The 57,406-nt window shown below is 58.7% G+C and carries 54 protein-coding genes (2 of these 54 cut by a window edge); 27 read left to right on the top strand and 27 right to left on the bottom strand.

Annotation, left to right across the window (positions count from 1 at the left end; translation table 11 throughout):
- Nucleotides 1-473, bottom strand: the start of a protein-coding gene (locus tag ACN0Q0_RS05165; protein WP_417242303.1) for a hypothetical protein. The gene continues 1,540 nt to the left of window position 1, outside the view; the window shows 473 of its 2,013 coding nt (coding positions 1-473); the start codon lies at nt 471-473; its stop codon lies off the left edge, out of view.
- A 282-nt stretch (nt 474-755) separates the two neighbouring features.
- Here ACN0Q0_RS05165 and ACN0Q0_RS05160 point away from each other — a divergent pair, with 282 nt between their 5' ends.
- Nucleotides 756-2,099 carry an oligosaccharide flippase family protein gene (locus tag ACN0Q0_RS05160; protein WP_417242302.1) on the top strand — a complete coding sequence of 448 codons (1,344 nt, stop codon included), beginning with the start codon at nt 756-758 and terminating at the stop codon, nt 2,097-2,099.
- A 6-nt stretch (nt 2,100-2,105) separates the two neighbouring features.
- Here ACN0Q0_RS05160 and ACN0Q0_RS05155 read toward each other — a convergent pair whose 3' ends face one another.
- Both ACN0Q0_RS05155 and ACN0Q0_RS05150 read right to left on the bottom strand, forming a co-directional pair.
- The gene (locus ACN0Q0_RS05155) at nt 2,106-3,350 is read right to left on the bottom strand and encodes a glycosyltransferase family 4 protein (protein ID WP_417242301.1); all 1,245 of its coding nucleotides are present in this window, start codon (nt 3,348-3,350) and stop codon (nt 2,106-2,108) included.
- Nucleotides 3,351-3,373: 23 nt separating this feature from the next.
- Nucleotides 3,374-4,225: a glycosyltransferase gene (locus tag ACN0Q0_RS05150; protein WP_417242300.1), complete on the bottom strand. Its 852-nt coding sequence runs from the start codon at nt 4,223-4,225 to the stop codon at nt 3,374-3,376.
- 201 nt (nt 4,226-4,426) lie between these two features.
- Between ACN0Q0_RS05150 and ACN0Q0_RS05145 the strand changes: the two genes are divergently transcribed.
- Nucleotides 4,427-5,389 carry a sulfotransferase family protein gene (locus tag ACN0Q0_RS05145; protein WP_417242299.1) on the top strand — a complete coding sequence of 321 codons (963 nt, stop codon included), beginning with the start codon at nt 4,427-4,429 and terminating at the stop codon, nt 5,387-5,389.
- Nucleotides 5,390-5,535: 146 nt separating this feature from the next.
- Nucleotides 5,536-7,236: a stealth conserved region 3 domain-containing protein gene (locus ACN0Q0_RS05140; RefSeq protein ID WP_417242298.1), complete on the top strand. Its 1,701-nt coding sequence runs from the start codon at nt 5,536-5,538 to the stop codon at nt 7,234-7,236.
- A gap of 3 nt (nt 7,237-7,239) precedes the next feature.
- Here ACN0Q0_RS05140 and ACN0Q0_RS05135 read toward each other — a convergent pair whose 3' ends face one another.
- The 5 genes from ACN0Q0_RS05135 to ACN0Q0_RS05115 form a co-directional block, all read right to left on the bottom strand.
- Nucleotides 7,240-8,034, bottom strand: coding sequence for a glycosyltransferase (locus ACN0Q0_RS05135; RefSeq protein ID WP_417242297.1), 795 nt, complete (start codon nt 8,032-8,034; stop codon nt 7,240-7,242).
- Nucleotides 8,031-9,497: a stealth conserved region 3 domain-containing protein gene (locus tag ACN0Q0_RS05130; RefSeq protein WP_417242296.1), complete on the bottom strand. Its 1,467-nt coding sequence runs from the start codon at nt 9,495-9,497 to the stop codon at nt 8,031-8,033. The genes ACN0Q0_RS05135 and ACN0Q0_RS05130 overlap by 4 nt, the downstream gene beginning before the upstream one ends.
- Nucleotides 9,498-10,295 carry a glycosyltransferase family 2 protein gene (locus ACN0Q0_RS05125; RefSeq protein WP_417242295.1) on the bottom strand — a complete coding sequence of 266 codons (798 nt, stop codon included), beginning with the start codon at nt 10,293-10,295 and terminating at the stop codon, nt 9,498-9,500.
- Between the two features lie 3 nt (nt 10,296-10,298).
- Nucleotides 10,299-11,030 (bottom strand): hypothetical protein, encoded by a 732-nt coding sequence (locus ACN0Q0_RS05120; RefSeq protein ID WP_417242294.1) that lies wholly within the window; start codon nt 11,028-11,030, stop codon nt 10,299-10,301.
- Nucleotides 11,031-11,256: 226 nt separating this feature from the next.
- Complete coding sequence (locus ACN0Q0_RS05115) at nt 11,257-12,072, bottom strand: ABC transporter permease (protein ID WP_417242293.1); 816 nt, start codon at nt 12,070-12,072, stop codon at nt 11,257-11,259.
- A gap of 476 nt (nt 12,073-12,548) precedes the next feature.
- Between ACN0Q0_RS05115 and ACN0Q0_RS05110 the strand changes: the two genes are divergently transcribed.
- Nucleotides 12,549-13,619, top strand: coding sequence for a sugar transporter (locus tag ACN0Q0_RS05110; RefSeq protein ID WP_417242292.1), 1,071 nt, complete (start codon nt 12,549-12,551; stop codon nt 13,617-13,619).
- A gap of 5 nt (nt 13,620-13,624) precedes the next feature.
- On the top strand, nt 13,625-14,299 hold the full coding sequence (locus tag ACN0Q0_RS05105) for an ABC transporter ATP-binding protein (RefSeq protein ID WP_417242291.1): 675 nt from the start codon (nt 13,625-13,627) through the stop codon (nt 14,297-14,299).
- 18 nt (nt 14,300-14,317) lie between these two features.
- On the opposite strand, the gene ACN0Q0_RS05100 is transcribed toward ACN0Q0_RS05105, so the two are convergent.
- Nucleotides 14,318-16,594: a S8 family serine peptidase gene (locus ACN0Q0_RS05100; RefSeq protein WP_417242290.1), complete on the bottom strand. Its 2,277-nt coding sequence runs from the start codon at nt 16,592-16,594 to the stop codon at nt 14,318-14,320.
- A gap of 408 nt (nt 16,595-17,002) precedes the next feature.
- Between ACN0Q0_RS05100 and ACN0Q0_RS05095 the strand changes: the two genes are divergently transcribed.
- On the top strand, nt 17,003-20,101 hold the full coding sequence (locus ACN0Q0_RS05095) for a calcium-binding protein (RefSeq protein WP_417242288.1): 3,099 nt from the start codon (nt 17,003-17,005) through the stop codon (nt 20,099-20,101).
- A 45-nt stretch (nt 20,102-20,146) separates the two neighbouring features.
- On the opposite strand, the gene ACN0Q0_RS05090 is transcribed toward ACN0Q0_RS05095, so the two are convergent.
- Nucleotides 20,147-21,055, bottom strand: a complete 909-nt coding sequence (locus tag ACN0Q0_RS05090) for a rhodanese-related sulfurtransferase (RefSeq protein WP_417242287.1) — start codon at nt 21,053-21,055, stop codon at nt 20,147-20,149.
- A 32-nt stretch (nt 21,056-21,087) separates the two neighbouring features.
- On the bottom strand, nt 21,088-22,320 hold the full coding sequence (locus tag ACN0Q0_RS05085) for an Hsp70 family protein (RefSeq protein ID WP_417242286.1): 1,233 nt from the start codon (nt 22,318-22,320) through the stop codon (nt 21,088-21,090).
- Between the two features lie 148 nt (nt 22,321-22,468).
- Here ACN0Q0_RS05085 and pncA point away from each other — a divergent pair, with 148 nt between their 5' ends.
- Nucleotides 22,469-23,059, top strand: a complete 591-nt coding sequence (gene pncA, locus ACN0Q0_RS05080) for a bifunctional nicotinamidase/pyrazinamidase (protein WP_417242285.1) — start codon at nt 22,469-22,471, stop codon at nt 23,057-23,059.
- 3 nt (nt 23,060-23,062) lie between these two features.
- On the opposite strand, the gene ACN0Q0_RS05075 is transcribed toward pncA, so the two are convergent.
- The gene (locus ACN0Q0_RS05075) at nt 23,063-23,599 is read right to left on the bottom strand and encodes a hypothetical protein (RefSeq protein WP_417242284.1); all 537 of its coding nucleotides are present in this window, start codon (nt 23,597-23,599) and stop codon (nt 23,063-23,065) included.
- Nucleotides 23,600-23,732: 133 nt separating this feature from the next.
- Between ACN0Q0_RS05075 and pncB the strand changes: the two genes are divergently transcribed.
- The 3 genes from pncB (at nt 23,733) to ACN0Q0_RS05060 (ending at nt 25,989) form a co-directional block, all read left to right on the top strand.
- Nucleotides 23,733-25,025 carry a nicotinate phosphoribosyltransferase gene (gene pncB / locus ACN0Q0_RS05070; protein WP_417242283.1) on the top strand — a complete coding sequence of 431 codons (1,293 nt, stop codon included), beginning with the start codon at nt 23,733-23,735 and terminating at the stop codon, nt 25,023-25,025.
- 82 nt (nt 25,026-25,107) lie between these two features.
- Entirely contained in the window at nt 25,108-25,572 is a 465-nt protein-coding gene (locus tag ACN0Q0_RS05065) for a Panacea domain-containing protein (protein ID WP_417242282.1), read from the top strand.
- A 3-nt stretch (nt 25,573-25,575) separates the two neighbouring features.
- Nucleotides 25,576-25,989, top strand: a complete 414-nt coding sequence (locus tag ACN0Q0_RS05060) for a hypothetical protein (protein ID WP_417242281.1) — start codon at nt 25,576-25,578, stop codon at nt 25,987-25,989.
- Here the strand turns inward: ACN0Q0_RS05060 and arfB are convergent.
- The 6 genes from arfB to ACN0Q0_RS05030 all read right to left on the bottom strand — a co-directional run bounded on the left by arfB (nt 25,986) and on the right by ACN0Q0_RS05030 (nt 31,241).
- On the bottom strand, nt 25,986-26,402 hold the full coding sequence (arfB, locus tag ACN0Q0_RS05055) for an alternative ribosome rescue aminoacyl-tRNA hydrolase ArfB (protein ID WP_417242280.1): 417 nt from the start codon (nt 26,400-26,402) through the stop codon (nt 25,986-25,988). The genes ACN0Q0_RS05060 and arfB overlap by 4 nt on opposite strands.
- Nucleotides 26,403-26,745: 343 nt before the next feature.
- A complete protein-coding gene (locus ACN0Q0_RS05050; RefSeq protein ID WP_417242279.1) occupies nt 26,746-27,387 on the bottom strand; it encodes a queuosine precursor transporter in 642 nt (213 codons plus the stop codon).
- A gap of 121 nt (nt 27,388-27,508) precedes the next feature.
- Complete coding sequence (locus ACN0Q0_RS05045) at nt 27,509-28,375, bottom strand: esterase-like activity of phytase family protein (protein WP_417242278.1); 867 nt, start codon at nt 28,373-28,375, stop codon at nt 27,509-27,511.
- Nucleotides 28,348-29,262 (bottom strand): penicillin-insensitive murein endopeptidase, encoded by a 915-nt coding sequence (gene mepA, locus ACN0Q0_RS05040; protein WP_417242277.1) that lies wholly within the window; start codon nt 29,260-29,262, stop codon nt 28,348-28,350. The genes ACN0Q0_RS05045 and mepA overlap by 28 nt, the downstream gene beginning before the upstream one ends.
- Nucleotides 29,262-30,635 carry an MFS transporter gene (locus tag ACN0Q0_RS05035; RefSeq protein ID WP_417242276.1) on the bottom strand — a complete coding sequence of 458 codons (1,374 nt, stop codon included), beginning with the start codon at nt 30,633-30,635 and terminating at the stop codon, nt 29,262-29,264. The genes mepA and ACN0Q0_RS05035 overlap by 1 nt, the downstream gene beginning before the upstream one ends.
- Nucleotides 30,636-30,704: 69 nt before the next feature.
- Nucleotides 30,705-31,241 carry an acyl-CoA thioesterase gene (locus ACN0Q0_RS05030; RefSeq protein ID WP_417242275.1) on the bottom strand — a complete coding sequence of 179 codons (537 nt, stop codon included), beginning with the start codon at nt 31,239-31,241 and terminating at the stop codon, nt 30,705-30,707.
- Between the two features lie 133 nt (nt 31,242-31,374).
- Between ACN0Q0_RS05030 and ACN0Q0_RS05025 the strand changes: the two genes are divergently transcribed.
- Together ACN0Q0_RS05025 and recQ are read left to right on the top strand one after the other, a co-directional pair.
- Nucleotides 31,375-31,662, top strand: coding sequence for a YggT family protein (locus tag ACN0Q0_RS05025; protein ID WP_417242274.1), 288 nt, complete (start codon nt 31,375-31,377; stop codon nt 31,660-31,662).
- 94 nt (nt 31,663-31,756) lie between these two features.
- Complete coding sequence (gene recQ, locus ACN0Q0_RS05020) at nt 31,757-33,811, top strand: DNA helicase RecQ (protein ID WP_417242273.1); 2,055 nt, start codon at nt 31,757-31,759, stop codon at nt 33,809-33,811.
- Here the strand turns inward: recQ and ACN0Q0_RS05015 are convergent, their stop codons facing one another.
- Nucleotides 33,812-36,058 carry an ATP-binding protein gene (locus ACN0Q0_RS05015; RefSeq protein WP_417242272.1) on the bottom strand — a complete coding sequence of 749 codons (2,247 nt, stop codon included), beginning with the start codon at nt 36,056-36,058 and terminating at the stop codon, nt 33,812-33,814. It lies immediately after the preceding gene.
- A 127-nt stretch (nt 36,059-36,185) separates the two neighbouring features.
- Nucleotides 36,186-36,926 (bottom strand): metallophosphoesterase family protein, encoded by a 741-nt coding sequence (locus tag ACN0Q0_RS05010; RefSeq protein WP_417242271.1) that lies wholly within the window; start codon nt 36,924-36,926, stop codon nt 36,186-36,188.
- Nucleotides 36,927-37,076: 150 nt separating this feature from the next.
- Between ACN0Q0_RS05010 and ACN0Q0_RS05005 the strand changes: the two genes are divergently transcribed.
- Nucleotides 37,077-37,463, top strand: a complete 387-nt coding sequence (locus tag ACN0Q0_RS05005; protein WP_417242270.1) for a hypothetical protein — start codon at nt 37,077-37,079, stop codon at nt 37,461-37,463.
- 1 nt (nt 37,464) lies between these two features.
- On the opposite strand, the gene serA is transcribed toward ACN0Q0_RS05005, so the two are convergent.
- Nucleotides 37,465-39,057: a phosphoglycerate dehydrogenase gene (serA, locus tag ACN0Q0_RS05000; protein ID WP_417242269.1), complete on the bottom strand. Its 1,593-nt coding sequence runs from the start codon at nt 39,055-39,057 to the stop codon at nt 37,465-37,467.
- A 145-nt stretch (nt 39,058-39,202) separates the two neighbouring features.
- Nucleotides 39,203-40,345 carry a phosphoserine transaminase gene (locus tag ACN0Q0_RS04995; protein WP_417242268.1) on the bottom strand — a complete coding sequence of 381 codons (1,143 nt, stop codon included), beginning with the start codon at nt 40,343-40,345 and terminating at the stop codon, nt 39,203-39,205.
- Nucleotides 40,346-40,552: 207 nt separating this feature from the next.
- On the opposite strand from ACN0Q0_RS04995, the gene serB reads away from it, so the two are divergent.
- Both serB and ACN0Q0_RS04985 read left to right on the top strand, forming a co-directional pair.
- Nucleotides 40,553-41,437: a phosphoserine phosphatase SerB gene (gene serB, locus ACN0Q0_RS04990; RefSeq protein ID WP_417242267.1), complete on the top strand. Its 885-nt coding sequence runs from the start codon at nt 40,553-40,555 to the stop codon at nt 41,435-41,437.
- Nucleotides 41,437-42,195 (top strand): TSUP family transporter, encoded by a 759-nt coding sequence (locus ACN0Q0_RS04985; RefSeq protein WP_417242451.1) that lies wholly within the window; start codon nt 41,437-41,439, stop codon nt 42,193-42,195. The genes serB and ACN0Q0_RS04985 overlap by 1 nt, the downstream gene beginning before the upstream one ends.
- A 3-nt stretch (nt 42,196-42,198) precedes the next feature.
- On the opposite strand, the gene ACN0Q0_RS04980 is transcribed toward ACN0Q0_RS04985, so the two are convergent.
- Entirely contained in the window at nt 42,199-43,200 is a 1,002-nt protein-coding gene (locus ACN0Q0_RS04980; protein WP_417242266.1) for an asparaginase, read from the bottom strand.
- Nucleotides 43,201-43,380: 180 nt separating this feature from the next.
- On the opposite strand from ACN0Q0_RS04980, the gene ACN0Q0_RS04975 reads away from it, so the two are divergent.
- The 4 genes from ACN0Q0_RS04975 (at nt 43,381) to ACN0Q0_RS04960 (ending at nt 45,856) form a co-directional block, all read left to right on the top strand.
- A complete protein-coding gene (locus ACN0Q0_RS04975; RefSeq protein ID WP_417242265.1) occupies nt 43,381-43,905 on the top strand; it encodes an invasion associated locus B family protein in 525 nt (174 codons plus the stop codon).
- Nucleotides 43,906-44,032: 127 nt separating this feature from the next.
- Nucleotides 44,033-45,220 (top strand): 23S rRNA (adenine(2503)-C(2))-methyltransferase RlmN, encoded by a 1,188-nt coding sequence (gene rlmN, locus ACN0Q0_RS04970; protein WP_417242264.1) that lies wholly within the window; start codon nt 44,033-44,035, stop codon nt 45,218-45,220.
- A gap of 146 nt (nt 45,221-45,366) precedes the next feature.
- Nucleotides 45,367-45,642: a hypothetical protein gene (locus ACN0Q0_RS04965; RefSeq protein ID WP_417242263.1), complete on the top strand. Its 276-nt coding sequence runs from the start codon at nt 45,367-45,369 to the stop codon at nt 45,640-45,642.
- 22 nt (nt 45,643-45,664) lie between these two features.
- The gene (locus tag ACN0Q0_RS04960) at nt 45,665-45,856 is read left to right on the top strand and encodes a hypothetical protein (protein ID WP_417242262.1); all 192 of its coding nucleotides are present in this window, start codon (nt 45,665-45,667) and stop codon (nt 45,854-45,856) included.
- Between the two features lie 15 nt (nt 45,857-45,871).
- Here ACN0Q0_RS04960 and ACN0Q0_RS04955 read toward each other — a convergent pair whose 3' ends face one another.
- Nucleotides 45,872-46,732, bottom strand: coding sequence for a TIGR00730 family Rossman fold protein (locus ACN0Q0_RS04955; protein WP_417242261.1), 861 nt, complete (start codon nt 46,730-46,732; stop codon nt 45,872-45,874).
- A 122-nt stretch (nt 46,733-46,854) separates the two neighbouring features.
- On the opposite strand from ACN0Q0_RS04955, the gene dapD reads away from it, so the two are divergent.
- The 7 genes from dapD to ACN0Q0_RS04920 all read left to right on the top strand — a co-directional run bounded on the left by dapD (nt 46,855) and on the right by ACN0Q0_RS04920 (nt 53,956).
- The gene (gene dapD, locus ACN0Q0_RS04950; protein ID WP_417242260.1) at nt 46,855-47,682 is read left to right on the top strand and encodes a 2,3,4,5-tetrahydropyridine-2,6-dicarboxylate N-succinyltransferase; all 828 of its coding nucleotides are present in this window, start codon (nt 46,855-46,857) and stop codon (nt 47,680-47,682) included.
- Nucleotides 47,675-48,019 carry a hypothetical protein gene (locus ACN0Q0_RS04945; protein WP_417242259.1) on the top strand — a complete coding sequence of 115 codons (345 nt, stop codon included), beginning with the start codon at nt 47,675-47,677 and terminating at the stop codon, nt 48,017-48,019. The genes dapD and ACN0Q0_RS04945 overlap by 8 nt, the downstream gene beginning before the upstream one ends.
- Before the next feature lie 112 nt (nt 48,020-48,131).
- A complete protein-coding gene (gene dapE / locus ACN0Q0_RS04940; protein WP_417242258.1) occupies nt 48,132-49,274 on the top strand; it encodes a succinyl-diaminopimelate desuccinylase in 1,143 nt (380 codons plus the stop codon).
- The gene (locus ACN0Q0_RS04935) at nt 49,271-49,696 is read left to right on the top strand and encodes a GNAT family N-acetyltransferase (RefSeq protein ID WP_417242257.1); all 426 of its coding nucleotides are present in this window, start codon (nt 49,271-49,273) and stop codon (nt 49,694-49,696) included. The genes dapE and ACN0Q0_RS04935 overlap by 4 nt, the downstream gene beginning before the upstream one ends.
- 17 nt (nt 49,697-49,713) lie before the next feature.
- Nucleotides 49,714-50,292: a TIGR04282 family arsenosugar biosynthesis glycosyltransferase gene (locus ACN0Q0_RS04930; protein WP_417242256.1), complete on the top strand. Its 579-nt coding sequence runs from the start codon at nt 49,714-49,716 to the stop codon at nt 50,290-50,292.
- Nucleotides 50,293-50,339: 47 nt separating this feature from the next.
- On the top strand, nt 50,340-52,595 hold the full coding sequence (gene rnr, locus ACN0Q0_RS04925) for a ribonuclease R (RefSeq protein ID WP_417242255.1): 2,256 nt from the start codon (nt 50,340-50,342) through the stop codon (nt 52,593-52,595).
- Nucleotides 52,596-52,696: 101 nt separating this feature from the next.
- Nucleotides 52,697-53,956 (top strand): lytic murein transglycosylase, encoded by a 1,260-nt coding sequence (locus ACN0Q0_RS04920; RefSeq protein ID WP_417242254.1) that lies wholly within the window; start codon nt 52,697-52,699, stop codon nt 53,954-53,956.
- Between the two features lie 31 nt (nt 53,957-53,987).
- Here ACN0Q0_RS04920 and ACN0Q0_RS04915 read toward each other — a convergent pair whose 3' ends face one another.
- Nucleotides 53,988-54,938 carry a DMT family transporter gene (locus tag ACN0Q0_RS04915; RefSeq protein ID WP_417242253.1) on the bottom strand — a complete coding sequence of 317 codons (951 nt, stop codon included), beginning with the start codon at nt 54,936-54,938 and terminating at the stop codon, nt 53,988-53,990.
- A 97-nt stretch (nt 54,939-55,035) separates the two neighbouring features.
- Here ACN0Q0_RS04915 and ACN0Q0_RS04910 point away from each other — a divergent pair, with 97 nt between their 5' ends.
- Nucleotides 55,036-55,335, top strand: coding sequence for a hypothetical protein (locus tag ACN0Q0_RS04910; RefSeq protein ID WP_417242252.1), 300 nt, complete (start codon nt 55,036-55,038; stop codon nt 55,333-55,335).
- A gap of 70 nt (nt 55,336-55,405) precedes the next feature.
- Here the strand turns inward: ACN0Q0_RS04910 and leuB are convergent, their stop codons facing one another.
- Complete coding sequence (leuB, locus tag ACN0Q0_RS04905; protein ID WP_417242251.1) at nt 55,406-56,509, bottom strand: 3-isopropylmalate dehydrogenase; 1,104 nt, start codon at nt 56,507-56,509, stop codon at nt 55,406-55,408.
- Between the two features lie 58 nt (nt 56,510-56,567).
- Nucleotides 56,568-57,406, bottom strand: the 3' portion of a protein-coding gene (locus ACN0Q0_RS04900) for an endonuclease/exonuclease/phosphatase family protein (protein ID WP_417242250.1). It continues 136 nt past the right edge of the window; only the last 839 of its 975 coding nucleotides appear in the window; the start codon falls outside the window, past its right edge; its stop codon occupies nt 56,568-56,570.

Genomic DNA, 57,406 nt, shown 5'->3' with positions numbered 1-57,406 from the left:
TTGGCGAAGCGGATGACCCCGGCGCCGCGCGACAAGATCTCTGCATCACCCTTCAGGGCAATCTCGCCCGCACCCTCATAGCGCAATTCATAGATGCCTTGCCGCGTCGCGGCCACGCCCTCAATGGCATTGGCGTCCCATGCAAAGATCGTGCCAATGGCGGTGACGTCATCGGGTAGCCGCGTTGGCCACCCGTCCGCATCGAACACGCCCCGCGCCACCAGATCCTCATGCTTGAGCGCGGCCCATGTGGGGCCCGCATGCCCGACCCACGGGCGGGCCACACGCATCAAATCAAGAAACGGCGGTGCCGATCCCCAATCGCGCGGCGCCGACAGATTGTAGGCCAGTGTCGGATTGTCGAGGCCCTCCCCACGGGAAACATCCGCCCCGAAGGCCTGCGCCTGAACCCCACCTGCGAGGTGGCACATAAGGAGGGCAAGACCAACACGCCGCCTCACATTTACAAACATATTCGCGCTCTCATTCGGGATTCCTGTGAACCCTAGCAAAGGGATACGCCCCCGCCAAACACCACATTCGGCTCTCGTCCGGAATCACCGCACATGCGTCTTTTGCAACACCCCGCCGCGATTGCACGCCTGTGCGCACAGCCCCTATTCCCGCCTGCCCCACTTTTGATATAGCGTGATCGCGACGACCCGAAGAGGTCGAAAGAGCAAGGCAGTTCAGGTGACAAAACGCCCAAATATCCCCGCATCCACCACGATGCGAGACCACATATGATTGCCCGCATGACCTCCCACCTGCGTGGCGAGGGCGTCAAGGCCCGTTCCCTGCGTGCCGCTCTGATGTCCGTGGCCAATGTCGTGGGCAACAACGGGTTGCGGTTGATCTCCAACCTGATCCTCACCCGCCTGCTGTTCCCCGAAGCCTTTGGCCTCATGGCCCTGGTTCAGGTCTTTATCTACGGGCTGCAAATGTTTTCCGACCTCGGCATCAACGCCTCGATCGTGCAAAGCAAACATGGCGACGATCCGCGTTTTTTGCACACCGCGTGGACGCTTCAGGTCATGCGCGGCGCAGTTTTATGGGTCGTGGCGCTCGGCCTCGCGATCCCCGCCGCCGCGATTTACGATGAGCCGCAATTGCGTCAGCTGCTTCCCGTGGTTGCCCTCTCGGTGATCATCGGCGGCTTTCAACCCTCACGCGTCATGCTCGCCTCCCGTCACCTCAAACTCGAACGCCTCACCATCATCGAGCTGTCCGCACAGGTCCTCTCCATCATGCTGATGCTCATCGCCGCATGGTGGTGGCGCTCTGTTTGGTCCTTGGCCTTTGGGGCCGTGATGACCGCCGTTTTGCGCACCACGTTTCAGGCGCTCTTTCTCGACGGTGATCGGGACCGTTTCCGGCTCGACCGCGCGGCAACCCGCGAAATTCTGGGGTTTGGGGCCTTTATCTTCTTTTCCACCATCGCCACCTTTGCCGTCACCATGGGCGGGCGGGCGATCCTTGGTGCCTATGTTGCCACCGACCTTCTGGGTATCTTTTCCATCGGCTTTATGTTGGCCGCCCTGCCGGATCTGGCCACCACGCAAATCGCACGGCGCGTCCTGTTCCCGCTTTACCGGATCAAACCACCGATCGAGAGCGCCGAGAACCAGACAAGCCTGTTTCGCGCCCACCGCATGGTCGCGGGCTTGGCCATCGCCATGAGTATCATTCTGGCCTGTGTCGGCGTATGGCTCGTCGATGCGCTTTACGACACACGCTATGCGCTCGCCGGTCCGGTTGTGGTTCTGATCTCTTTCGCATCCATACCCGCCTATGCCGTCATCGGATCGCAAAACGTGCTTTTGGCCAGTGGCGACAGCCGCCGCTATTTCTTTCTGCAATCCGCGATGGCCATTGCAATCATCGCCTTTACCTACCTCGGCGTCACGCGTGCGGGGGTTGTTGGCGTACTCATGGCACCGGCTCTCGCCAACCTGTTGATCTACCCCTATCGCGCCGCCCTTACCGCACGTTACAAGGCATGGGATCCCGTTGGAGAATTGAGCCTGATGGCCATTGGATTTGCCGCCACAGGACTGGCCGTCTGGGTACAATGGGACAGGATTATAACCCTGTTTTGAGCCGCATCAGGGTCGAAGTGACAGTGGCAACTGCCCCTTCAATGCGCCCTCGAATATCTTCCCGATCCACGCAGCCTCGCGTGACAGGTCAAAAGCGGCCTCTACCATTTTACGGCCCTCGTTGCCCATGCGCTCACACAGGGCCGGATCGGACAAAAGCGTGTCTAACCTTGCGCAAAGCGTGTCCAGATCCCCCGCAGGGAGTGTAAAGCCCGACACCCCGTCCTCGATCAACTCGCTTACACCCGCCACGCGACTTGCAATCACCGGAATGCGGCTCGCCATGGCCTCCATCAACACCACAGGCACACCCTCGGCAAAGGACGGCAGCACCAACATATCCGCCTCGTTCAACAACGCCGTCACCTCATCCGCGGCACGGTAGCCCAGAAACGAAACCCGATCCCCCAGGCCAAGATCGCGGGCCTGCGCCTCGACCGCCGCCCGTGACGGCCCATCGCCCACGACGCTCAATGTCGCATCGGGGTGGTCCTGCGCAATCCGCGCCATCGCATCAAGCAACAGCGGGACGCCTTTAACGGGATCAAGCCGCCCGACAAAGATGATCCGCTTTCCCCGCTGCGTCCGCGCAACCGTGCCATAGGCCTCCGGCGTTACACCGCAATGAACGATTTTGAGCCGGTTCCAGTGCGCCGGATCGGAAAAATACATCGCCTGTGAACGGCAAAAATGACTGATGCAAGCCACGAAAGCGGCCCGCGCGATTTTCGCGTCGATCCGCCAGTGCATCGGCTCGAAAAAGATCGCGGGACCGTGCATCGTCATGGAAAACGGAATTCCCGACATCTCGGATGTCAGCATCGCCACCGAGGCACTTGAATTTGCGAAATGATTGTGGATGTGGCGCACGCCCCGCGCCTCAAGGTGACGCGCCAGAACGCCGGCCTCCAAGAAATAGAACACCTGCCATAGCGCCGCCTTTGCGCCCGCAGGACGGGTTTGCCACGCAAGTCGCACAGTGCGTCCCCATGCGCGGGGATCGCGTTTGAGCGCCCGGATATGTGCGCCAATCAATGTCACGGGGTTCTTTGCGGCCTCAAGCACACAAAAGGTTCCTCGGGCCTCGTTCACCTGCGCGGCCCCCACCACATCCTTGGGGTCGGCCCGTCGGATGGTACAGGCTTCGACCGTCCACCCCTTCGCACGCAGGGTCTCGATTTCGCGCTGAATGAACGTATGCGAGACCTTGGGATACTCTCCCGTGAGGTAGGCGATCGGCTGTTGTGTCATGGTGTCGTTATCCTCTTTGCGCCCTAGCGTCCGCGCGTCCATTGGTCCGTGTTTCGACCCATGCGCGTCAAAACATGCACGCCCACATACACGGCACAGGCAAAGGGCATGGTGAGGGCCATCGCGATAAATCGACCCGAACCCGGCTTAACCTTGCCCTCATTGTGCATCACCTGTGGATAGCGTTTGGCGATTTCACGCACACCTGCGTCCTGCCGCCGGCGCACACGGACCAGTGCGGCGAGACCCTCGACCATCGGCCAGGTGTATGTTGCCTCAACCTCGATCCGCTCGTCGGGGGTGAACTGTAGCCGCACATAGGTGTCGTCGGAAATGATATCGGGAAACCGCCCCCACCGTGCCCGACCCGCCGCATTCACCGCGAAAAAGCCCGCACCCACGGCGCCACTCTTGATAAAGGGAAGCTCCATCCAGAACCGCGCATAGGCCCGCGTGATTTTGGATTTGGCACGTTTCACCGCCAACACGCCCGTGGCGTAGCGCGGCTGATCCGTGTCTAACGCAGCCGCAATTTGAGTGATCAGGTGCGGCGAACAGATGACATCCGCGTCCAGATAGGCACGCGGCAACTCACCCGCGCCAACCACACCAAGATGGCATTCCGCCCGCGTCAGAGCGGCAACTTTGCCCACGATCTGACTGTCGATGACAACCAGCTTGTCACCGCGCTCATGGAACGCGATTTCATAACTTTGTGCAATTTCGACCGTTTCATCCGTACAGGTGTTGGCCGACACAACGATGGAAATGCGGCAATCCATCGTGCGCGACAACAGCGCATCAAGGCATGCGCCGATATAGGCGGCCTCGTTGTTGGCCGGAATGATCACCGCCAATTGTGCTTGCTTTGTCACTGTCACGGCCTCTGCTCCAGACCTGTTGGGCCTCGTTGACCCATTGATGCATGTTTTCATGCTTAATATTTGTTTAACTGTCATGCCGCCATGCAACAACCCTGCATACGCATCCAGACACAGTTACAACCATTGGGCGAAGGGTTTGCGCTCCCCCCCAAACCGCATTAACCCTAGAGGAAACGGTGGGATATTTCGGACATGAGCAAAGAGGCAAAAGCACGGATTGTATTCGTCTATGGCGCGTTGCGGTCAGGCACCACGGCCTTTCGACTCATGCTCGATGCACACCCGCAAACGGTCAACCCCGGTGAGTTCGACTTTCTCTTTGATTACCTGTCACGTGATCCGGCGCACCCCACGGGGTGGCGCGTCAACGTTCCCGCCCTCACACACGACCGCATTTTCCGTGACAAAAACCTGCAGTTGCCCACCGGACCCCGGGCCCTCGACGGGTTGGACCTTATTGAATTCTTCTTCGAACAGATCAGGGGAAACGCCCCCGCCGCCACGGTCATCACCCTGAATGTGCATCGAAACGCGGCACGTATTGTGGAGGCGTTTCCCGATGCACGGTTCATCCACATGGTGCGCGATCCACGCGACGTTGCGCGATCCTCCATCCCGATGGGGTGGGCCGCCCATGTCTATTATGGCGTCGACCACTGGATTGAAACCGAGCGGGACTGGGAAGCGGTTTCGACCCTGATCCCGCCCGAAAGCCAATTTTTTCTTCGCTACGAGGCTCTGTTTTCGGCGTGGGAATCCGAATTGAAACGGGTCTGTGATTTCTTGGGGATCACGTGGTCCACCACCATGTTGAGCTATCACGAACACACGTCCTACGCCGCGCCCGACCCGTCCCTGATCGAACAGTGGCGCCATAAATGCACGATGGCGGATGTGGCTTTGGTCGAGGGCAAAGCAGGGGCCATGATGGCCGCGCGCGGATACGCAACGGCCACGACACCGCACCACCCGACACTGCGCCAACGCATGCAATTGGCCATCGCGCAAAAGCTGTATCTGTGGCGGTTCGGGACGCGACAATTCGGGGCGCGTTTGTTTTGGGGCGAAAAGATCGCGCGTCACCTTCGGCTCAAACGCCGTCATTCCCTCTTGGTCACACGCATGGCCGCGATTCACAAAAACAGTCTCAAATAACCGAACCGGCCAGAGTTTTCCCCAAGCAGAATTCCGAAAGACAGGCGGCCGACCGCGCAGAGCCAAATGGTTAATTCGTGGACTTTCCGGCTCCGTCCTCATATAGAGTGGCGTTTTAACCAGTTGCATTTAACAAGGACCGCCCCATGAGTGGCAAATTTAGAAAAAGAGTAGCCAACCTGCCTGTGATCGGCCCTGTTATTCGTCGCGGCTATAGGGGACTGAAGCACCTTTACATCGACACGCTGAACGACCCGCTGTCGCTGCGGCCGCAGCGAACGTCGAAATCGTCCAGAAAGAGCATCAATGCCGTCACGGTGGTCAGGGTTGCACAGCCAACCGGCCTGTTGCGGCGCACCCCAATTTACGATGGTTATGCCACCTTCAGCACACCCGACATCGCCGCTCAAACCGATGCATTTCTACAGGCGCTCGGGGCGCAAATTCCCGTCATTTTGTTCCCAAGTGACCGTGGGAATTTGGTCCATATCGGCGTTATGGACCATGATATCCGCACGGTAACATCCACCTTGGCGGCATCGCTATCCACGACCATCTCGTGGCAGGATACAGACGACGATTCCACGGCCTTTTTCTCTAAAATAATTTCCGGATTGCGGCGCCACCGGCGGTTGAGCGTCGCGCTGAAATGGCCGGGCGGCATCGCGGTGCGGGTCGTTTTGACGGCCTACCACGAGAAAGAGTTGAAAGACGACACGCGCAACGACCGCAATGTTTTCCTGCGCCACATCCACGGCGAAGGGCGCGACACCATGCGCACCCCCGGCCTGCATCTGGTCGAGACCCTGTTCAGCGGCCCCCCCGCCGGCATGGGGCGCACACCTGTCGATGTGGTTTACACTTGGGTCAACCACGAAGATCCCGATTGGCAGGTGCTCTACGCCGCCGCCAAAGGAACCCCTGCACCGGACGCCACATTGGCACACGAGGGCGAGGGCGAGGAGGCGGATGCCTCAAGTCTTGCACGCTTTACCAGTCGCAATGAGCTTTTGTATTCCATCCGGTCGGTTGAACAATATATCCCATGGGTGCGCCGGATTTATGTTCTGACCAACTGTGCGCCACCTGCATGGTTAGAACCCGACGACCACGTGATCTGGGTCCGCCACGACGAAATCATGGCGCCACGGCACCTGCCGACATTTAGTTCGCACGGGATTGAATCCTACCTCCACAAAATCCCCGATCTGGCCGAAAATTTCATCTACCTGAACGACGACATGTTCGTGAACGAATATCTGCCGCGCTCGTTTTTCTTTGCCGACAACGATATGCCCAACGCGAATTTGGAAGACTACGGTGTTGTCAACGGACACCCCGATGAGGCGAGCCCCGATTACCTCAACGCCGCACGCAACGGCGCCACGCTGTTGCAAGAGACGTTCGGAGTCTACCCGACACGCCTGCACAAACACACGCCCTACGCGCTAAAACGGTCGATGTTGGACACATTGGAGGCAACCTTCCCCGATGCATTCGAGGCCACGCGGTCGGCGCCATTCCGGTCCATCACCGATATTTCCGTTACCTCCTTTTTGTTCCATCACTTTTGCTACCTCTCCGGGCGCGGAACACAGGTCGGATACCGTGCCAAGATCCTCAAAAACACGGCGACGAACATCAAGGGCGAGTTCAACCGTATGGTCGAGGGGTCCGGATGCCGCGCGTTTTGTATCAACGATGGCATCGACAGCCACCTTGATGACGCATGGAATGCCGAAGTGCCGCGCTACCTCGCGCGACGCTTTCCAATTCCGGCGCGCCATGAGGTTTCGATCGACCCCGACCTGCCCGCGACATGCGATGATCTCACCACGCAAACATGAGCCTCACCTGCGGGGGGCCGAGGCGCGACCAAAAGCAAACGATAGCGCGGCACGCCTCGACGGGAACCGCGCCCGATGCTTGATCGCGAACACGATGCGCACGGCAAAGCTACAGGATCCGAACACGCGCCGGAACAACGCGATACGTGCGTTCATCTGTAGCGCGTCATACACCATGCCACTGCTCCGGGCGGCATGGGTGCCGACACACACAGGCACATGCCACCCCGTCAAACCCGCCCGTATCGCATCCGCCAGAAACGCAAACTCATCCCCGACGGGATAGCGTGCGCCCGCCCCGAAACTCGGGTCGAATGCGATGGATTTGGCACGGAACCGCGCAACACGGATCATTATTTCCGGCGTCCCGACCTTCATGGTGTTGCGCAACACCGCCCGCTTTGGCGTCTCGCCTCCGTAGGCTTTGCGCCACGTCCCGTCATCCGCCCGCATCCGCGCGAGGTAGAAATCCACATCCGCGTTCTGTGTGGCCATGCCGCGCAGTGCCGCCCATCCTGCCGGATCGAACGTCATGTCATCATCGGCAAAGAGCAGAAGCGGCGTTTCGCAGGCGGCCATTGCCGTATTGCGACTGCGCGCCGCGCCGCGTTCGGTCGTCTCCAGAATCCGGACATCGGACCGGTGCGGACCGACGAGGCCGCGACCCTCTGTGTCGCCCTGACACACGATGATGTAGCGCAGCCCTGCGCATTCGGGGAGGGCGCCGGCATCATAGGGTGGGACGCGGTCCGCCAGAGTGGCAATCGCCACCGTGAGGTCAAGCGGGGCCAAGGTCACAGTCGGGCATCCTTTTCCCACGGGGCGGCATTTGGAAAGAGGCGGCGCAGCGACTTTGACAGGCCGCGCTGCCAATCACCGCCGCCGTAATCCCCACCGTCATTCACGCAAAGCGTATCGCATCCGTCACGCACCGCACGCGACAATTGCGCCCGCCACCTCAAATCCGAGTTGCGGACAAAAATGTCATGCACCTCCCCCTCGACCGCATCGCCCGAACACACCGCCGCATGGTGATAGAGAAAACTGGTCAAATTGACATCGTTGCGGTCTCTAAACCTGTGCGTTCGGGTCTCTTCGATGGCGGCATGAAACCGCGTCTCCATCGCGAACAGGACGGATTTTCGCAACGCAAAGGGCGAATGGCGATGCAGGCGCGTGGCCAGAACCCCGTATTCTTTGGCAAGCAATCTGGACGATCTACGCGATGCGTTCAGGTAATCGGGCGCGTTCGGTTTCACCTTGCCCGTTACCATACCGCCTTGCTCCAGAAAGCTGACCGACTGGCCCGAGGGCGTGAAAAACCGCGCGGGATCAAGCGGGCGGGCGATCATGAAATCATCGTTGCCATAGATAAACCGTTCGGACAACCCGTCGATCCGGTGCAATGCCGTCTCAATCACATGCGAATTGAATGTCGGCAGCACAGCGGCGTCCAGAATCTCCTCATGCGTCACCCAATTCAGGCGCGGGTGGCTCAAATCCAGCCAATCCGGCGGGCGGCAATTGCTGACGATATGTAGCGTCCTGATCCACGGCAGGTTGTCGTGAACCGACCGCATCGCAAACCGCAACTCGCCGTTATCGCGAAACCGCGATGCCCCGTAAGTGTCCGGACTCCCGTCAGGATCGTGTGGGGATGTTTTTGCGTAACAGGCTGCGAATGCGGCACGCCAATCGCGGTCGTCCTGTGTGACCCATGTGATGACGTAATCCACCGGACCATCCGCCTCGCCCCGAATGGGATCAGGCACGGCCACCTTGTCCGGCAAGGCAAGCTTTGGCACCTTCGGCGAAGAGCGCCCCGCCTCAAGCAAGGTGTCCTTGAAAATCGCGCGGGCAAGTGCGTTGCCTGTGTTCATGGACACCCAGTGTTTTTGCGCCCGCCGCCGGTACGCCTCCACACGAATGGTCCGCATGCCATCGCGTTTCTTGCGCGGGGATGTCCCGATCGCAAGCCCCTTGCCAATCTCCGTCAGCGCCAGATCGCGCACCACGCTGTTGAACACCGCCACGGGGACACCGACCCACAACTGCGTGTCACTGTTTTCCAACACAAGGACGGGAACATGCCGTCCGAGCGCCTTTGCCGTCACCCGCCGGTTCGCCAAATCATCCGACAGGTTCACATGAACGGCCGCGTTTTGCCGCCACTGCCACCACGCTTTTGCGACGACATCGCGTAACAGGCGCGGGTTGCCGACACCGGCGCGGATATAATCCCAAATCGTTTTGATCTGCATCTAACGACCCTCGACTGGCGCAGGCCACGTTTCCTTTTTGCCCCGCTGTGCCCGAAACCGACCGGTCAGGTGGCTGACCAAACACCCCGCCGCCCGGAGAGACGATAGCCCCTCTTGCTGATGCAGCACCCGATATGTGGCGCGCGCATTGGACAGCACCCCCGTGGACAAGGTCTGCACCCCCTGTTCGCGGTAATAAAAGGCAAGAGGCTCACACAGACCCAAACCCTGCGGAATACGCCCGAGAGCGCAAAGCCACATCGCGAAATCCTGTCGCTTGCGCAGCAATGGAAACCGCAAATCCGCAAAGTGGTCGCGGTCGTACATAACGGTCAAACAACCGATCACATTGCCGCGCCGCAATCGGGCGCGGGTGACGGTTTCGGGGACCTCGATCGTCCTCCATCCCTCTGCCTCGTTGCCCATGAGATACGCGGCAAAGACAAACGGAATCCGGCTCCGCTGCATGGCGGTGATCTGTGTCGATAGCTTATGCGGCATCCATGCATCGTCCGCGTCGAGAAAGGCAATGTAGCGCCCCCGCGCGACATCAAGCGCCGCATTGCGCGCCGCCGCCGCCCCCGCCCGCACGGGCAGGTGAATCGCACGGATACGGGGCTCGTCTGCGGCCAGAGCCTCGACAATATCGCGGGTCGCATCACTGGATCCGTCATTAACGATGACCATTTCCCAATCACGCATGTCCTGCGCCTGCACCGAGCGGACGCACCGCCCGAGAACCCGTGCCGCATTTAACGCGGGCGTCACCACAGTCACGGTAGGCGCAACGCCCACCATGCCCTATTCTCCTGAAACGAGCGCGGCGTATTCGTCGGCGTAACGCGCCTTCAGCTCCACCTTCATGTGCTCGGCCAGAAGATTGGGGCGCGGCTCCGTCAGGTTGGAAAAGTGTTCCTGCAAGAAACGGCGGACAACTCCCGTCTCTCCCTTTTTAAGAAGCGGATTGACGCGCAGAGCCATCTCAAGGCCGCGATCGGAAATCGACGCGTTGTGAACCACATCATAGTCCAGATCAGGCACGATCTCCGGCGACAAGGCGCGTTCGATGAACTCCTTGAGAAAGACATCCTGACCCTGCCGGATTTTGCCAAAGTCCATCACGACCACATTCTCGCGGCCGAACTCGGCACGGAATTTATCAATGATCGGATTCCACTGTAGCGCGTCGAGGTCAATCTCGTCGAGGAACTGGTAGAAGGTGTTGAAATAACCCTGGTGAACCAACTGCAGATAGTAGGATTCAATGTATTCCCACTGCGGCCGGATGGAATACACGATCCGCGGCTCGAACCCGTCGAACGCCCGCACAAAATGCGGGATAATTTTGTCATGGCCCGGATACAAACCGGGCGACGTGCCGAACGGACGTCCGATCGCGTTCTCATTGGACAAGAGCACATAGGATCCGTCAAACGTGTCTGTACGCGTCTTGATATAGGCGTTGAATTTTTCGGCGTCTTTAACGACCTTTTGGCCCCATGAAATATAGGGGCTCACGTCACTACGCGTCAAAAAGCATACGCCTTGCTTGGCATAGTATTTTGACTTCTCTTTGAAATACCCCTGCACGAGGGATGTTGCCGTTTTGTGAGCGCCAAGGTGGGCCACTAGGGTTTTGTTACTGGAAGATGTCAAGGCGACCTCACACAATCAATACTGTGCTAAAGTATTAATCCGCCTAACCTTTCGATACAATGGTAATTCCCGCGCCCTGCCCGATAGCGCGTCAGGTCGCCCCTTACAGGTTTGCGACGATATCCTGATTCCACCGGTGCAAAAGAACAAAGCCGTACACCATACAAATCAGCGCAATCGCGACCACATACCCGGGATTCACATAGGCCGCATCATAGATCGGGTAAAATCCGCTTCGCATGGCGCCGACCATATGGACAATCGGATTGTAGGCGAGCAGGTCGCGAAACCGCCACGGGATGTCCTCATAGGCGTACAAGACCGTCGAAACGAACAACAATGGCCGCGTGATAATCACCCAAACCGTTTCCCAAATGGCAAATCGGGACATCAGGAAACAGTTCAGAACACCCGTCCCCAACCCCAAAATAGCCGCAAGGCCGATGGCCAGTAAAATGCGGCTGAAATCCAGAATGGGTGCCAGATCGAAGGCGACATAAATGCCCGTCATCAAAATGGCGATCACAATCACATTGGTCCCCAACACCAACAGGAACCGCGCCAGAATGGCATCGACAAACGTCACCCGTGGATAGGCCAGTAACCGCCGCGAGTATTTCAAACTCCGCGCCACTTTGCGGTTGGTTTGCAGATAGAGCGCGTAAGGCAGGTATCCGGTCGCATAAAACAACATAAAGTTATTGCCGATCGAGGGCGACTTGAGCCGCAACCCAACGGAGAGCACAATGGTAAAGAGCGTGATGGCGGCCATCGGCTCGATCAGCGCCCAGATATATCCACCGGGGGTGCGCCCATAACTCGTTCCGACTTCGCGCATGACAAGGGCCGCGACGACGCGCGGACCTTTGATGCCCTTGATCGGTTGGGGCTTTTGCGGTGGTCGCGGAGTATAGTCCATTGGTCCCCTTCGCCTTCCAAAACCGGATGGTGCCACAGATACAAATCGAATGCAGCCTCCGGGTATGCCAATGCAACACTTATTTCGCCCCCACGGTAGCGGGTTGTGCTACATACGGGCCACAGCATACTATCCGCACACCGTAAAGAGTATCCTGAGCAGGAACCGTCGTGGAAAACCAGACGCCAAAAAACGTACCGCCGCCGCAAGGTCGCCCTGTGTCCAAAGCGACCGGAGACGCAACCGGCCGCCGTGAGCAAAAGACGCAGCAGGAGCGCGGACAGACCCCTCCCCCCCCCACAGCGGCGGGGGCCGCGCCCGACGGTGCGCGCGGACGCAAAAAATCCGCCCCCTCCAAAACCGGGTCAAAGGCAAAAAAGGCGCCCCCCCAACGCACAGCAGAACCGGCAAGCGCCCCCCCGCCCCAAGAGCCCCTGCGCGGTTTTCGTCTTCGCAAACGCCATTTCGCCGCGTTTGTGAGCTTTCTTGTTCTGGTCTGCCTGCCCATCGGGGCCGCCACGGTTTATATGACCCGCTACGCCGCCGACCAATTTATATCCGAGGTCGGGTTTTCGGTGCAAAAGGAAGACGCCGGATCCGCGATTGACCTCATTGGCGGCATCACCCAGATTTCCAATGGCTCCTCCTCGGACACCGACATCCTGTATGAGTTCATCCAGAGTCAGGCCATCGTGGCCGCTGTCGATAAGAAAGTCGATCTGCGCGCGATCTTTACCAAACCCGAGAACGATCCTGTTTACGCCCTTTCCGATAACGCCACGGTTGAGGACCTGACCGAATACTGGCAACGTATGGTGCGCATTTTCTATAACGGTTCCAATGGCTTGATCCAGTTACAGATCCACGCCTTTACCCCCGAAGATGCGTTGACCGTCGCCCATGCCGTCTTCGATGAAAGCACCGCGCTGATCAACAATCTCAGCCAGATCGCCCTCAACGATGCGACGCGGTATGCAAAGGACGAATTGGACCTGTCCTCGGAACGGCTCAAGGTGGCGCGCCAGAAACTGACGTCCTTTCGCAACGAACACCAGATCGTTGATCCGAATGCCAACCTCCAGTCGCAAATGGGGCTGATCAGTACGCTGCAGGCCCAATTGGCCGACGCCTTGATCAGCTATGACATCCTGATTTTCGGCACGCGCGAAGACGACCCGCGTATCGCTCAGGCAGAACGCCGCATCGACGTTATCCGCACCCGCATCGACGAGGAACAGTCCAAATTCTCGTCCTCCGCCGACAGTGACGGCAATGCCTATTCGTCGCTGATCGAGACCTATGAGGGTCTGGCCGTCGAATTGGAGTTTGCCCAGAACTTCTACGTCTCCGCGCTGAACTCCTACGAATCCGCCCGCGCCGAGGCCCTGCGCAAAAGCCGCTATCTTGCCGCCTATGTCGGGCCAACCGAACCCTCCTCCTCGCTCTATCCGAACCGCCCCGCTACAATCGCCATTCTCGGCTTTTTTGCATTCCTGATCTGGGCGACCATCGTGATGGTGTTCTACTCGGTCCGTGACCGGCGGTAAGCGCGATGATCGAAATTAAGGACGTGCAAAAATCGTTTTGGATCAAGGGCGGGAAAAAGGTCGTGGCCGATGGCATCAATGCCGTGTTCCCGACCGGTCGCTCCGTTGCCCTGCTCGGGCGGAACGGCGCGGGGAAATCGACGCTTCTTCAAATGATTGCCGGTACGATTTCGCCGGATTCCGGCACCATCACCACCACCGGAACCATCTCCTGGCCCGTAGGGTTTGCGGGATCGTTTCACCGCGATCTCAGCGGATCACAGAACACAAAATTCATCGCGCGGGTCTACGGTGTCGACACCGATGAACTCCTTGATTTCGTACAGGACTTCGCCGAACTGGGGCGCCATTTTTACGAGCCAGTCAAAAGCTACTCGGCGGGGATGCGGTCCCGCCTTGCCTTCGGATTGTCGATGGGCATCCGGTTTGACACCTATCTGGTCGACGAAGTGACCTCTGTCGGGGATGCAGATTTCAAAACCCGCTCCCGCATCCTGTTCGAGGATAGAATTCGCAATTCGGGCGCCGTTGTGGTGTCCCACTCCATGCGAAAAGTCAAAAAAATGTGTGACTCCGCCGCCGTCTTTGAAAACGGCAAAGTCACCTATTTCGAAGACGTCAACGACGGCATTGCCGCCTACACAGCGTCACAGGGCGCGCTTGATGACGATGACGACTGACCGTCGTTGATCCTGTCATCACACAATATCCAGGGCGCTTTGCAAGGCGGATCCGGTTGCGTCGGAATAAATCGTAAGGATGTCGCCACCGCCAAAATCGAACACAAACACGCCCGCTGACTGTGTGGCAAAGCCCATGGCATCTTGTGCCGAGGCCGCAAGGTCGCCCGAGATCCGAACAACATCCATACTGGCGTTGAAATCCACAATCGTGTCGGAATCATAGCCCGCATTGAAAATGAACGTATCCGCGCCGGATCCCCCCGCAAGCCGGTCCGTGCCGCTGCCGCCATCCAGAACGTCATCCGCCTTGCCACCGTAAAGCCTGTCGTTGCCGCTGTTGCCGCGCAAAATATCGTTGCCAAGGTTGCCGTAAACGCGGTCGTTGTTCTTTCCGCCGCTCAACGTGTCATTGTCGTCGCCGCCGTACAGTTTGTCGTTGCCTTTGTTACCCGACAACATGTCCTCGCCCTTATGCCCCTTCAGGAAGTCCTGGCCGTTGCCACCCTGCAGGTCATCATCGCCCTGCCCCCCGATAAGAAGATCATCGCCGCCCATGCCAATGATAAGGTCATCCCCGTCACGGCCATTGATTTCGTTGGCGGCCCCATCGCCATAAAGGCGGTTGTTGCCATCGCCACCCATGATGTTTTCGATGCCACCACTAACCGTGGCCTGTTTGTCGCCGCCAAAATAGATCGCACCGGTATCAAGGCGCACTTTGACGTAATCGGCAATCATCGCAAAGTTGAGCCAGTCGGTACCACCGTCCGTATCCTCAATCGTCTGCCGGTAGGTGTCGACCGCCGCGAGTTCGGCAAAATCATCGGTGAAATGGTAGACATCATTGGTGTCGGTGGCGTCGCCATAGAAATGGAATTCGACGTCATAGAAATACACGCTGCTGTAGTAATCATTGACCACTTTCACCGACCAGTCACCGGCGGAATTCACGCCGTTCAGGCCGGCCACATTGAACGCATAGTCAACCGACGCCCCATAGAACTCGTCGTATTGCGCCAACGCCATCTCGACCCCGTCCGGCGTCACCAGAACAAGTTCGACATAGGTCATATTGGCGGCGAACATCGACACCTCGACATAGACCGTATCGATGTCGATGCTGTCTGTTTCTGTCACCGTAAAGGTGCGCGATGATCCGCTGCTGACAATTGAATTGGTAAAGCTGCGCGCCTGTGAGGCATAGACCTCGTTGGCGGAGGTCGCGGCGGTGGCGTTGAACGTGTCCCAGACCTCGGCGAGGCGCGTTGCCGCAAAGGCATCGATCATGCCGTAGCCATAGGACAGGCTGTAGCTCAGCCCGCCACCGTTCCAGTTGGCCGCCCCATTGTCCAACCATGCGCTCATCTCATAACCCGATGCGCCCGCCCCGTATGTAGAGCCGGTTTGCGAGGCTGATAACGCGAGGATGTCATTCACATCGCGCCACCCCAATCCGTCATTCGCCTCAAGCACAAGCGCGATGACACCGGACACGATCGGGGTTGCGGCCGATGTGCCGCCAAACTGTGTGGTCGACCATCCGCTTTCATAGCCGTCACTGCCGGTCCGGTCGGTCGTCACGTTGGCCGCAGGGGCCGAAATAACGATCGAGGTGCCAAAGTTGGAATAGTCGGTGACATTGCCGGAGGTATCCGTTGCCGCAACGGCGACCGTGTGCCGCGTATTGGTCAGGTAGGATCCGCTGGCGTTCATTGTTTCATTTCCGGCGGCGTAGACCGCAATCGTCCCCAACCCGTCACGGCCATGCGCCGTTGCATTCTCATAGGCGCCCATAATGGTTTCGATAAAGGCATAGGGGCTGGACGCAAGCGGGCTATAGCGGTTGTCAAAATCAATTTCGCTTGCCGCAAGGCCAAGGCTCGCGTTGATGATGTCAAAATTTTCGGCGGCGTAATAGGCGGCCTCGTAGAGGTCGTAGTTTTGTGTCGACGCCTCGTACAGCACATCCAGAATGTCGAAAGAGGTCATTGTGACATCGAACGCCACACCCACGCCGATCTTGCCGTTGGCCTCGGCCCCGAGCAGCCCCGCAACCGCCGTGCCATGCGCCGACCACGCACTTGCAGGTTCGCCGTCATAGGTCGAACTGCCAAAGGTAAAGTTGAGCGCGCCCGACATATTGTCGTCGAGATCGGGGTGCGTCGATTGCACGCCGTCATCGAACACGAGCACATTGATGCCCGCCCCTGTGTAGTCATCCCAGACACGTTCGATATCCCCGATGAAATCGAAATGCCATTGCGCAGAGTAAAGAGGATCATTGGGGGTCACGACGAACGCCTTTCAAGACAAAAAACAACAAGGGGCGTCCGAAAACGTCCCTGCCCACCCGGCCTCGCCCGGTTCGCTTCGAACTATCGGGGAAACTATAGTGTCATTTTGCGGCATTTATATGGGGCCGTCAACGTACCGCATTATGTCGACGTTAACCTCCCGTAACATCGTGTAAACGGGTTAAAAATCCCTTTCTGTCCTCGTTTCAATTCATCAGAAATCCGCTTGAAACGGGCCGCTTTCGCCACAATTGCGAACGAAGTTTGCCAAGCCCCACAGCAACATTGGGACCTGTTCCGATCTGGAACGGGGGCCGCAGCCCACTTGACGGGACGCGGGAAGCTTGGGGATCAGTAGATGGTAAGCCTGATATCACACGGACAGCTTGGTCTGACGCCGTTAGGCATGAACATTCGTTACGATGATATCGCCTATATCGACACGGCGGACGGCTCCTATATGGTGCTGATGTCGCGCGAAACCAAAAGCCTCTACTCATACGACATATCGGACGGCTTTGCGGATATGGACTCTGTCCACTCCTATTCCTTTAGTGGCTATTCCCTACCGCCCACCGGCATTGTTCCGCTCGAACTCGATGGCACCATAACCTTCGGGATCGAGGGGCAAGACATCAAACGCGGCTATGTGTTCGGCCTCAATGACGCAGGGCGGTTTGTCCGCAACTCGTACAGCGGCAACGAGGGCCTCGGCCTGCAAATGACCGCCGTGACATCACTCCACACCGACACCGCCGGCGACATCGTTGTCGGCGCTCTCGCAGGGCACTACGATGTCGCCTCCTACACGGTCGCCGCCGACGGTGCGATTACCGAAATATCATCCTACGGGGTTGGCCTCGACCACATCACCGCAATGAAAACCGTCACGGTGGGCGGTAACGACTTTGTCCTCATCGGCGGATTGCTGACCGATTCCGTGACAAGCCTCGCCGTGGACGCCAACGGAACCCTGTCGGAAGCGGGGCGCATCTACGCCGCACAGGGCCTCGGCATCACCACCGTCACAGGCATCGAAACCGTGGTCATCAATGGCGAAACCTTTGTGATTATCGCCGCCGCGGATAGCAACTCTCTCTCCGTTCTCGGCCTCGATTCGACCGGCGAACTCAGTGTGTTCGACCACGTGATTGACAGTATCGCCACACGGATCGGCGGCGCCCGCATCATTGAAACCATCGACATCAACGGCGTGCAATTCATTGTCGTCGCCGGTCAGGAAGACGGGTTGAGCATCTTTTCACTGCTCCCCGACGGCACTCTGGCCCATCGCGCCAGTGTCGAGGACACAACGGGCCTCGGCCTCGCCACGATTTCCGGTTTTCAGCTGACCGCCTCGGGCGACGATCTGGTCATACACGTCACCTCCTCGGCGGAAACGGGGGTACAGTCGCTCACGTTCTCGACCAACACCGATGGCACTGTGGCCTACGCAACAGCCTCGCAAACCCTTGGCACCTCGGGCGACGACACGCTGTTCGGGTCGGACAACGGCGAAACCCTATCGGCGATGGGCGGCAATGATTTCATCTTTGACGGCGCGGGCGTGGACACGATTTCCACCGGCTACGGTGCCGACGTCATCGTCCTGGCCAATGACGGCGCACAAGACACGATTACCGACTTTAACGTCCATCTGGATACGCTGAACCTGTCGGGATGGACCATGCTGCGCAACGTCGGGCAATTGCACTATACCGTCACCGCAACGGGCGGCATCGTGACCTATGGCGATGAAATCCTCGTGCTCCAGTCCCACGACGGCATGTCCCTCATGTGGGCGAGTGTGGCCAATTCCATCGACCTCGACCTGTCCCATTATTTGCCCGAACTCGGGGACAATACGATCACCGCCCAGATCATCGGTGACACCCTGATCGGCACACGCCTCAGCGATGTGTTCGAGGGAAGCGATGGCAAGGACACCTTTATCGGTGCCGGCGGGCTTGACCGCTATGACGGCAAGGGCGGGTTCGACATGGTGGACTATTCCACCGAATCCGCCGGTGTCGTCATCGACATGACCGACATCTCCGCAAATCAGGGCGGTGCGCGTGGTGACATCTTTTTCAGTATCGAAGGCTTCATTGCCACGGATTTTGACGACGACCTACAAGGCGACAACGACGCGAACTGCCTGTTGGGCCGTGACGGCAACGACATCATCAAAGGCGGCGGTGGCGATGACGAACTTGGCGGCGGAGATGGCAACGACACCCTGTATGGCGACGAGGGCGACGACCTGATCAAAAGCGGCAATCACGCCGATTATGTCAACGCAGGCTCCGGCAATGACCGCGTGTTGGGCGGAAACGGCAATGACATGATCCTCGGCGACACAGGCCACGACTACCTCGATGGCGGCGCGGATGACGACACGATTTACGGCGGCGCGGATAACGACACGCTGCTCGGCGCACAGGGCAACGACCGGCTCTATGGCGACGAGGGCGACGACACCCTGAGCGGCGGAAGCAGCAAAGACCGCCTTGAGGGCGGGGCGGGCGACGACATTCTGGATGGCGGGTCGGGGCGCGACCGGCTGTACGGCGGGAACGGCAACGACACCCTCACGGGCGGAACGGGATCCGATTACCTCAACGGCTACCGCGGCAACGACATTCTGGACGGCGGCGACCACAACGACCGCCTTTACGGCGGGACAGGTGACGACACGCTCTATGGCGGGGCCGGCAATGACACCCTCGACGGTGAGGACGACACGGATACGCTCTACGGCGGTCGCGACGACGACACGCTGCGCGGTGGCGCGGGAAACGATGTCCTGTCCGGCAACAGCGGCAATGACCGTCTTGAGGGGGGGCCGGGTAGCGATACGCTGATCGGGGGATCGGGGCGCGACCGGCTGTACGGCGGCAACGGCGACGACACCGCCTCGGGGGGAACAGGATCCGACTACCTCAACGGGTATCGCGGGGACGACACCATGTATGGCGAGGACCACAATGACCGCCTTGACGGCGGGGTCGGCAACGACATGCTTTACGGCGGGTCGGGCGACGACCAACTGCGCGGACAGCAGGGCGACGATACCCTGTCGGGGAACGCGGGCAAAGACCGCCTCTATGGCGGGATCGGGGACGACACGCTCTACGGCCACAGCGGATCGGACCGCCTTTACGGCGGCGAGGGCAACGATACGCTCTACGGCGGCGAAGACAACGACATCCTGAGCGGCGGCACAGGCACCGATACACTCACCGGCGGCACGGGGAACGATGTGTTTATCTTCTCCGGCGGCACGGACACGATCACCGATTTTGAACTGTCGGGCGACCGTGTTGCCCTCGATGCATCCAGCCTTGGCCTCTCGGGAGACGAGCCGGTTCTTGCCCTGATCAACAGTATCAAATCATGGGACGGGGCGGATTTTGTGCTCAATTTCGGTGACGGAGATATGCTCCGGTTTCACGGTTTCGACGGATCAGCCTATGATCTCTCGTCGATGATCGACCTCGTTTAACACCGTTAGCCAAGGCGGATCATCGAAACCGGACACAAACAGGCTCTAATGCTGCTTGAAATGCCGCTCGCCACGGGCATCGGACAGCAGGATCTGCTTTTGACGTTCGCGGAACCGCTCGCGACGCGCATCGTCGAACTGGTCGATACACTGGTGACACGACACGCCGTCCTCGTACTCGGGGCGCGCTTTGTCCTCGGGCAGGATCGGTTGGCGACAGGCATGGCACAACTCGTGCGGCCCCTCTTGCAATCCGTGACCGATGGACACGCGCCCGTCAAAGACGAAACACTCACCATTCCAAAGACTGTTTTCCTGTGGCATCTCTTCGAGGTACTTCAGAATACCGCCCTTGAGGTGGTAGACATTCTCGACACCCTGACCGAGCAGGAAATTGGTCGATTTCTCACACCGGATGCCACCGGTACAGAACATCGCGATCCGTTTGTTGTGGAACCGCTCCTTGTTCTCTTCCCACCACTGTGGAAATTCGCGAAACGATTTGGTTTTCGGGTCGATGGCGTTCTCGAACGTGCCGATCCCGACCTCATAATCATTGCGCGTGTCGATCACGGCCACATCATCGGATGCGATCAGCTCATTCCATTCCTCGGGCGTACAATAATGTCCCACGGAGGCGCGTGGATCGACGTCCGGCTGTCCCATTGTGACAATCTCGCGCTTGAGGCGCACCTTCATGCGGCCAAATGGCTTGAGCTGCGCCGTCGACAGCTTGAACTCGAAATCCGCGCATCCGGGCAGGGCGCGGATATGCGCAACCACGCGGTCAATCGCCTCGGGCGTGGGGCCCGCGATGGTGCCGTTAATGCCCTCGCGCGCCAAAAGCAGCGACCCCGTGATCCCCTCGGAAAGGCACAGGTCCAAAAGCGGTTGACGGATCGCCGACGGGTCGTCGAAGCGGGTGAAGTGATAGAGGGCGCAAACTGTATACATGCCGGTTTCGTTACGCCTGTCGCGCGCCGCGATCAAGCCCCAACACGCGCCCCCGTGGCAATTGCAAGCCCGTCCACCACCGCCGTAAAGACCTCGGATGTCTCCATCTCGGCGTTCGGGAACATCACGCCGATGCGCTGTTGAACAACCCCCAAAAGGCTCGAACCCCCGACAAACACAACACGATCAATATCGTCCGCCGTCATCTGTGCCGCCGTGAGGGTCGCCTCGGCGCATTGCGCAATGTCATGCGCCGCCGGGTACAACTGTGCCATTAAGTCGCCGTTGGACAACGACACACCAAGCCCCTTTTCCACCACACCGATATCAATCACCGCCTCGCTCGCGCCATTGGCGGTGATTTTCCCCGCCTCGACGGCATAGGCCACATCGTGCCCCAGATGCATCTCCAACACATCCGCCAACCGCGAAAACACCTTTGGCTCCTGCGCCAACCGTTCCCAACGGCGCACTTCGCGCACGGTTTTATCACCGTAGACAAAGGTGATTTTTTCCCAGGATGAAAGGTCGTTATACAACCCGCGCGGCGCGGCATGACTGCCGGTCCCGAACTCGTTGCCAATGTGCGCATTCAGACCCAAAAGCGGCATAATATGGCTCAAACTGATCTGCTTGTCGAAATCGGTCCCCCCCAGGCGGATCCCCTCGGAGGCAATCACACGCGTGTCTAATCCGGCCTTTTCACAAATGGTGAAATCCGATGTCCCGCCGCCGATATCGACGATCAAAATACGCCCCTCGCCTTTGACACTCAACGCTGCGGCCTCTGGCTCGGGCAAGAAGGAAACAGACCCGAAACCGGCCAATTCATAGGCTTTCGTCAAATCCACAAGAGCCTGCGCATCCCGCACCGCATCCGCCGAATGAAACCGCACGGGGCGCCCCGAAATGGCCGCATCGAATGTCTGTCCCGTGGCCGCCTCGGCGCGGGTCTTTATTTCGCGCAGGAACCGCGCAATCACCTCGATCAGGGTCAGTTTTTCGGCCATGAACTGTCTGCGCTCATGCGCCAATGGCGTGCCGAGGACGGATTTGAGCGCCCGCATGAACCGCCCGTCCTCACCGTCCATCATCGCCCGTGCGGCGGCCTGTCCGTACAGCGTGGTTTTCGACCCGAACTCAAGGAAAATCGCGGTGGGCAGGGTCGCATTTGCACCCTCCAACGCGATGACCTCGGGCGCGCCATCGCGCATCCACCCCGCCGCCGTATTGGACGTGCCAAAGTCTATCCCAAGTGTCGCCATGTCGCCCTCGCCGCAGTCGCAAAACGTGACGTTTACTGTCCGATGCGCCCCCGTGCAAGGCCTGACACATGCGCCCGCGCCACTGCGGTGATTGACCTCCCTGCCGGCAATGATACCCTTGCCGCGAACCCATTTGCGGAGCCCTGACATGACCCACGCCCTCATCGTGATCGACATTCAAAACGACTTTTGCCCCGGGGGCGCATTGGCCGTTGCGGGCGGCAATGACATCATCGCGGGGGTGAATGCCCTCATGGACGATTTCGACGCGGTTATCCTGACCCAGGACTGGCATCCGCGCGGGCATTCCTCCTTTGCCACCTCGCACAATGCCGATCCGTTCACCACCACCCAAATGCCCTATGGCCCCCAAGTGCTTTGGCCCGACCACTGTGTCCAAGGTACGGGTGGCGCCGCCTTTCACCCCGATCTGCGCACCGATGCGGACCTGATTATCCGCAAGGGGTTCAACCCCGCAATCGACAGCTATTCCGCCTTTTTCGAGAATGATCAAACAACGCCGACGGGTCTTGAGGGCTATTTGCGCACCCGCGGGATCAACACGCTGACGATGGTCGGGCTTGCCACCGATTTTTGCGTCAACTTCTCCGCCGTGGACGCCGCAAAACTCGGGTTTGGCGTCACCGTGCGCACGGATCTGTGCCGCGCCATCGACATGGACGGATCCCTTGTTGCCGCGACAACAGCGATGCAAAACGCCGGTGTTGTGCTGCTTTAGGGTCTAATCGACCACCCCCACACCCGTGAACCCGCATTCCTCGGCGGCCTTGAGATAGGCGGCGGTAAAGCCGTTGAGCTGTGCCGCCATCACGGGGCGCCCCGCAACCACAAGATCCATCCGCCCGCTCGCCTGCATCCGTTGCAGCATCCACTGACTGTCGTCATAACGCACCCGCGCCACCGCAAACCCGTATTCGTCGAAATAGGCAAACGGCGTTGCATCGGCCCGCTCGTAGGTGTCGAAAATCACATATCCGGCCATTCCGTCCTGCATTTGGGTCGGAAACCCGCGCGGTGCGGATTCAGTGATCACCACGGACGGGTAGGCATCGGGCGGCCCCACATCGTGGTCCATGAACTCGACAAAGATGCTCGGCTCGCCATCGCCGCCCGAACTGGCAATGCAATACATCAAAAGATCCTCCCCCACGTCGTCGGCGATCACCTCCACACGCCATGATCCGAATTCCCAATACCCCTCCGCAAACGCACCCGTCGCAATCGCAATGGCACTCACCGCCGCATAGAATAATTTCATCGTATTTCCCCAGTGTTGTTTCCCCGCGACCCTAACAGGCAATTTGCGTAAATCCCTTAACAATAGTCGCCCATTGCTTGCCAAACCCCGCATCGCCCTGCTTTAACCGGAGCAATACAAAAAGGGGCCGCCCATGGTCGATATCGCTACCCGTGTCTACAATCACAAATGGAAGATCGACCCGATCGTCCGTTCCCTGATCGACACCGATTTTTACAAACTCCTGATGTGCCAATCGGTGTTTCGCAACAAGCGCGACACACAGGTGACATTCTCGCTCATCAACCGGTCCAAATCGATCCGCATGGCCGACCTGATCGACGAGGGCGAGCTACGCGAACAACTCGATCACGTCCGCTCCCTGTCGCTGTCGCGCGGCGAAAGCACATGGCTGCGCGGCAACACGTTTTACGGCAAGCGCCAGATGTTCCGCCCCGACTTTATGGAATGGTTCGAGAACCTCCGCTTGCCGCCCTACCACCTCGAAAAACGTGACGGCCAGTACGAGCTGACGTTCGAGGGCGCATGGCCCGAAGTCATGCTGTGGGAAATCCCCGCCCTCTCCATCCTGATGGAATTGCGCTCGCGCGCCGTGACGGGCGACATGGGCCGCTTCGAGCTTCAAATCCTCTACGCCCGCGCCATGACCCGCGTGTGGGAAAAGGTCGAACAACTCAAACCGCTCGACGGCCTCAAAATCGCCGACTTCGGCACCCGCCGCCGCCATTCCTACCTCTGGCAGGACTGGTGCGTTCAGGCGATGGGCGAGGGGCTCGGCTCGAAATTCTCCGGCACCTCGAACTGCCTCATCGCGATGAAACGCGACCTCGAGGCGGTCGGCACAAACGCCCACGAATTGCCCATGGTCTACTCGGCCCTCGCGGATGGCGATGACGCTCTGGCCCGTGCGCCCTATGACGTTCTGGCCGACTGGCAGGAGGAGCACGACGGCAACCTGCGCATCATCCTGCCCGACACCTACGGCACACGCGGCTTTCTCGACCGCGCCCCCGACTGGCTTGCGGGATGGACGGGCATCCGCATCGACAGCGGCGATCCGGCAACGGGCGCCGAAGTGGCAATTGACTGGTGGAAATCACGCGGCGAAGACCCGCTGAACAAACTCGTCATCTTCTCCGATGGTCTCGACGTCGACAAAATCGTCGCCCTTCACACCCAGTTCAAAGGCCGCGTGCGCACGTCATTCGGGTGGGGGACACTGCTGACCAACGACTTCCGCGGTCTGGTCCACAACGACGCCCTCGCCCCGTTCTCACTGGTGTGCAAAGCGGTTGAGGCCGACGGAAACCCCACGGTCAAACTGTCGGATAACCCACGCAAAGCGATGGGCCCGAGCGAGGAGATCGCACGGTATAAACGGGTGTTTGGGGTTGGGGAGCAGGAAGTTGAGGAGGTTGTGGTTTAGGTGAAAAGTCACATTCTGGCCTACAGGGATTCACATTTTGTTTTGAAAACCCTATATAGATAGGGAAGGAGAGCAAACTGAAATGCACGACGCAAGGCAAATCGCTAACTGGTACGTCCGCCGAGCTGCGGAAGATGGTCGAACTTTGTCTATCATGCAGTTGCTAAAATTAATCTATATCGCGCACGGCTGGCACCTCGAAATGTTTAAAAGGCCACTGTTTTCTAACAGAATAGAGGCGTGGAAATTCGGGCCTGTTGTCCCTGAGGTTTATGCTGCATTTCGGTCACAAGGAGTGAATGTTAAACGTTCAGTACCGGTAGCCAATGCCGCACTTGATGATAATCAAAAAAAGCTTCTAGATGAAGTTTATTCTATCTATGGTCCTATGGATGCCTTCAGGCTTTCTGACATTACTCATGTAGCTAATGGCCCTTGGGCATTGGCCTCACGAAAAGGGTATTTCGCGGAAATTCCAAATGAACAAATTCAGGCACATTATGAAAAGCTTCGTGAAACCGCCAAATCAGCTCAGGCCGCGTCGTAAACCATGACTGACGATATTTCCTTACCTTTTGGAACTACAGCTGAGGCGGAAGCGGCCGAACGTTCGAATGTGGACTCCCCACCAAATCCAACCTTGGAAACAGAATTTAGACTGCGCAGCGCCCACGTAAAACGCGAAGAGCAAAGAAGTGAGCTTCGTATGAAGGCCTATACGCACGCGGCGGGCGTCGTTTTAGGATTGGCATTCTATGTTGCAGCTGCAGGCTTAGTGTTTGCAACGGGCGGGGGGGAAAACGTCTCAGATGAAGCCCAAATTGCAATTTTCGGCACTCCAGTTGTAGCAATTGCAGCGATTACAATCTTCATCTTAAAGGGTGTGTTTAGCGGGTTTTCCGAGAAAAGCATATCTGAAGACTCTCAAGTATTGAGTACACTGGGAACCAACGGTGGGTCCTAATCCACCCGCCCCCGCAGCTTCTTCACATCGCTCCGCACCTTCTTCGCTTTGATCCGCCGCTCCACGCTTCCGCGGGTCGGTTTCGTCTTCACCCGATACTTGGGCCGTTCCGTCGCTTGTTTGATCAGCGCCACCAATCTCTCTCGGATCAGTTCGCGGTTGCGGACCTGTGATCGGGTTTCGTCGCATTGCATTATGATCGCGCCGTCTTTGGTCCATCGCCGTCCCGCCAGTTTGCGCAGGCGGGTTTTGACGGCGGGGGGCAGGTGTGGGGAGCGTTCGGCCTCGAACCGCAGCTCGACGGCGGACGACACCTTGTTGACGTTTTGGCCCCCCGGACCGGAGGCACGCATAAAGCTTTCCGACAATTCCCAATCGGCGATCTCGATCTGGTCGGTGATGGTCAGCGGCATAAAGGGGGTCCGTGGGGTTGAGGGGCGCAATACCTGACAAAAACAGATGACATACACAAAGCCGACACATAGCAGACGCGGCGCAGACAGGCAAAATCCGCAGGGATTTCAGAGGGGAGATACGAAAAGGGCTGCCTGAAAAGACAGCCCTTCGAGTTCTTAGGAAATGGGCCAGTTAGGTTGCCCAATCGTGAGAGTTCACATTAGGGGGTTGCCCCTAAATGACGGCCCTCTCGACTGTCTTGACCTCATTCACCACTATCACTCTAGACACTGGGCCACCTCCTTTCGATTGATTAAAGATAGGATGATGGTGCCACATATCTGGAATATGGCAAGCTTTTTATGTCCCCCGCGCGATCAACCGCCCAACAATGAGGCGAAACGGCAGGAGCGCGACCAAGGCAATGGCAAGTTTGACACCCCAGTCCGCAACCGCGAGCGACACCCAAAGCGGCGCATCGGGACCGGCGGTCAGGAACGGCACAACGTCCCACGCCCACGAGATTTCCGCGTCCGCATTTGCCCCGAACACGGTAACGGATTGCGAGAACGCGAGGGTGAAAAACAGCACCGTGTCCAACGCCGACCCCACAACCGTAGAGGCCAGAGGCGCCCGCCACCATGCACCGGCGCGCAGACGGTTAAAGACAGCAACATCAATAAGTTGCGCGACGAGAAATCCGGTAGCCGAGGCAACAGCAACGCGGAATGCGACGGCGGGATAGGTGTATCCATCGCCTTGCAACATAATTTGCGTCCCGATCAGCGAACAGGCGATGCCCGTCACAAAACCCGCAAAAATAACCCGACGCGCCGAGGCGACACCGTACACGCGGTTCATCACATCGGTGACGAGAAAGGCAAAGGGATAGGTGAAGGCCCCCCATGTCAGCAGCCCGTCGAGGAGGAGAAACTGAACGAGGATGTTCGAGGCAACCACAATGGCGGCCATGGCAAGGATGCCAGGAAGAATACGTTTCATAATGTGATCCGTTTTTTATCGAAGGTGACGGCAACTCGGCCCCGACCATCGGGGCTTTGGTGATAGCCCGCTACGGGCGTGATGCGGGGATTTAACGCTCACACGCCCACAGATCAAGACGTTATTCGGTGATGCGGTAATCCACAAATTCTGTCACCTGAAAGATTTTGAAATTGTCGTCTGAAATCATAGTGATACGGATCCCACGCGGGTCTTTCCAAACCGCGATCCCTTCGAGGTTGTCATGCACCCCAAGGCCCGTTTCGATCAGGGTGACCTCGTTCGAGAGACCCGTGTCCGACATATCAAACCGGCGCACACGGGAGGAAAACCCGATGCCACGGAACCACCGCTCCAACAGATAGAGCTTGCCGTCCGGCCCCACATCCATGCCAACAGGCAGGTATTCGCCAGAGCGCGGAATGCGGAATATAATGCCGAATGAGCCCCCCCCGTTGCGATACACGGGGAAGGGCGCGGATTTGGACCCCGACCGCTCGGGCAGGGTCAAAAGCCGCCCCTGCGCATCAATCGCAAGCGCTTCTAATCCGGAATTGTTCTGTAACCTGCTGAAATCGGGATGCCCCGGCACGTCCTGCGCCCGCGCGGTCGGTGAGGCATAGGACCAAATGCGGTGCAGGCCCTCAAAGCTCACATAAATCGTCCCGTCCGCCCCAAGCGCCAGACCCTCGGAATCATCCCCGTATCGCGGCAAGTCGTCGGACCTGATCCCTTTAAGCGGGACAATTCCATCGGACAGAACGGCCGTGACGCGGCCATTTGCGTCCCGCGTCAAACGGCCCGTATCAATTGCGCCGCCATCGGAAAGCGCGACATACCTCTCGCCATTCCCGGACAGCTCAAGTCCCGAGAACCCGCCGTGAAGCGGTTGGCTTGTCATCCAGCGAAAACTGCCCAGATACTCCGCATCCTGCGCCGCAAGCGGGGTGGAAAGCGCGATTAGTGCTGCGAGGCTACGGATGAACATTGTGCGGGTAAGGTCGCCATTGTGATGGGAGGTTTCGGTTTGGACGGCGTGGCGTTCGGGTTCGGCGGTGGCGGGTTCAGGATATTATCGACCCAGGTTTGCGCATCGGCGCACCCGTCCCCTGCGGGGGGCGGCGCTTGGTCAACGCATGTGTTGTCGCCTTTGGGGCAGTTCAAACGGACGTGGAAATGATAGTGGTGACCCCACCACGGGCGCACCTTGTTGAGCCACGACCGGTCACCCTTTTCGTCGTTGCACATCTGGACCTTAGCGCCCGGAAAGACGAAAATACGTGCGACACGGGGGTCTTGCGCGGCGGCTTTGATCACGTTGTGGTGCTGCGGGGTCCAGTCGCTATTGACGTAGGCGCCGCCTGCACGCCGCATCGAAATCGACGACAGGTTTTCACGCTCCGTGCGTGACAGGTCCAGACGGTTCGGCGGCAGCATCCAGATATCCGCATCCAGACCGATCTGGTGACTGGCGTGGCCTGACAACATCGGGCCGCCACGCGGTTGACTCATGTCGCCCACATACAACCCCGCCCAACCGGGTTGCTGCGCCGCCTTGCGTGACAGGTCCTGAACGAAATCGACGAGCGTTTCGTGGCCCCAATTGCGGTTGCGCGACAGGCGCATGGCCTGCCATGTCGCACCGGTTTCGGGCAATTGCACTGCCCCGCCGACACAGCCCTTTGCATAGGACCCAAAGGATTCAGAGGCGCCGCCGGAGGGACCGGATTGCGCCCCGAAAACCGATTTCGCAGGACGGTGATCGGATGACGATACGGTCACTGATGCGGGGGCCGTTGCCGTTGAGCGCGGACGATCTCCACCACAGGCGGCCAATCCCGCACAGACGGCCAAACCAAACCAAACAAACCGCATTACTCGACCTCCGCACCTTCCGGGTTAACCCACGCTAACAGGATCAGACCGATGAGGAAAAGGCCAATCAGCGGCGTAATTCCCAAACGTTGTGAGTTTGTGACGTCCGATACAACAGCAATCAACGCCGGCGCAAGGAAGGACGTGGCCTTGCCCGACAGCGCGTAGAGGCCAAAGGCCTCGGTCATGCGCTCGGGGTCGGCCTGTCGGACCATCATCGTGCGCGATGCCGACTGGATCGCACCGCCACAGGCCCCGATCACGCCACCACAGACGTAAAAGGCGATGTCGGGCAGGGCGCTATCTGCACCCACAGAGACAAAGAAAACACTCTCGCGGGTGATCGTCAAAATCGCAGCGCACACGCCCATCAAGATCACGATGCACACAGCGATCACGGTTTTCGGCCCGAACCGCGTGTCCGCCGCCCCACCCAAATAGGCAAAGAGCGTCCCCGTCAACAGGCCCAGAATGCCGAACACACCGACATCGACAACGCTCCACCCAAGTGCGCCGAGCGCGTAAATGCCACCGAACGTGTACACGCCGTTGAGCGCATCGCGGTAAAACATCGACGAGCCAAGATAGGCAAACAGCGATTTGCGCGCGGGTAGGCTTTCAAGTGTTTTGCGCAGATCGCGCAGACCCTGTTTGAACCCGTCGCCGTGGCCGCCCGCCCCGCCTTTGGGTTCGCGTACCCATAGAAAGAACGGGATCATCGAAAGGATAAACCACAGCGCCACGAACGGGCCGACAAACCGCGTGCCTTCGCGGGCGGCGGCGTCGAATCCGAACAGGGGCGGAATCCCGATCAGCGTCACGCCCGAGGCATTTTCCGCAAAACACAACAGCATGACAACGAGCGCGATCAAGCCCCCCACATAGCCCCACGCCCACCCGTTACCGGAGATTTTACCGATCTGCTCGCGCGTGCCTAAATCGGGCAACATGGCATTGGTGAAAATGGTCGTGAACTCCAACCCGATCATGCCCAAGCCAAACAGCACGAGGATCAGAACGGTTGGGAAATCGGTCGGGGAGGCGAGCCAAAGACCGAATGCGCCGACGACATAAAGCAGCGAAAAGACCCTGATCCACGGCATTTTGCGGCCCGTACTATCAGCCACAGCCCCAAGAACCGGCGCAAGAATCGCGATCGTCAGACCCGCCACGCTCAGGCCGTATCCCCAGATGGATTGCGCTTCGGCCTTGGCCATCTCGCTGTCCATACCGCCCGCTGTCAGGGACGCGATCAGCTGTTCGGCAAAGTAGGGACCAAAAATAAAGGTAATGATCAACGTGTGATAGGGCTGTGTGGCCCAATCATACATCATCCAACCCCAAATCCGCTTTTTGTGCGTTGGCACACCCATTCCCCGGCCCCTTTTGTCTGTTTGCACGGATAGAACAGACAAACGGGCGCTAAGGCAATCGAATTGCGATCAATCGCGTGAGGGCGGCCACGGGCGTGTGTTGTCGGCGTCGATCCAGGCCTGCACCCACGCGGGGAATGGCGGGCTTTGCAGGTCAGGCTGAAGCACATCAATGAATTTTTGTGGCGCGACCATTTTGCGCCCGTCCAACACGGCGGCCCGCAACAGGATATGGTTGCAGCACTCGTCTTTGCTGTTCCACATCGACTGTTCCAGATACAAAAACTTGTCGTCATAGCCGACGGTCTTTGTGTACATTTTGACCTTCTGGAACATGGTCACACGCTTGCGGTAGCGCACGGATGCCCCCGCCACAGCAAGACCAAACCCGCCCTCTTTCGCCGCCTCGCGCGAGCCGTCGCGCATGAAACGGCCTACGCGCCCCATGTCAAACAGCGTCAAGGTGCGACCGTTGTTGAGCTCCATCCACAGATCAATATCCCACGGCCAGCAGATATGCTCGGACACGTGGGTCTCAAAGGGGGTGAGTTTCGGCATGCGACGCGCACGTGCCATGTGATAAAAGGCGCGGATAAATGGATACATGGCTGCACCCTTGCCGCACTGCGGCGCGCCGTCAACCGCGACGTTGCGACAAAGTTGAAACACCACGCACCTTGCGCAGCCCCGCCCGAGCCCTTAGATATTTCCGAAACCTGAAACCGAAGGCGCGCCCCTAATGATCTCTCTCATCCAAATCCTGCTTATGATCCTCGGCATCGTAAAGTTCGTCATGATCGTGCATATCATCATGAGTTGGCTCATCACGTTTCAGGTGCTCAACATGCGTCAACCGATGGTCGCGCAAATCTGGGACGGCCTGTCGCGTCTTCTGGAGCCGATCTACGGCCCGATCCGTCGCCGCTTGCCCGCCATGAACGGCATGGACCTCGCGCCCCTGATTGCCTTTATCGCGATCTACGCGATCGAGATCATCATTCAGAACAACGCCTACCGCTTCCTCTGATCCCGAGCCGTTGATTTACCACAAGTGGGCGAATGCCCCTTGAGGCCCTGGCGTACCCGTGCGATTCTGCTCGCAATCAAAAAGAGCAGTATCCATGGCATCCGACACCTCGCAGGCCCTTTCCCTCCTGTCATCCGTATTCGGATTTGACGCCTTCCGCCCCGGTCAGGCGGAGATCGTGGATGCCGTTGCGGATGGCAAAAACGTTCTCGCGATCATGCCGACGGGTGGGGGGAAATCCCTGTGCTTTCAATTGCCCGCACTGTGCCGTGACGGTCTGACGGTTGTGATCTCGCCGCTCATCGCATTGATGCGCGATCAGGTGCAAGCGCTGCGTGCGGCGGGTGTGGAGGCGGGTGCGCTGACCTCTGGCAACACCGATGAGGAAACCGACGCGGTGTTCGCCGCCCTCAACGAGGGACGTCTCAAACTATTATATATGGCGCCCGAACGCCTTGCCTCCGGCGGAACGCTCCCGATGCTGCGCCGCGCAAATGTGTCGTTCATCGCGGTGGACGAGGCGCATTGTGTGAGCCAATGGGGCCACGATTTCCGCCCGGACTACCTGCGCATCGGTGATCTGCGTCGTGTTCTGGGCGTGCCTCTGGCCGCCTTTACCGCCACCGCCGACGAGGAAACCCGCGCCGAAATCGTCACACGCCTGTTCGAGGGCAAACAGCCCGAAACCTTCCTGCGCGGATTTGATCGCCCCAACATCCACCTCGCCTTTGCCGTCAAGGATGGCCCGCGCCGTCAAATTCTGGATTTCGCCGCCGCCCGCAAAGGCCAGTCGGGCATCGTCTATTGCGGCACCCGCGCCAAAACCGAAAGCCTTGCAAAGGCGCTCACGGATGCGGGCCACCTGTCACTGGCGTATCACGGCGGCATGGATCCCGACCACCGCCGCGAGGTCGAGCGCCGGTTTCAACAAGAGGACGAATTGATCGTCGTGGCCACGGTTGCCTTTGGCATGGGGATCGACAAACCCGACATCCGGTGGGTCGCCCACGCCGACCTGCCCAAATCCGTCGAGGGCTATTATCAGGAAATCGGTCGCGCGGGCCGCGATGGTGCGCCGGCCGAAACGCTCACCCTGTTCGGCCCCGACGACATCCGGTTCCGCCGCAGCCAGATCGACGAAAGCCCCGCGCCCTCGGAACGCCGCACCGCCGACCATACCCGCCTCAACGCGCTGCTTGGCATCGCCGAAGCACAGGTGTGCCGCCGTCAGAACCTGTTGTCGTATTTCGGCGAGACATCCGCACCCTGCGGTGCCTGCGATCTGTGTGACACCCCGCCCGACCTCTTTGACGGGACACAGGCCGTGCGCAAGGCCCTATCGGCTGTTTTGCGCTGTGACGAGGGCTTTGGCGCAGGTCATTTGATCGACGTCCTGATGGGCAAGATGACCGAAAAAACCAAACAGTGGAATCACGACCAACTCAGCGTGTTCGGCATCGGCAAAGAGTACGACAAACGGCAATGGAACGCGGTGTTTCGCCAGATGATGGGGGTCGATCTGGTGCGCCCGAACCCCGACCGGCATGGCGCGCTCTACATGACCGAACCCGCCGTGCCAATCCTCAAGGGCGAGGCCGAAATCACGCTGCGCCGCGATACAATTGTGCGGGCCAGAAAAAATGGCCCCGTGGTCCGCTCGCTTGTCTCCGAAGAAGACGCGCCATTGTTGTCGGCCCTCAAGGCCAAACGCCGCGCATTGGCCGAAGACGCCCGCGTCCCCGCCTATGTGGTGTTCGCGGACCGCACCCTGATCGAGATGGCCGAAAAACGGCCCCGAACCCTTGACGAGATGGCACGGGTCGGCGGCGTCGGGGCAAAGAAACTCGAACGCTACGGCGCGCTGTTTTTGTCGGTGATCCTTGGGGCCAACGCGCCCGACACCCATCCCGCACGCCGCAAATTGGCAACCGCGGGCGGGGGCGATTTGTTCGATGTGCTGCAAGAGATCCAAACGCAACTGTCCCGTGGCGATTGCGGCACGCTCAAACCCGTCACCCTGACCTCCGCACAGATCGCCCGTGTGGTCAAACAGCGCCCGCGCGACCTTGATGCGATGGTGCGTCTGTTGGGCGAACGCCCCGCCGAACGATTTGGCGCGGCGTTTCTGGATGCGATTTCCGCGGCCTGATCACACCCCCCCGTGTGCGGCATCGGCCATCGCCACACGAACCGCCGCATCCACCTGCGAAGGGGTGTCATCCATCGGGGCGACAGGTTTACACTCGGCGGGATGCTCCATCAAAATACGATCAATGATGGCAGCTTTGCGCAGGGGTTTCGTCATGTAATGATCCAACCCGTGCGAGAGGATTTCCTCCTCGTCACCGGCCATCGCATGCGCGGTCATTGCAACCACGGGAACATGGCGACCTGTTGCGGCCTCGATGTGACGGATGGTGCGCGTGGCCTCTTTCCCGTCCACTTCGGGCATGGAAATATCCATGAACACGAGGTCGGGATCAAAGCTCCGGTACAGATCAATGGCCTCTTGGCCGTTGTTGGCAAACACCAATTCGATGTCGAGTGCCTTGATCATTTTGCCAAAGACCAGTTGGTTGGTTTTGTTGTCCTCGGCCGCAAGGATCCGCATCCGGCGCGGACCCGCCTTTGGGCCTACGTCGGCCTTGGCGCTGTCCACGGGATCCGGCACGACAGGCGCGGTGATTTCCACAGGTTCCAACGCCGTCAGAGCGCGACACAGATCGGTGCGCAAAAGCGGGCGATGCACAATCTGTGCGCCGGGGATATCCGGCACCTTTGCACCCAACCCCGCCGCCATGAGCAAAAACCCGGCTTTGACACCTGCGCCCTTCAGGCCCGTGATAAAGCTGTCGATTTCGGTATCTTTGAGGCGCTGACTGATGAGGTAGACCTGCGCAGGGATCGGGTTCGCGAGCGCCGCGTCCGCATCCGCAAACACTGTGGCCTTGATCCCCAATGCCGCCAGTTGCTTGGCCAGAATGTCGGCATGCGCGGCGACATTCTCCACAACAGCGATTTCCCTGATCCACGCGGGGGCGCGATTTTCGGCGCTTTCTCCGGCCACATCCATCGACAAACAAAAGCCGAAACAGGACCCTTCGCCCTCGATGCTATCGACCCAGATATCGCCATCCATCAACGAGACCAGTTCACGCGTGATGGCAAGCCCGAGGCCGGTCCCTTCGAATTTGCGGTTCCGTTCGTCCTCAACCTGATTGAACTCGCCAAAGATATGTCCCTCGAACCCGCTCGGAATGCCGATGCCGGTGTCCTCCACCGAGATGTGAACACGTTGCGACACGCCACCCTTTTCAGGCACCCCGACAACCCGCACGATCACGTGGCCTTCGTGGGTGAATTTCACCGCATTGCCAATCAGGTTCGTCAGAACCTGACGCACGCGCCCGGGGTCACCGACAAAGCGGGTGGGCAGGAACATGTCATAATCAATAATCAACGACAGGCCCTTGGGCGCCGCATTGGGTTGCAGCAAAACAAGCACGTCGTGGATGCACTGTTCGAGGTCGAACACCTCCGGATGCAACGACAGTTTCGAGGCCTCGATTTTGGAATAATCGAGCACATCATTAATCATATTGAGAAGCGCCGCGCCGCTGTTCTTGATCGTTTCCACAAAGAGCATCTGCTCTTCGTCGAGGCCGGTTTCAGCCAACAGATCGGCCATGCCGACCATGCCGTTCATGGGGGTGCGGATCTCGTGGCTCATGTTGGCGAGGAATGCGGATTTCGCACGGTTCGCACTTTCCGCTTTGTACCGCGCCTTTTTAAGCCGCTCTTCGTAGCGGATCGTTCCGGTGATGTTCAGGCCCAAGGAAACCATATCACCGTCACGCGAACGCCGGTCGACCATTTTAACGTACTGGTTGTTCCAAAGGCGCACAGTTTGGGGTTCGCGCGAGGCCGCCCGCCACCGCGTCACCGCCGCCTCGACATAGGCATCGCGCGACAGGGTTCCGATGTCGATAATGCCCTCTTCGACCGCTATCCGCACGATGTCGGTGTAGGAAATCCCCGGTTGGACGTCTTCGAGATTGTCAAAGACACGCAGGTAGGCGGAGTTGGCGGCAATCATCGTGTCGGAGGGGTCGAACACGGCGAACCCGTCCTGAATGGTTTCCAACGAATCCCACAGGCGGCGCTCTGCGATCACAATGGCCGTGTTGGCTTTGTCCAGATCCTCGCGGGTGCGGGAATTTTCGACCTTGAGGTATTCGGCCTCTTCGCGCTTTTCGATGATCTCGCCCGACAGGGACAGCGCATGTTTGGACAGCTTTCGATTGGCCGTATAAAGCTCGGCCTGCTTCAACTCCAACAACCGTTCCGCCGCCAACCGGGCGCGCCGCTCATGTGCAAGCGTATCGGAATGTTCCATCGTGTGACCTCTTTTGTCCCTCGCCCGATATTCTACGGGCTTTGGTCTAAAATCAGAGATCAGAGTGAAAAATTGCTTAACCGAATAGGGAAAATTTCTCGAAAACCGTTCGGGATCGGGTTTTGGCCTACGCTTTGATATGTTCGAGCGGCACGCGACCCGTTGCGGTGACCACTTCTTCGTGACCGTTTTCGATCACCAGTGTCGTCATCGGGTGGCCGTATCCCGCGCCCGTATCGATGTCGATGCGGTTGCCGAAATGCGATGGCGCGTCAATGGCCGTATGGCCGTGGACCACCGTGAACGGCAGCTGTCCGTGAAAATCGAGCCATCCTTCGCGAATCCAGATGAGGTCATCCTCGTCCTGGTCCTCCAAGGCACGCTTGGGGTCGATCCCTGCATGAACGAACAAATAGCCCTCCCACTGATACGTCAGCGGAAGCGTCTCCAGAAAGGTCAGATGATCCTCAGGCACGGCCTTTTTCGCCCGCATATGGGCCACCTCGAACGCCCCGTCCTCGGACGCAACCCCGTAGGAGGCAAGCGTGGTTTGCCCACCCAGACGCGGGTCGAGCCATGACAGGCCCGATTTGATCCGGTCATCGTGGGCAATGCCGAACCGGGCAAAGCGCGTGAACATGCGGTCGTGATTGCCACGGATCAACACCCACGGCGCCCCGCGTTCAACACCGTCCTTGAGGTATTGAATGACGCCCCGACTGTCAGGGCCACGATCCGTGTAATCGCCAAGGTGAACGATCTGCGCATCCGCATCCCCGACCCGCGCCTTGTCCGCCTCGATCCGCGCATGGGCGGCTTTGAGCATGTCGAGTTGTCCGTGAATATCGCCGATCGCGTAAATGCGCATAATATGTCCTTTGATCCGTCATGCGGATGACTGCATCCGCCCGTAACACTACTATGGTTTTCTGGAGCGGAATGGAAAGGTGGGGCGACAAAATTATTGGATCAATTTAGAAAGTGGGCCCAAACAAGCGTCATCGTCATCGGCGCGGTTATGGCCCTGATGACCTATCGCCGTGACGCCAAACTGTACCGCTCCGAATGGCTCTACCGCCTCTACCAACAGTTCTACGAAAACGATCGCTTTGACCCTGTGCGCCGGATCCTCGACTACGAACCCGAGGACGAGATCCGCCAACTGTCCACCGATATCGACAACATGGATGGCACCGACATGGCGCGGCAGTTGTGCGATCACTCGACCCACGTGGGCGCCGCGACAATGCAGGGGTGCCTCTATAGGCCCGGCTATTATCCGGGCGCCAAGGACAGCACCCCCCACAAATATCGTGCATGGCGACCTGTTCTGCCTTGGCGAAAAGGCCGCAACGAAAAAGGCCGCCCCGATCGGGCGGCCTTCTCATTCTCAATCGCGTGTTGATTTACGCTTTGAAGTGCAATGGGCGGACGTGTTGGAACAGCCCGCTGTCTTTGAGCGCCTTCACTGTCGTGGCTTTGATCGGTGTGTCGAGGAAGGTCACAGCGATGGCATCGCCGCCCGGTGCCGCACGGCCCAAGGTGAAGTTGGCGATGTTTTCATCGTGCTCGGCCAGAAGCGTGCCGAGTTTCCCAAGGATACCGGGAACGTCCTGGTTGGTGGTGTAGAGCATGTGCTCGCCCACTTCGGAGTCGATGGTGATGCCTTTGATCTGGATGAACCGTGGCTTGCCGTCCGAGAACACTGTCCCCGCAATGGTGCGGTATTTTTCAACAGTCTGGATGTCGAGCTTGATATAGCCGTCAAACGTACCTGTTGCGTCCTGGGTGGTTTTGGAAATCTGGATGCCGCGCTCTTTGGCGATCACAGGTGCGGACACCATGTTCACGTCAGGGTTAGAGGCCTGCATGATGCCCGCAACAACCGCGGCTTCAAGCGCTTTGAGGTTCATCTCGGCGGCCACACCGTCGAATGTGACGTTGATTTCCTTGATCGCTTCATCGGTAACCTGACCGATAAAGGAACCGAGGTTCTCCGCCAAAGTAACCCATGGGCCCATGATCTTGGCTTCTTCGGCGGTCATGGACGGCATGTTGAGCGCGTTCTCGACAGCGCCGTCGAGCAGGTAGTTGGACATTTGCTCGGCCACTTGCAGCGCCACGTTTTCCTGAGCTTCCGAGGTGGACGCACCAAGGTGCGGTGTGCAGACAACATTCGGCAGACCGAACAACACGTTTTCTGTCGCAGGCTCAACAGCGAACACGTCAAGAGCGGCCCCCGCGACGTGACCCGATTTGAGCAATTCGGCCAAGGCCTCTTCGTCGATCAGACCACCGCGCGCACAGTTGACAATGCGCACGCCTTTTTTGGTTTTGGCCAGATTTTCAGCCGACAGGATGTTGCGGGTGCTGTCGGTCAACGGCACGTGCAGCGTGATGAAGTCGGCGCGGGCCAGAAGCACATCAAGCTCGACTTTCTCGACACCCATTTCAATGGCGCGTTCTTCGGACAGATAGGGATCGTAGGCGATCACTTTCATTTTCAGGCCACGCGCACGGTCGCACACGATGCCGCCGATGTTGCCCGCGCCGATCACGCCGAGCGTTTTCGCGGTCAGCTCGACCCCCATGAATTTGGATTTCTCCCACTTGCCGGCGTGCGTGGATGCGGACGCTTCGGGGATTTGACGGGCAACGGCGAACATCATCGCGATGGCGTGCTCGGCTGTGGTGATCATGTTGCCGAATGGCGTGTTCATGACGATCACGCCTTTTTTCGACGAGGCTTCCTTGTCGACGTTGTCGGTGCCGATACCTGCGCGTGCCACAACTTTGAGGTTGGTGGCATGTTCAAGCAAAGCGGCGGTGACTTTGGTTGCGGACCGGATTGCAAGACCGTCGTATTTGCCGATCACGGCGGCAAGCGCGTCTTTGTCTTTACCAAGCGATGGTTCGAAATCAACCTCGATGCCACGGTCGCGGAAAATCTGGACGGCGGTTTCGGACAGGCTGTCGGATACGAGTACTTTGGGGGCCATTGGCACACTCCTTGGATCGAATGAATTTGGATTGGGAAGGTCGCGGGCGCTACCGCCCGCGAAAATATCCGGATGCAACGCCCGCGTCAGGCTGACCGTTTGCCCGACAAAAGTCCGACAGAAAGCCGACGCGGGGCCGACACCCCTATTGGGCGGCGATTTCGGCCTCGAACGCCCAGTTCAACCAAGGCATCAATGCCTCGATATCGGACGTTTCAACCGTGGAGCCACACCAGATCCGAAGACCCGCAGGAGCATCGCGGTAGGCGCCGATATCGAGCGCGACACCTTCGGCCTCAAGACGTTTTGCAACGGCTTTGGCGAACACGGCACCGTCGGTGATACGCGCGTCGGTGAACTTGAGACAAACCGATGTGTTCGACCGGATCGCAGGATCATCCGCAAGGAATTCGATCCAGTCATGCGCGTCAACAAAGGCAGAAATCACAGCCGTATTGGCATCAGCGCGGGCAATCATACCTTTGAGGCCACCGATGGATTTCGCCCACTCGAGAGCCACGAGGTAATCCTCGACCGCCAACATGGAAGGCGTGTTGATGGTCTCGCCTTTGAAAATACCGTCGATGAGTTTGCCGCCTTTGGTCATGCGGAAAATCTTTGGCAGAGGCCATGCGGGCGTGTAGTTTTCAAGGCGCTCGACGGCACGCGGGGACAGCACGATGATGCCGTGTGCCGCTTCGCCGCCAAGGACTTTTTGCCACGAGAAGGTGGTCACGTCGAGTTTGTCCCACGGCAGGTCCATCGCAAACGCCGCGGAGGTGGCGTCACAGATGGTCAGACCCTCGCGGTCGGCGGGGATTTTGTCACCGTTCGGGACGCGCACGCCAGAGGTGGTGCCGTTCCATGTGAACACAACGTCGGTGTTGAAATCCACGTCGGCAAAATCAACGATCTGACCGTAGTCAGCGGTTTTGACCTCGGCGTCGATCTTGAGCTGTTTCACGACATCCGTGACCCAACCGGAACCGAAAGATTCCCATGCCACCATGGTTGCTTTGCGCGCACCCAGAAGCGACCACATGGCCATTTCGACCGCGCCCGTATCAGAGCCGGGAACGATGCCGATTTTGTAGTCTGCGGGGATGCCCAGAATATCGCGGGTCGTCTCGATGGCGGCCAAAAGCTTGGATTTGCCAACAGCTGCACGGTGTGAGCGGCCAAGAGGCGCATCAGACAGCAGATCGAGCGAAAATGTAGGGATTTTGGCACAGGGGCCGGACGAAAAACGCGGGTTAGCCGGCCGCGTGGCCGGAGCTTGAATAGCCATTGCTGGTATCCTTCCAGATATAAGCCTCTCGTTGGGGAGAGGTGTCCCGCCGCCGCATTTATGCTCTTTGCGGGTATCTGGCAATGACTTCTTCGCGCGGATGGCAAAATAGTTGCCCATTGGTAAGTGCGCTATTAACAGGGGGGGGCAACGCCATGCCTGTGCCGTGATCGCAGCCCCCTATGCCCCTTCGGAGACCTTGCCCCTATGTATGCCGTCACCCTTTTGACCGACCCCGCCAACCCGTCCTTGTCGCGCGAAGCGGTCGAATCGCTGCGCAATGCGTGGGGCGGTGGCGATGCGCAATGGCTCGCCACGGGAGAGGCCGCCGAGTTTCCCGTCACCGACATGCCGCTCAACCGGTGGGACGTGTGGGAAGCGCTGCAAACCCAAGGGATCGACCTGATCGTTTTGCCCGCAGAGGGGCGGCGCAAAAAGATGTTGCTGGCCGACATGGACAGCACAATGATTGAACAGGAATGCATTGACGAACTGGCCGATGTGGCGGGCGTGGGCGATCACGTCAAGGCAATCACGGCCAAGGCCATGAACGGCGAACTGGATTTCGACGGGGCGCTGACAGAACGCGTGGGCCTGCTCAAAGACTTGCCCGAAACCGTGATCCAACAGGTCATCACCGAGCGCATTACCGTTATGCCCGGTGGGCGTGAATTGCTTGCCACGATGAAGGCGCACGGCGCCTACGCCGCACTCGTGTCGGGGGGGTTCACCGCCTTCACCGGCTATGTCGCCGAAGCGCTCGGGTTTGATGAGAACCGCGCCAACACGCTGTTGGTCGAGGACGGCAAACTCGTCGGCAAACCGGGCCTGCCGATCTTGGGTCGCGAGGCGAAAGTCACCGCCCTCAAAGAGATCACCGCCCGCCTTGGCCTGTCCCACGATGACGTGATGGCAGTGGGGGACGGGGCCAACGATCTGGGCATGCTCGGGATTGCGGGCGCGGGCGTGGCACTGCACGCGAAACCCTCCGTTGCCGCCGAATGCGACATCCGCATCAACCACGGCGACCTGACCGCATTGCTCTATATCCAAGGCTACGCCAAAGACGAATTCGTAGGCACATCCGCATGATGTTCGAGGTCTCCGGCGACCTGTTATTTATTCTGATCGCTGCCGCCTTTGCCGCGGGGTTCATCGACTCCATCGCGGGTGGGGGCGGGTTGATCACCGTGCCTGCCTTGATGCTCGCGGGCATTCCCCCCGTCACGGCCCTCGCCACGAACAAGGTTCAGGCGTTGTTCGGGTCGGGCATGGCGGCGGTCAACTACGCGCGGGCGGGTTACGTGGATGTGCGCCGCCAATGGGTCGCCGCGCTGATCTCATTTGCCGGCGCCCTGATCGGCGCTTTGTTTGCGTCATCGCTTCCCACCGATGTGATCCGCTTGGGCTTGCCTGTGTTGCTCATCGGCGTGGCATTGTTTTTCGCATTCAAAAAGGGGCTTGATGATGTGGACCGCGTGCAACGCATCACGCCGCTGTTGTTTACAGTCGCCTTTGTGCCGCTGATCGGGTTTTACGATGGCCTCATCGGTCCCGGGACAGGCGCGTTTTTCATGATCGGGTTTGTCACCCTCGCGGGCTACGGCATCCTGAAGGCCACCGCCCACACCAAGCTCCTCAACTTTGCCTCCAACGTCGGGGGGCTCACGGGGTTCTTGTTGGTGGCCAAGCCGTTCTGGATGCTTGGCTTGGCGATGGGGGCGGCACAGGTTGCGGGGGCCTACGTCGGCTCGACGCTTGCCTCCCGCATCGGGGCGAAACTCATCCGTCCCGTGTTGGTCGTGGTCTCGACCATTCTCGCGTTGAAACTACTTTGGGATCTGGTCTAACGGTCAGACGGGAAAGCCCGCCGCAAGTTTGATCTCGCCCGTGACAAGACCCGCAAAGTTTTTGATCTCCGGATTGAGATATTTGCGAACGACCGGATCATTGGCATCGAGAGCACCCAATTTCACCAACAGCCCCGCAATCACACATTCCGAGGCACGGGTGGCCCCATCGGTGATTTTGAGAGCCACACCCAAGCCTTTCTCCGGCAAAATCGCGGTAAACACCCCTTCGGCGCCGGTTTTGATCGTCACTTTGCCTTTGGCGGCACGCATCAGTTCGGTACAGGCCCGCCCCTCACCCGCAACCAGATCGGGATGGGTGCGCATGACCTGGTGCAGACGCAATGCCGCCTGCGACAAGGCATCACCATCCTCGCGCGCCCCCGCAAAGTAGCCCATCGCCCGACCAAGTCCGCGCATGGACGTGGCAAAGTTGGGCGCCGAACATCCGTCGATCCCGAACCCCGGCGACGTTTCCCCTGTCACCGTCTCAAAGGCCTCCAACGCGGCCTTTTGCACGGGATGGTCGGGATGCACATAATCAGGCCCCGCACCGAGGTGTTTGGTCAGGGTCAGAAAGCCGCAATGCTTGCCCGAGCAGTTGTTGTGGACACGGCACGGGGTTTCATCGGCCTTGATCAAGGCACGGCGGGACTGTTTGCCCATCGGCTCCTGAATGCCACAAATCAGATCATCATCGGACAGGTCCAACGCACCAAGCCATGCCCGCGCTTTGTCGGTATGGATCTTGTCGCCATTGTGCGACGCACACGAAAACGCCAGTTGATCAACCGTCAGCCCCGCCGCATCCGCAGCGCCCGATGCCACAAGAGGCAAGGCCTGGATCATCTTGACCGCCGAGCGTGGCAGGATCACGGTGTCCAGATCGCCCCACCCGTCGATTACCTCTCCGGCGGCATTACACACCACGGCAAGGCCCGTATGGCGGCTCTCGGCCACGGGTCCACGCCAGACATCCACCATCTCCACAACACGGTCTGTCATCTCAAATCTCTCCAAATCACGTTTCAGCGAATTTCTGCCAACAGGTCTTTCCCAATTTGACCGTTATACGTTACTGTGCAAATTGAGTTTGTAACGGGTCCACCACGCACTAAACCGCAGCTAAAGACAGCGGAGGCGTAAAGGTAACGGGCCGAGATAGCTAGAGGCAGCGAAAAATCAATGTTCCAATCCCTTAAGAAAATCGTCCTTGGTGCCGTGTTTGCAATGGCTGCAACAGCCGCATTTGCACAAGAGAGCAGCAATCAGGTGGCGTCCAACACCGACTGGTACGTGTTCCAAGAGGGATCACAATGTTGGGCCGTCTCGAAACCCAAAGAGACCGTGAATACCGATAGCTCGGGCCGCATCAAATCCGTGCGCCGCGGTGAAATCCTTATGTTTGTGTCCTACGCTCCCTCGAACGGGATCAAAGGTCAGGTGTCCTTTGCGGGCGGATATCCGTTTGCCGGCGGCTCCGAAGTGACACTGGAAATCGGCGGGACAAATTTTGCGCTCTTCACCGAGAACGAAACCGCATGGGCCGTAACACCCGAGGATGACGCGAAAATCGTTGCCGCAATGAAACGCGGCGCCGCCGCAACCCTGTCGGGGCATTCGGCACGCGGCACCTACACCAAAGACACTTTTTCGCTTTTGGGCTTTACCGCCTCGGTTGAAGATGCCGCGAAACGCTGTGGCGGCTAAGCCCGCACGGTGACACGCACCCCATTCGGGCCTCGCTGTAACGGCGGGGCCTTTTTGCGACGGGTTCCTTTGGGCGAAAGAATCCTATAGGAACCGCAGCCAGTTCACCTCGACAAAGAGATATATCATGGAACCCAGCGCACCCATCACGCAGGACGTTTTGACCATTCCGCGCAAAGACGGCGACGGCAGCACAGGCAAAATCAACCTTGTCGGTCTGACGCGCAGCCAAATTCGCGATCTCCTGATCGAACATGGCACGCCCGAAAAACAGGCCAAAATGCGCGTGGGTCAGATCTGGCAATGGATCTACCAATGGGGTGTGCGTGACTTTGACGACATGACGAACTTGTCAAAGGCACTGCGCACAGAGCTTTCCGGGTCCTTTGAGGTGCGCATTCCCGAAGTGATCTCCAAACAGGTCTCCGATGACGGCACCCGTAAATATCTCGTGCGCATCAATGGCGGTCACGAGGTTGAGGTGGTCTACATCCCCGAGGAGAGCCGCGGCACGCTGTGCATCTCATCGCAAGTTGGCTGTACGCTCACCTGTTCGTTCTGTCACACAGGCACCCAGAAACTGGTACGCAACCTCACCCCCGCCGAAATTGTCGGACAGGTGATGATGGCGCGGGACGACCTTGGCGAGTGGCCCGAAAAAGGGTCGCACAACGAGGGCGAGGCCCGTTTGCTGTCCAACGTTGTATTGATGGGCATGGGTGAGCCGCTCTACAATTTCGAGAACGTGCGCGACGCGATGAAGATCGTCATGGATGGCGAGGGCATCGCCCTTGGCCGTCGTCGCATTACACTGTCGACCTCCGGCGTTGTCCCCGAAATCCACCGCACCGCGAAAGAGATCGGATGCCTGTTGGCCGTGTCGTTCCACGCGACCGAGGATGACACCCGCGACAGGTTGGTGCCGATCAACAAGCGTTGGAACATCGAGGCCCTGTTGGAGGCGCTGCGCGAATATCCCAAGGCATCCAATTCCGAGCGGATCACCTTTGAGTACGTGATGCTCAATGGCGTCAATGACAGCGACGAAGATGCGCACCGTTTGGTGAAACTGCTCGACGGCATTCCGTCAAAGGTAAACCTGATCCCGTTCAACGAATGGCCCGGCGCACCCTACACGCGTTCATCCAACAACCGCATCCATGCCTTTGCACGGATTTTGATGGCTGCGGGCTATGCCTCGCCTATCCGTACCCCGCGCGGCGAGGACATCATGGCGGCCTGTGGACAGCTCAAATCGGCCACCGAGCGCGCCCGTAAATCCCGCGCCCAGATCGAAGCGGAAAGCGGCAGTTAAGAGCCCCTTAGGATCTCGGTAACGGCGCTTTAACCACGCGGGTCCATCCTACCCGTATGGAATCGCAACAGATCAGAATCGGGAACAACAGAAGGCCGCGCCATGCCCGGGCGACAGACGCCACAGGTGTCTGTGGCGCTTCGGGTGTGCCCGTCCTTACCCCGCCCCTCCCGATGAAGGCCCATACACTTGCCGCATGGCTCCACCATGACTTTGCCCGTTCTGACACATGGGACGGGTTGCGCAAAACGCTGCGGACGCGTGGCTATGACTTGGTTTTACATGGCGGAAACCTGTCCCTTGGCACAGCTGACGGGCGCGTGATTTGCGCCACCAAAGACCTCGGGTATCCCTATGTCAGGCTCTCGCGCCAATTCGGGGCGCCCTTTGCCACGCCGCGCAAAATCCGCCCCCCCCGTTAACCCCAACACCAACGAGGTTCCCATGGAACAGATTACACTCTTTTTGCCCAAAACCACTGTCGAGTTGATGCACCTTATCGCGCGTCAAAAAGGCGACACGATCGGAGGCCTGCTTCAGGATATGGCGATGGAACGCTACATGAAGGACCGCATGGGTCTACGCCATACCGCCGTTGTGATCGAGGGCAACAAGGACCAACTCGAAGCCCTCTGATCCACGCGCCTGCGATTACCGCCCGGGAAGGGCGTCACGGCGGCCCTCGCCATTGCCCCACGCATCAATTGCCGCGATAGCCTCCTCCGCCGTCTCGACAAAGCGGAACAGGTCAAGATCATCACGCGAAATCGTTCCTGCATCGGCCAAAGCATCCCAGTTAATGATCTTTTTCCAGAACTCACCGCCGAACAGCACAACAGGAATGCGGTTCATACGACCTGTTTGGATCAGGGTCAGGGTTTCGAACATCTCGTCCAACGTCCCGAACCCGCCGGGGAAAACAGCCAAAGCTTTGGCACGCATGAGAAAGTGCATTTTGCGAATTGCGAAGTAGTGGAAATTAAAACACAGGTCCGGCGTCACGTATTCGTTCGGGGCCTGTTCATGCGGCAACACAATATTGAGGCCGATCGAGACGCCGCCCGCATCGACCGCACCACGGTTGCCCGCCTCCATCACACCCGGACCGCCACCAGTGACGATCACGTCCTCGCGGTGGCCATTCTTTTTGGCCCGCTCCGTCATCAGCCGCGCAAAGGTCCGTGCTTCGTCATAGTATTTCGACAGATCTGCCAAGGTTTTGGTCTTGGCCGTGCCTTTTTTGGACGGCTCAGGAATACGCGCGCCACCAAACATCACGATGGTGCTTTCGACGCCATATTCCGCCATCATCATCTCGGGCTTGAGCAATTCAAGCTGTAGCCGGACAGGGCGCAATTCGTCACGGCACATGAAATCCATATCCGAAAACGCCAATTTATACGCAGGCGCACGGGTTTGTGGCGTGTCCGGTGTCTGGCGCGCCGACTCCATATCCATGTGACTGTCTCGTAGCGGATGGCGGCGGTTGGATTGCTCGGGGGCGTCGGACATCAGGGCCTCACTTTATTTTCATGCGTTTCGATTGTCGCGGGATACGCTCTCGCGTTGCGAAAGCGCGTCGCACACACTATAGCCACCTGCAACAGATATTCCATGACACCCGGGAGAGACACATGTCCAACGCACAGCTTGAAACCGCCATCGAATCCGCATGGGATGCCCGTGACACCATCACATCCGCCACCAAAGGCGAGACCCGTGACGCGATCGAGGACACGCTGAACGCACTCGACAGCGGGACATTGCGCGTTGCCGAAAAGATGGAAAACGGTGACTGGCACGTCAACCAGTGGGCAAAAAAGGCCGTTCTTCTCGGGTTCCGTATCAAAGACATGGAACTGCACGACGGCGGCCCACAAGGCTCTGGCTGGTGGGACAAAGTCGACAGCAAGTTCAAAGGCTGGGGTGAGGCCGAGTGGAAAACCGCGGGCTTCCGCGCTGTTCCCAACTGCGTTGTCCGCAAATCCGCCTACATCGCCCCCGGCGTTGTTCTTATGCCCTCTTTCGTGAACCTGGGCGCACACGTCGGCGAAGGCACCATGGTCGACACATGGGCCACTGTTGGCTCCTGCGCCCAGATTGGTAAAAACGTCCACCTTTCGGGCGGCGTCGGCATTGGCGGGGTTCTGGAGCCCATGCAGGCAAGTCCGACCATCATCGAGGACAATTGCTTCATCGGGGCGCGCTCCGAAGTGGTCGAGGGCTGTATCGTCCGCGAAGGTTCCGTACTTGGCATGGGGGTCTTTATCGGCCAGTCCACCAAGATCCTCGACCGTGAAACAGGCGAAGTGATGTACGGCGAAGTACCGCCCTATTCGGTTGTTGTCGCAGGATCGATGCCCTCGAAAAACGGCGTGCATCTGTACTGTGCCGTGATCGTAAAGCGTGTTGACGAGCGCACCCGCTCGAAAACCGGGATCAACGAGTTGCTCCGTGACTGACGCGCCAAAGAAAAAGCCATCACGGCAAAAGGTCTACACCCTCCTCGTCCAGATCGGACGCAAGGAGGGGGACGGCCTGCCCAAGGGGGCCACAGGTGGCGCCCTGATGATCTACGCCTCGGGCGTAGACGAGGCCGAAGCCGTGCGTGAAACCGTCGCCGTTCTCAAAACCGCTGACGTGGCACCATTGGATGTGACGGGCTATGGCACGCTTGATGAGCGCCTCGCCGAAGGTCACGACATTGCCGATGACGAACGCGCGTTGATGCAACGCGCCCTTGACGAAAACTCGGTCATCGTCGCGCAGATGACGCCGTTTTTCGACGACGAAAAATAGTTGGGCCGAGGGCTATGGTCCTCGACCCGTACTCTTACCCTGTCGACGCCAACTTGCATTTGTCATCCCGCGCCCGCCGCGCTAACCCTGTTGGACCGACAGGGAGCCGCATATGACACTTGATCCGATCCAACTTTCCGCCGACCTCATCCGCTGTGAATCCGTGACACCCGTTGAGGGTGGGGCGCTGCAATTGCTTGAGCGCGTTTTATCCAACGCGGGCTTTCACTGTACGCGCGTCGATCGCAATGGCACCGCCAACCTGTTTGCACGATGGGGCGACAAATCAGAACGGACATTGGGGTTCAACGGCCACACGGATGTCGTCCCTATCGGCGATGCCGCCGCATGGACCCACGCACCTTTTGGCGGCGAAATATCAGACGGTATTTTGTGGGGGCGCGGGGCAACCGATATGAAAACCGGCGTGGCGTGTTTTGTCGCCTCCGCGGTTGATTTTGTGACCCGAACCCCGCCTGAAAGCGGCTCGATTGCCATCGCCATCACAGGCGACGAAGAGGGCGATGCAACGGACGGCACTGTGGCGCTTCTCGACTGGATGGATGCCAATGGCGAGCGCATGACAGATTGCCTTGTGGGCGAGCCAACATGCCCGAACACAATGGGCGAAATGATGAAAATCGGACGCCGCGGATCGCTTACCGCTTACTTCACCGCAAAGGGTATTCAGGGCCACGCCGCCTACCCGCACCGCGCCAGAAACCCTGTGCCCGCAATGGCCCGCCTGATCGACCAATTGTCCAACCACAGCTTGGACCAAGGCACCGCGCATTTTGACGCATCGACCCTTGTGGCGACGACATTCGATACGGGCAACCCCGCGACAAATGTGATTCCGAATGAGTGTCAGGCAACCGTCAACATCCGGTTCAATGACGCCCACACAGGCGAGGGACTCACCAAATGGTTGGAGGCGAAGGCCGCAAGGATGGCCGAAGACACAGGCATTGATTTTTCCCTGCGTGTCACGATTTCGGGCGAAAGTTTCGTCACCGAACCCGGCCCCTTTGTCGCAATGCTATCCGCCGCCGTTACCGCCGAAACAGGCGTCACGCCCGAACTGTCAACATCGGGCGGAACATCGGATGCCCGGTTTATCCAAAAGCATTGCCCCGTGGTCGAGTTCGGTCTGGTCGGAAAGACCATGCACCAAGTCGATGAACATGTACCAACCGAGCAAATCACACAGCTCAAAAGCATCTACTCACGCCTGATTAGAGACTATTTCGCATGACCATTCTGATTTCAAAAACCACAGATATCGATGCCTGTCTGGCACTTCGGTTTGACGTATTTGTCCACGAGCAAAAGGTTCCGGCCGACGAAGAGCTTGACGATCTCGACCCTGTGTCGGTGCATTTTCTGGCGTGTGATACACATGGCAACAATGTAGGAACGGCCCGCGTTTACGAGGTCGGCAGCATTGGGAAAATCGGGCGCGTCTGTGTGGTGAAATCCCACCGCGGCACGGGCCTTGGCAAGCGTTTGATAGAGGCGTGTTTACAGGACCTGCACGCACGCCCGCACATCACACAGGCCAAACTCGGAGCCCAGAACCACGCGATCGCATTCTACGAAGGATTGGGGTTTTCCGTGGTCGGTGGCGAATACATGGACGGCGGCATTCCCCACCACGATATGGTCCGCGCCCTTTGAGGAAAAAGCTCGTTCTCATGGTCAAAGAACCGCATCCGGGTCGTGTAAAAACGCGGCTCGGACGCGAGATCGGGTATATAGAGGCCGCCCATTGGTATCGGCACGAAACCTTGCGCACCATTCGCCGCCTTCGCAGCCCGAAGTGGGACCTGATCCTTGCGGTATCCCCCGACGGGGAGGGTCTGACAAGCCGCATTTGGCCCGCGCATATTCCGCGTATCGCCCAGGGGCGCGGTGATTTGGGTATGCGTATGGCGCGGCTCCTTCGGACCTTTTCCCCTGCGCCCGTTTGCATCATCGGTTCTGATATTCCCGCAATCCGACCCGATGACATTGCAGCGGCTTTTGCCGGATTAGGGTCGCATAGTGCGACCATTGGCCCCTCGCCCGACGGCGGCTACTGGCTTGTCGGGGTGAAAAATACCCGCGCCCTGCCCTCGGGATTTATGAAAAATGTCCGGTGGTCCTCCCGTTTTGCACGGGCTGATACCGTCGCAACTGCGCCCGATTTATCGTGGCACATAGGGCGATCCCTCAACGACATTGATACCCTCGATGATTTGCTATCATGGCAGCGAGAAAACGCTCGGGCCTGACACGCCTTTGTCATGGTGCGTTCAAATGGGCCGTGGTAGCGTGCCTCATGAGCAAAATTCCAACAAAAGACGAAATTCAAAACTGGATTTCCGAAAACCCGACCCAGACATCAAAGCGCGACATCGCGAAAGCGTTCGGCATCAAAGGTGCTGCGCGCATTGATCTCAAGCGCATCCTGAAGGAACTGGAAAACGAGGGCCACCTCACCAAGCGGCGTAAAACGTACCGCGATCCAGACAAGCTTCCGCCTGTTTCCGTTTTGGCGGTCTTGGCCCCCGATGCCGATGGTGATCTGTTTGCACGTCCGTTGGAATGGTCTGGCGAAGGGACTGCACCGCGCATCCTCATGGTTTTGCGCGAGGGCGATCCCGCTCTGGGCGAAGGTGAAAAAATTCTCGCCAAGCTTCAGGAAATCAAAGGCGAAGATCATCAGTACCAAGGTCGTTTGATCCGCAAAATCGGCTCCAACCCACACAAGGTATTGGGCGTGTTCCGTAAATCCGCCGAGGGCGGGCGTATTTTGCCGATCGACAAAGGCTCCAACAAAGACTGGCTTGTCAAAGCGGGCAATGAGGGCGGCGCGAAAGACGGCGAATTGGTCGAGGCCGAACAGGCAGGCCCCGCCGGTCGTATGGGCCTGCCGCTTGCACGCGTTATAACGCGCCTCGGAGATCCAACCGCACCGCGCGCCGTGTCCCTCATCGCCATTCATCAACTGGGTATCCCTGACGATTTTCCCGACGACGTTATTGCAGAAGCCGATGCCGCAACACCCGCCGATCTCAAAGGGCGCGAAGATCTACGTGACGTGCCGCTTGTCACCATTGATCCCGTCGACGCGCGGGACCGCGATGATGCGATTTGGGCCGAGTTAGACACGGATCCGAAAAATAAGGGCGGCTTTATCCTTTGGGTCGCGATTGCGGATGTGGCGCATTACGTGACACCCGGGTCGGAGCTTGACCGTGAGGCTTGGAAGCGGGGGAACTCGTCCTATTTCCCTGACCGCGTGGTACCAATGCTCCCCGACCGTCTGTCGGGTGATCTGTGTTCCCTACACGAAGCCGTTCCACGCGCCTGTCTTGCCGTGAAAATGACCATCGACGCGGGGGGGCAAAAGCTCAAACATGTCTTCGTACGTGGATTGATGCGCTCTGCGGCGTCGCTGAACTACGCCGAAGTCCAACAGGCGCGCGATGGCGCACCCAACGACAAATGTGCGCCCCTGATGGAGACGGTCATCAACCCGCTCTATGCAGCCTATGACGCGCTCAAACAGGCCCGCGCCCTGCGCCAACCTCTTGAACTTGATCTACCCGAACGCAAAATCGTCTTGGGCGATGACGGTAAGGTCAAATCGATCAATCTCGCGCAACGCTTTGATGCACACAAACTGATCGAAGAGTTCATGGTTTTGGCCAATGTCTCGGCCGCCGAGGAGCTGTTTCACCGCAATCGCCCCCTTCTTTACCGGGTTCACGAGGAACCTTCGGACGAAAAACTGGATGCGCTGCGCGAGATCGCGGGGGCATCCGGCTTCACCTTGGCCAAGGGGCAAGTGCTTCACACCTCCCACCTCAACCGGTTGCTTGCACAGGCGGAGGGTACAGATCAGGACGACCTGATCAACATCTCCACGCTGCGCTCCATGACACAGGCCTACTACCATCCCGAAAACTTTGGCCACTTTGGTCTGGCGTTGCGTTCCTATGCGCATTTCACATCGCCCATTCGCCGCTACTCCGATCTGATCGTCCACCGCGCGTTGATCTCCGCACACGGGTGGGGAAAAGATGGCATGTCACCCGAAGAGACCGAGCGCCTCGCAGAAACGGCCAAACATATCTCCGAGACCGAGCGCCGCTCCATGACCGCCGAGCGCGACACCACGGATCGCTACCTTGCATCCTATCTCAGCGAACGGATTGGCGACGAACTTGACGGTCACATTTCGGGCATCCAGAAGTTCGGCCTCTTCGTAAAACTGGATGAGACAGGTGCGGATGGCTTGGTGCCGGTGCGCTCCATCGGGCGGGAGTTTTTCGTGTTTGACCCCGAGCGCCAGACGCTTATGGGAGCGGACACGGGTATCACGCTCGCCATCGGGCAAAAGGTCTTGGTCAAGATTGCCGATGCAAGTCCCGTCACAGGTGGCTTGGAATTGGAATTGTTACAAGCCGATGGCGCCACCATGCCAAGCGCACCGCGCAGAGGGGCATCAAAATTCAGATCCCGCAAGCACGGCAAAAACAAAGCCAAGCAAGATAAATTGCGCAAAAAGGTCTCACGCCGCCGTCATTAAGATGCCCCTAGCGGAAAGTTGCCAAGCTACAGGATAGCCATTCTGGTTCGCGATATTTCAAGGTACGGTTTTCACAGTTTTTAACGGGGATAGAGTGACAAATGATGCTTAAAACTGCTTTGGCTGTTGGTGTGGTTTTCGCAATGGGCGCCCAAACCGCGGCCGCACAAACCATCGGTGTTTCCACACCGCGTTCCCTCTCGATGGAGACTTCACTTTTGCACACTGCCTCAACGACCTCGAACGCCGGATTTGACCGCTGGATTGACGCCTTCAAAACCCGCGCGGCACGCGAAGGCATATCCCAGACCGTATTGAACCGCGCTTTTTCGGGGATCGGCTACAACGCAGGCGTGATTGCCAAAGACCGCAACCAGTCCGAGTTTACAAAGCAGATTTGGGATTATCTCGATAGTGCAGCCTCACCCACACGGGTCAAAAATGGCCAAGCCGCGATGCGCAAACACGCGGCTATTCTGAACGGAATCGAATCCCGGTTCGGAGTGGACAAACACGTCGTGGCGGCGATTTGGGGATTGGAAAGCGCGTATGGCGCAACACGCGGCGACATCCCGATTATCGAAGCTCTCGCAACACTGGCCTACGATGGACGGCGTGGCCGTTTCTTTGAGGCGCAACTCATCGCGGCGCTGCAAATCCTGCAATCCGGCGACACCACACCGCGCAATATGACCGGCAGTTGGGCAGGGGCCATGGGCCACACACAGTTCATCCCCACCTCTTTTCTGGCCTTTGCTGTCGATGGCGATGGCGATGGCAAACGTGACATCTGGTCCAATGACCCCACCGATGCACTCGCCTCCACGGCGGCCTATCTGGCGCGTCACGGATGGAACAAAGGCCAACCATGGGGCGTCGAGGTCCGCCTCCCCTCCGGATTTGATTACAGTTCTGCACGGCGTGACAACATGCGTGATCCATCCGAGTGGGGCGCGATCGGCGTGGTTGGCACGGATGGCAAGCCCGTGCCGAATTACGGACGTGCCTCGATCCTGTTGCCCGCAGGCGCACAAGGCGCGGCATTTATGATCTTTGACAACTTCGCGGTGATTGAGCGCTACAACAAGGCGGACGCCTATGTCATTGGCGTCGGGCATTTGTCCGACCGTCTTAAAGGCGGCGACCCGATTCAGGCCTCATGGCCCCGTGGGTACAATCCGTTATCATTCAAAGAGAAAAAACAGATGCAGCGCATTCTCAAGCGCAAAGGGTTCTTGGACGATAAGGTTGACGGCATCATCGGACCAAACACGATCAATGCGATCCGCGACTTTCAGCGCTCGATTGGCGTCACGCCTGACGGCTACCCGTCCCAAACCCTGATGGGGCATTTGCGCTAAGGTGCAAAGAGGTCCGTTCTCTCGACGGGCCTCAGCGTTCTTTGTTACGGCGCAGGAATGGTGAAATCCGGAACGAGGCGGCCGATCCGCCCCGCGAGCGTGTTCGCAGAACGGGCGTGTTTGTCGATGTCCCGCTGCGCGACTCGCGGAATACGATGTACATGCCAGACAGGATAATAATCCCCGCACCGATAATGGTTTGACCGTCGAGTTTTTCATCAAAAAACAGATAGCCGAAAATTGTGGCCCAGATGATTTGGGAATATTGCATCGGCGCTACGATTGCCGCCTCTGACGCCTTATAGGCTCCGATCAAAAGCACCCCGCCCGTAAACCCGAACAGCGAGATCATGGCGATCCCGCCAAGGTCCGCCAAAGGAAGCGGTTTATAATCAAGCGTCATAAGCGCGCCCATAATGACGAAATTCGCGACCATCGGATAGAGCAGGAACACAACGGTTCTCTCCTCACGACCCACTTTGCGCACAACGATCGAGGCGAATGCGCCAAAGAACGCGCACGACAGCGCGGCGAGGTGACCGAGTGTAAGCTCGGTTCCACCAGGGCGCAGAACGACGATCACACCAATCAGGCCGACAATAACGGCGGCCCAACGGTGAAACCCGACGCGCTCGCCCAAAACGGGGATCGACAGGATGGTAATGATAAGCGGCGAGGCAAACAGAATGGCATAGACCTGTGCCAAGGGCAGAACGGAAAAGGCGTAGAAGGCCCCAATTGCGTTGATCGTCGCGGCGGTCGTCCGTGCAAGGGTCCACCACGGATGCACCGGTCGCAGGTGGCCGCTATTCTTGTCGCGCATCAGCATGAATGTGACGAGGGGAAAGGAGAACAGCGTCGTAAAGAAAATCATCTGGAAGGGCGAAAAGCTTGCACCGAGATGCTTGATCACCGCGTCGTGGGTCGCAAAAACGGCAAAAGCGATAAGTGCATAAAAGACGCCAGACAAATTCATAAGCATAGTTCCGATAGGTGCGATTGACCTCACACTAATCATGCGTGACGGTTTGACGCAAACACTCCCTTGCCTCAGATCGCGCACACCCCACATAGAGGATATGCATCGAACACATAAAACAGGCACATGTTGCTATTGCGGATCACAGACGGTTTTGACCTTGTCGACGGGGACGCGCCACGAATTGAAATGCTCCGCCTGCGCGGCCCCTTTATCGCGGATGAAGGCCCTGCGGGTGGATCATGTCGTTGATCCCTTTACCGTGACGGGAAAGCGCAGCCAGACATCTCACAAGACACCGCGCCCGAGCAAAAACAAGACGAAACGTAAAAAGAAAAAGCGTGGAATTGCCTATTATCTCAAGGATATGGCCGAAGATGTTTTTGACATTTTTGACTGATGGCTTTGCCCGCAACCAGTCAAAAAAAGGCGCCACAACGGGCGCCCTTTCTAATTCAAAGCCGCTGAAATCAGAGTGAGGCGTCAAGCGCCGCGATGATTTTATCACCCATCTCGGAGGTGGACACAGGTGTCACACCCTCTTCACCGGCCAGATCCGCGGTGCGCACACCATCGGCCAGAACTTTCTCGATAGCACTTTCCAAACGGGTCGCGTCATCGCCCTCGTTGAACGAATAGCGCAGCGCCATCGCAAAGGACAACACACAGGCAATCGGGTTCGCTTTGCCTTGTCCCGCGATGTCAGGGGCGGACCCGTGAACCGGCTCGTACATCGCTTTGGGGCGGCCATTTTCCATCGGCGCACCAAGTGAGGCGGAGGGCAACATGCCAAGCGATCCGGTGAGCATCGCCGCACAATCGGACAGGATATCACCGAACAGGTTATCGGTGACGATCACGTCGAACTGCTTGGGCGCACGCACGAGCTGCATCGCACCGTTGTCGGCATACATATGCGACAGCTCGACCTCGGGGTAATCAACAGACACCTCAGTGACGATATCACGCCACAAGATACCCGATTCCATCACGTTGGCTTTTTCCATCGAGCACAGTTTTTTGTTGCGCTTCATGGCAAGTTCGAATGCAGCGCGGGCGGCACGTTCGATCTCGCTCTCGGTGTAGCGTTGCGTGTTGATACCAACCCGCTCGTTGTTCTCGGTGATGATGCCGCGCGGCTCTCCGAAATAGATGCCCGAGGTCAATTCGCGCACGATCATAATGTCGAGGCCTGCCACGATGTCTTTCTTGAGTGACGAGAAATCGGCGAGCGCGTCAAAGCACTGCGCGGGGCGCAGGTTGGCAAAGAGGTCCATTTCCTTGCGCAGGCGCAAAAGGCCGCGTTCGGGCTTTACCGAGAAATCGAGATTATCGTATTTCGGACCACCAACAGCGCCGAGCAAAACAGCGTCGACCGACTGCGCTTTGGCCATTGTCTCGTCGCTGATCGGGGCGCCATGTGCGTCATACGCCGCGCCGCCAACGAGATCGTGGGTGACGTCGAATTTGAGGCCACGTTTGTCGCCGTACCAGTCGATGACCTTGACCACTTCGGCCATGACTTCCGGGCCGATCCCGTCACCGGGGAGAATGAGGATGGATGGGTTGCTCATGTCGTTTTTTCCTTGTCTTGCAAGCGTTGGTTTCGCGTAGCCGAGCTGCGCCCTAAGGTCAAGGAACTGGCGCGAGATCAACCCAAACAAGGCCGTGGGCAAAGACCGCCCCCTTGGCCTTTTCCACCCATGCGATACCGCTGTCCGCCACGGAGAGATCAGTCGATGGCAGCACATAATCCACACGCAGGTTTCCTGGCTCAGGGTCGCGCCAGTCCACGGTGTCGAAGCGGGGATCACCGTGATGTTCGGGGTTGGCGATATCCCCACCATGCGGCGATGCCGGCATAGGGTCTTGCACGGCCGGATGATTGAGCAGCGCAATGATCTCACCATGCCGCCCCTCCCCGTCCACGGGGTCGAGGTTGGCGTTGCCAACGATAACAAACGGCCTCCTCGGCTTGAGAGGTAAAGCGCCATCTACATAATGTCGCCACAGAGCAATTTCATCCGCATTGCGCCGCCCGTTTCGATCCTCGGGGCCGTCAAACACCGGTGTCGCGGCCTTGAACGCCAAGAGGTCAATCTGCGCCCCGCCGCCCCTGTTGACCGGAACAATCCAGTGGCCATGCGAGGATAGCGGATGGGCAGCGGCCGCATCGGGGTCGAAGTAGGAACGGGGCATCCGCGTTCGGGGCAACTCGGTCCATCGCAGGTCAGTGAGCGTGCGGATCGCATCATATTGAATGGGGAGTTTGGACAGTATCGCCAAACCACCATCCCCGCGAAAATCGCCGTAGGCCCACGCATCCTCCGGCTCGCCCGATCTCCCGTCACGGTCCAGATCAAAGGTGGATGGCACGCCCGCATTGCCTACGGTTGAAAACGTGTAGGCATATCCGCCGTCCACGAAATCGGCAAAGGCCTTTGCCGTTACGCCGTCGAAATCAGTATCAA

The sequence above is a fragment of the Celeribacter sp. genome, from assembly GCF_048259695.1.
GTDB lineage: Bacteria > Pseudomonadota > Alphaproteobacteria > Rhodobacterales > Rhodobacteraceae > Celeribacter.
Note: the sequence above shows the minus strand (reverse complement) of the source record. Positions and strands in the feature narration are given on the sequence as shown.

Excerpts from the sequence above, each read along its gene's own strand:
- ACN0Q0_RS05160 (WP_417242302.1), top strand. The coding sequence starts at position 756 with ATGACCTCCCACCTGCGTGGCGAGGGCGTCAAGGCCCGTTCCCTGCGT.
- ACN0Q0_RS05155 (WP_417242301.1), bottom strand. The coding sequence starts at position 3,350 with ATGACACAACAGCCGATCGCCTACCTCACGGGAGAGTATCCCAAGGTC.
- ACN0Q0_RS05145 (WP_417242299.1), top strand. The coding sequence starts at position 4,427 with ATGAGCAAAGAGGCAAAAGCACGGATTGTATTCGTCTATGGCGCGTTG.
- ACN0Q0_RS05140 (WP_417242298.1), top strand. The coding sequence starts at position 5,536 with ATGAGTGGCAAATTTAGAAAAAGAGTAGCCAACCTGCCTGTGATCGGC.
- ACN0Q0_RS05130 (WP_417242296.1), bottom strand. The coding sequence starts at position 9,497 with ATGCAGATCAAAACGATTTGGGATTATATCCGCGCCGGTGTCGGCAAC.
- ACN0Q0_RS05125 (WP_417242295.1), bottom strand. The coding sequence starts at position 10,295 with ATGGTGGGCGTTGCGCCTACCGTGACTGTGGTGACGCCCGCGTTAAAT.
- ACN0Q0_RS05115 (WP_417242293.1), bottom strand. The coding sequence starts at position 12,072 with ATGGACTATACTCCGCGACCACCGCAAAAGCCCCAACCGATCAAGGGC.
- ACN0Q0_RS05105 (WP_417242291.1), top strand. The coding sequence starts at position 13,625 with ATGATCGAAATTAAGGACGTGCAAAAATCGTTTTGGATCAAGGGCGGG.
- ACN0Q0_RS05095 (WP_417242288.1), top strand. The coding sequence starts at position 17,003 with ATGAACATTCGTTACGATGATATCGCCTATATCGACACGGCGGACGGC.
- ACN0Q0_RS05090 (WP_417242287.1), bottom strand. The coding sequence starts at position 21,055 with ATGTATACAGTTTGCGCCCTCTATCACTTCACCCGCTTCGACGACCCG.
- ACN0Q0_RS05085 (WP_417242286.1), bottom strand. The coding sequence starts at position 22,320 with ATGGCGACACTTGGGATAGACTTTGGCACGTCCAATACGGCGGCGGGG.
- pncA (WP_417242285.1), top strand. The coding sequence starts at position 22,469 with ATGACCCACGCCCTCATCGTGATCGACATTCAAAACGACTTTTGCCCC.
- ACN0Q0_RS05075 (WP_417242284.1), bottom strand. The coding sequence starts at position 23,599 with ATGAAATTATTCTATGCGGCGGTGAGTGCCATTGCGATTGCGACGGGT.
- pncB (WP_417242283.1), top strand. The coding sequence starts at position 23,733 with ATGGTCGATATCGCTACCCGTGTCTACAATCACAAATGGAAGATCGAC.
- ACN0Q0_RS05065 (WP_417242282.1), top strand. The coding sequence starts at position 25,108 with ATGCACGACGCAAGGCAAATCGCTAACTGGTACGTCCGCCGAGCTGCG.
- ACN0Q0_RS05060 (WP_417242281.1), top strand. The coding sequence starts at position 25,576 with ATGACTGACGATATTTCCTTACCTTTTGGAACTACAGCTGAGGCGGAA.
- arfB (WP_417242280.1), bottom strand. The coding sequence starts at position 26,402 with ATGCCGCTGACCATCACCGACCAGATCGAGATCGCCGATTGGGAATTG.
- ACN0Q0_RS05050 (WP_417242279.1), bottom strand. The coding sequence starts at position 27,387 with ATGAAACGTATTCTTCCTGGCATCCTTGCCATGGCCGCCATTGTGGTT.
- ACN0Q0_RS05045 (WP_417242278.1), bottom strand. The coding sequence starts at position 28,375 with ATGTTCATCCGTAGCCTCGCAGCACTAATCGCGCTTTCCACCCCGCTT.
- mepA (WP_417242277.1), bottom strand. The coding sequence starts at position 29,262 with ATGCGGTTTGTTTGGTTTGGTTTGGCCGTCTGTGCGGGATTGGCCGCC.
- ACN0Q0_RS05035 (WP_417242276.1), bottom strand. The coding sequence starts at position 30,635 with ATGGGTGTGCCAACGCACAAAAAGCGGATTTGGGGTTGGATGATGTAT.
- ACN0Q0_RS05030 (WP_417242275.1), bottom strand. The coding sequence starts at position 31,241 with ATGTATCCATTTATCCGCGCCTTTTATCACATGGCACGTGCGCGTCGC.
- ACN0Q0_RS05025 (WP_417242274.1), top strand. The coding sequence starts at position 31,375 with ATGATCTCTCTCATCCAAATCCTGCTTATGATCCTCGGCATCGTAAAG.
- recQ (WP_417242273.1), top strand. The coding sequence starts at position 31,757 with ATGGCATCCGACACCTCGCAGGCCCTTTCCCTCCTGTCATCCGTATTC.
- ACN0Q0_RS05015 (WP_417242272.1), bottom strand. The coding sequence starts at position 36,058 with ATGGAACATTCCGATACGCTTGCACATGAGCGGCGCGCCCGGTTGGCG.
- ACN0Q0_RS05010 (WP_417242271.1), bottom strand. The coding sequence starts at position 36,926 with ATGCGCATTTACGCGATCGGCGATATTCACGGACAACTCGACATGCTC.
- ACN0Q0_RS05005 (WP_417242270.1), top strand. The coding sequence starts at position 37,077 with ATGGCCCTGATGACCTATCGCCGTGACGCCAAACTGTACCGCTCCGAA.
- serA (WP_417242269.1), bottom strand. The coding sequence starts at position 39,057 with ATGGCCCCCAAAGTACTCGTATCCGACAGCCTGTCCGAAACCGCCGTC.
- ACN0Q0_RS04995 (WP_417242268.1), bottom strand. The coding sequence starts at position 40,345 with ATGGCTATTCAAGCTCCGGCCACGCGGCCGGCTAACCCGCGTTTTTCG.
- serB (WP_417242267.1), top strand. The coding sequence starts at position 40,553 with ATGTATGCCGTCACCCTTTTGACCGACCCCGCCAACCCGTCCTTGTCG.
- ACN0Q0_RS04985 (WP_417242451.1), top strand. The coding sequence starts at position 41,437 with ATGTTCGAGGTCTCCGGCGACCTGTTATTTATTCTGATCGCTGCCGCC.
- ACN0Q0_RS04980 (WP_417242266.1), bottom strand. The coding sequence starts at position 43,200 with ATGACAGACCGTGTTGTGGAGATGGTGGATGTCTGGCGTGGACCCGTG.
- ACN0Q0_RS04975 (WP_417242265.1), top strand. The coding sequence starts at position 43,381 with ATGTTCCAATCCCTTAAGAAAATCGTCCTTGGTGCCGTGTTTGCAATG.
- rlmN (WP_417242264.1), top strand. The coding sequence starts at position 44,033 with ATGGAACCCAGCGCACCCATCACGCAGGACGTTTTGACCATTCCGCGC.
- ACN0Q0_RS04960 (WP_417242262.1), top strand. The coding sequence starts at position 45,665 with ATGGAACAGATTACACTCTTTTTGCCCAAAACCACTGTCGAGTTGATG.
- ACN0Q0_RS04955 (WP_417242261.1), bottom strand. The coding sequence starts at position 46,732 with ATGTCCGACGCCCCCGAGCAATCCAACCGCCGCCATCCGCTACGAGAC.
- dapD (WP_417242260.1), top strand. The coding sequence starts at position 46,855 with ATGTCCAACGCACAGCTTGAAACCGCCATCGAATCCGCATGGGATGCC.
- dapE (WP_417242258.1), top strand. The coding sequence starts at position 48,132 with ATGACACTTGATCCGATCCAACTTTCCGCCGACCTCATCCGCTGTGAA.
- ACN0Q0_RS04935 (WP_417242257.1), top strand. The coding sequence starts at position 49,271 with ATGACCATTCTGATTTCAAAAACCACAGATATCGATGCCTGTCTGGCA.
- ACN0Q0_RS04930 (WP_417242256.1), top strand. The coding sequence starts at position 49,714 with ATGGTCAAAGAACCGCATCCGGGTCGTGTAAAAACGCGGCTCGGACGC.
- rnr (WP_417242255.1), top strand. The coding sequence starts at position 50,340 with ATGAGCAAAATTCCAACAAAAGACGAAATTCAAAACTGGATTTCCGAA.
- ACN0Q0_RS04920 (WP_417242254.1), top strand. The coding sequence starts at position 52,697 with ATGATGCTTAAAACTGCTTTGGCTGTTGGTGTGGTTTTCGCAATGGGC.
- ACN0Q0_RS04915 (WP_417242253.1), bottom strand. The coding sequence starts at position 54,938 with ATGCTTATGAATTTGTCTGGCGTCTTTTATGCACTTATCGCTTTTGCC.
- ACN0Q0_RS04910 (WP_417242252.1), top strand. The coding sequence starts at position 55,036 with ATGCATCGAACACATAAAACAGGCACATGTTGCTATTGCGGATCACAG.
- leuB (WP_417242251.1), bottom strand. The coding sequence starts at position 56,509 with ATGAGCAACCCATCCATCCTCATTCTCCCCGGTGACGGGATCGGCCCG.